General features: G+C 52.7%; 45 protein-coding genes, 9 tRNA genes and 1 pseudogene (1 of these 55 running past the window's edge). 43 read left to right on the top strand and 12 right to left on the bottom strand.

Annotated features, from left to right (window positions below; genetic code table 11):
• Positions 1–721, bottom strand: the start of a protein-coding gene (locus L215_RS0100270; protein ID WP_027451162.1) for an HD family phosphohydrolase. 1,331 nt of this gene lie to the left of the window's left edge; only the first 721 of its 2,052 coding nucleotides appear in the window; its start codon is at positions 719–721; its stop codon lies off the left edge, out of view.
• A gap of 605 nt (positions 722–1,326) precedes the next feature.
• Here L215_RS0100270 and L215_RS0100265 point away from each other — a divergent pair.
• The 15 genes from L215_RS0100265 to L215_RS0100195 all read left to right on the top strand — a co-directional run bounded on the left by L215_RS0100265 (position 1,327) and on the right by L215_RS0100195 (position 17,807).
• Positions 1,327–3,639: a carboxypeptidase-like regulatory domain-containing protein gene (locus L215_RS0100265; protein ID WP_025883660.1), complete on the top strand. Its 2,313-nt coding sequence runs from the start codon at positions 1,327–1,329 to the stop codon at positions 3,637–3,639.
• A gap of 134 nt (positions 3,640–3,773) precedes the next feature.
• Positions 3,774–3,847: transfer RNA gene (locus L215_RS0100260), tRNA-His, on the top strand.
• Between the two features lie 410 nt (positions 3,848–4,257).
• Positions 4,258–6,987, top strand: coding sequence for a pyruvate, phosphate dikinase (ppdK, locus tag L215_RS0100255; RefSeq protein WP_027451161.1), 2,730 nt, complete (start codon positions 4,258–4,260; stop codon positions 6,985–6,987).
• Between the two features lie 393 nt (positions 6,988–7,380).
• Positions 7,381–7,836 (top strand): 50S ribosomal protein L13, encoded by a 456-nt coding sequence (gene rplM / locus L215_RS0100250; RefSeq protein ID WP_025883659.1) that lies wholly within the window; start codon positions 7,381–7,383, stop codon positions 7,834–7,836.
• Positions 7,837–7,850: 14 nt separating this feature from the next.
• Positions 7,851–8,237 (top strand): 30S ribosomal protein S9, encoded by a 387-nt coding sequence (rpsI, locus tag L215_RS0100245; protein WP_025883658.1) that lies wholly within the window; start codon positions 7,851–7,853, stop codon positions 8,235–8,237.
• A gap of 224 nt (positions 8,238–8,461) precedes the next feature.
• Entirely contained in the window at positions 8,462–9,355 is an 894-nt protein-coding gene (gene rpsB, locus L215_RS0100240) for a 30S ribosomal protein S2 (protein ID WP_025883657.1), read from the top strand.
• An 11-nt stretch (positions 9,356–9,366) separates the two neighbouring features.
• Entirely contained in the window at positions 9,367–10,191 is an 825-nt protein-coding gene (gene tsf, locus L215_RS0100235; protein WP_025883656.1) for a translation elongation factor Ts, read from the top strand.
• Between the two features lie 499 nt (positions 10,192–10,690).
• Positions 10,691–11,920, top strand: coding sequence for a sigma-54 interaction domain-containing protein (locus L215_RS0100230; RefSeq protein ID WP_025883064.1), 1,230 nt, complete (start codon positions 10,691–10,693; stop codon positions 11,918–11,920).
• Positions 11,907–12,428 carry an LptE family protein gene (locus tag L215_RS0100225; protein ID WP_025883062.1) on the top strand — a complete coding sequence of 174 codons (522 nt, stop codon included), beginning with the start codon at positions 11,907–11,909 and terminating at the stop codon, positions 12,426–12,428. Before L215_RS0100230 ends, L215_RS0100225 begins: the two co-directional genes overlap by 14 nt.
• An 8-nt stretch (positions 12,429–12,436) precedes the next feature.
• A complete protein-coding gene (locus L215_RS0100220; protein WP_025883061.1) occupies positions 12,437–13,147 on the top strand; it encodes a hypothetical protein in 711 nt (236 codons plus the stop codon).
• Between the two features lie 24 nt (positions 13,148–13,171).
• Positions 13,172–13,579, top strand: a complete 408-nt coding sequence (secG, locus tag L215_RS0100215) for a preprotein translocase subunit SecG (protein ID WP_025883059.1) — start codon at positions 13,172–13,174, stop codon at positions 13,577–13,579.
• Positions 13,580–13,757: 178 nt separating this feature from the next.
• On the top strand, positions 13,758–15,032 hold the full coding sequence (gene serS / locus L215_RS0100210) for a serine--tRNA ligase (protein WP_027451160.1): 1,275 nt from the start codon (positions 13,758–13,760) through the stop codon (positions 15,030–15,032).
• A 26-nt stretch (positions 15,033–15,058) separates the two neighbouring features.
• Positions 15,059–15,529 carry an SsrA-binding protein SmpB gene (gene smpB, locus L215_RS0100205; RefSeq protein ID WP_025883058.1) on the top strand — a complete coding sequence of 157 codons (471 nt, stop codon included), beginning with the start codon at positions 15,059–15,061 and terminating at the stop codon, positions 15,527–15,529.
• Between the two features lie 108 nt (positions 15,530–15,637).
• The gene (locus L215_RS0100200; RefSeq protein WP_025883057.1) at positions 15,638–16,237 is read left to right on the top strand and encodes a hypothetical protein; all 600 of its coding nucleotides are present in this window, start codon (positions 15,638–15,640) and stop codon (positions 16,235–16,237) included.
• Between the two features lie 307 nt (positions 16,238–16,544).
• The gene (locus L215_RS0100195) at positions 16,545–17,807 is read left to right on the top strand and encodes an ATP-binding protein (protein WP_238296327.1); all 1,263 of its coding nucleotides are present in this window, start codon (positions 16,545–16,547) and stop codon (positions 17,805–17,807) included.
• A 299-nt stretch (positions 17,808–18,106) separates the two neighbouring features.
• Here the strand turns inward: L215_RS0100195 and nadA are convergent, their stop codons facing one another.
• The 4 genes from nadA to L215_RS0100175 all read right to left on the bottom strand — a co-directional run bounded on the left by nadA (position 18,107) and on the right by L215_RS0100175 (position 22,812).
• Positions 18,107–19,039: a quinolinate synthase NadA gene (gene nadA / locus L215_RS0100190; protein WP_025883054.1), complete on the bottom strand. Its 933-nt coding sequence runs from the start codon at positions 19,037–19,039 to the stop codon at positions 18,107–18,109.
• A 55-nt stretch (positions 19,040–19,094) separates the two neighbouring features.
• A complete protein-coding gene (nadC, locus tag L215_RS0100185; RefSeq protein ID WP_025883052.1) occupies positions 19,095–19,952 on the bottom strand; it encodes a carboxylating nicotinate-nucleotide diphosphorylase in 858 nt (285 codons plus the stop codon).
• Between the two features lie 12 nt (positions 19,953–19,964).
• Positions 19,965–21,584 (bottom strand): L-aspartate oxidase, encoded by a 1,620-nt coding sequence (gene nadB / locus L215_RS0100180; RefSeq protein WP_027451157.1) that lies wholly within the window; start codon positions 21,582–21,584, stop codon positions 19,965–19,967.
• A gap of 232 nt (positions 21,585–21,816) precedes the next feature.
• Positions 21,817–22,812, bottom strand: a complete 996-nt coding sequence (locus L215_RS0100175; RefSeq protein ID WP_025883051.1) for a hypothetical protein — start codon at positions 22,810–22,812, stop codon at positions 21,817–21,819.
• A gap of 883 nt (positions 22,813–23,695) precedes the next feature.
• Here L215_RS0100175 and L215_RS0100170 point away from each other — a divergent pair.
• The 15 genes and pseudogenes from L215_RS0100170 to L215_RS10400 form a co-directional block, all read left to right on the top strand.
• The gene (locus L215_RS0100170) at positions 23,696–24,361 is read left to right on the top strand and encodes a hypothetical protein (RefSeq protein ID WP_027451156.1); all 666 of its coding nucleotides are present in this window, start codon (positions 23,696–23,698) and stop codon (positions 24,359–24,361) included.
• Positions 24,362–24,444: 83 nt separating this feature from the next.
• A complete protein-coding gene (locus tag L215_RS0100165) occupies positions 24,445–25,656 on the top strand; it encodes a tyrosine-type recombinase/integrase (RefSeq protein WP_027451155.1) in 1,212 nt (403 codons plus the stop codon).
• 267 nt (positions 25,657–25,923) lie between these two features.
• A tRNA-Tyr gene (locus tag L215_RS0100160) sits at positions 25,924–26,006 on the top strand.
• 11 nt (positions 26,007–26,017) lie between these two features.
• Positions 26,018–26,089: transfer RNA gene (locus L215_RS0100155), tRNA-Thr, on the top strand.
• Between the two features lie 104 nt (positions 26,090–26,193).
• Positions 26,194–27,381, top strand: a complete 1,188-nt coding sequence (gene tuf / locus L215_RS0100150) for an elongation factor Tu (RefSeq protein ID WP_025883049.1) — start codon at positions 26,194–26,196, stop codon at positions 27,379–27,381.
• 219 nt (positions 27,382–27,600) lie between these two features.
• Positions 27,601–27,673 (top strand) — tRNA-Trp (locus L215_RS0100145).
• Positions 27,674–27,692: 19 nt separating this feature from the next.
• Positions 27,693–27,893, top strand: a complete 201-nt coding sequence (secE, locus tag L215_RS0100140) for a preprotein translocase subunit SecE (RefSeq protein ID WP_007365267.1) — start codon at positions 27,693–27,695, stop codon at positions 27,891–27,893.
• 224 nt (positions 27,894–28,117) lie between these two features.
• On the top strand, positions 28,118–28,660 hold the full coding sequence (nusG, locus tag L215_RS0100135) for a transcription termination/antitermination protein NusG (protein ID WP_081780307.1): 543 nt from the start codon (positions 28,118–28,120) through the stop codon (positions 28,658–28,660).
• Between the two features lie 195 nt (positions 28,661–28,855).
• On the top strand, positions 28,856–29,299 hold the full coding sequence (rplK, locus tag L215_RS0100130; RefSeq protein ID WP_007365287.1) for a 50S ribosomal protein L11: 444 nt from the start codon (positions 28,856–28,858) through the stop codon (positions 29,297–29,299).
• A 15-nt stretch (positions 29,300–29,314) separates the two neighbouring features.
• Entirely contained in the window at positions 29,315–30,019 is a 705-nt protein-coding gene (gene rplA / locus L215_RS0100125; RefSeq protein WP_025883045.1) for a 50S ribosomal protein L1, read from the top strand.
• Positions 30,020–30,047: 28 nt separating this feature from the next.
• Complete coding sequence (rplJ, locus tag L215_RS0100120; RefSeq protein WP_007365247.1) at positions 30,048–30,578, top strand: 50S ribosomal protein L10; 531 nt, start codon at positions 30,048–30,050, stop codon at positions 30,576–30,578.
• Positions 30,579–30,627: 49 nt separating this feature from the next.
• Positions 30,628–31,002, top strand: coding sequence for a 50S ribosomal protein L7/L12 (rplL, locus tag L215_RS0100115; RefSeq protein WP_025883043.1), 375 nt, complete (start codon positions 30,628–30,630; stop codon positions 31,000–31,002).
• Positions 31,003–31,333: 331 nt separating this feature from the next.
• Positions 31,334–35,176 (top strand): DNA-directed RNA polymerase subunit beta, encoded by a 3,843-nt coding sequence (rpoB, locus tag L215_RS0100110; protein ID WP_027451154.1) that lies wholly within the window; start codon positions 31,334–31,336, stop codon positions 35,174–35,176.
• A gap of 44 nt (positions 35,177–35,220) precedes the next feature.
• Positions 35,221–39,576: a DNA-directed RNA polymerase subunit beta' gene (gene rpoC, locus L215_RS0100105; RefSeq protein WP_025883041.1), complete on the top strand. Its 4,356-nt coding sequence runs from the start codon at positions 35,221–35,223 to the stop codon at positions 39,574–39,576.
• 164 nt (positions 39,577–39,740) lie between these two features.
• A pseudogene (locus tag L215_RS10400) lies at positions 39,741–39,875 on the top strand (DUF1016 N-terminal domain-containing protein); the annotation flags it as partial.
• Positions 39,876–40,039: 164 nt separating this feature from the next.
• On the opposite strand, the gene L215_RS10010 reads toward L215_RS10400, so the two are convergent.
• The 5 genes from L215_RS10010 to L215_RS0100080 all read right to left on the bottom strand — a co-directional run bounded on the left by L215_RS10010 (position 40,040) and on the right by L215_RS0100080 (position 45,648).
• A complete protein-coding gene (locus L215_RS10010; RefSeq protein ID WP_154657824.1) occupies positions 40,040–40,201 on the bottom strand; it encodes a hypothetical protein in 162 nt (53 codons plus the stop codon).
• 1,366 nt (positions 40,202–41,567) lie between these two features.
• On the bottom strand, positions 41,568–42,977 hold the full coding sequence (locus tag L215_RS0100095) for a CotH kinase family protein (protein WP_044111494.1): 1,410 nt from the start codon (positions 42,975–42,977) through the stop codon (positions 41,568–41,570).
• A gap of 36 nt (positions 42,978–43,013) precedes the next feature.
• A complete protein-coding gene (locus L215_RS0100090) occupies positions 43,014–44,360 on the bottom strand; it encodes a glycosyltransferase family 39 protein (protein WP_161634281.1) in 1,347 nt (448 codons plus the stop codon).
• A 72-nt stretch (positions 44,361–44,432) separates the two neighbouring features.
• Complete coding sequence (locus L215_RS0100085) at positions 44,433–44,915, bottom strand: hypothetical protein (RefSeq protein ID WP_027451152.1); 483 nt, start codon at positions 44,913–44,915, stop codon at positions 44,433–44,435.
• Complete coding sequence (locus L215_RS0100080) at positions 44,902–45,648, bottom strand: glycosyltransferase family 2 protein (protein ID WP_036871756.1); 747 nt, start codon at positions 45,646–45,648, stop codon at positions 44,902–44,904. The genes L215_RS0100085 and L215_RS0100080 overlap by 14 nt, the downstream gene beginning before the upstream one ends.
• Positions 45,649–46,063: 415 nt before the next feature.
• Here L215_RS0100080 and L215_RS0100075 point away from each other — a divergent pair.
• The 13 genes from L215_RS0100075 to L215_RS0100015 all read left to right on the top strand — a co-directional run bounded on the left by L215_RS0100075 (position 46,064) and on the right by L215_RS0100015 (position 57,328).
• Positions 46,064–46,135 (top strand) — tRNA-Gln (locus tag L215_RS0100075).
• 142 nt (positions 46,136–46,277) lie between these two features.
• Positions 46,278–46,348 (top strand) — tRNA-Gln (locus L215_RS0100070).
• 57 nt (positions 46,349–46,405) lie between these two features.
• A tRNA-Val gene (locus L215_RS0100065) sits at positions 46,406–46,480 on the top strand.
• Positions 46,481–46,764: 284 nt separating this feature from the next.
• Entirely contained in the window at positions 46,765–48,264 is a 1,500-nt protein-coding gene (locus tag L215_RS0100060) for a monomeric [FeFe] hydrogenase (RefSeq protein ID WP_025883033.1), read from the top strand.
• Positions 48,239–49,288 (top strand): [FeFe] hydrogenase H-cluster radical SAM maturase HydE, encoded by a 1,050-nt coding sequence (gene hydE, locus L215_RS0100055; protein ID WP_027451151.1) that lies wholly within the window; start codon positions 48,239–48,241, stop codon positions 49,286–49,288. Before L215_RS0100060 ends, hydE begins: the two co-directional genes overlap by 26 nt.
• 12 nt (positions 49,289–49,300) lie before the next feature.
• Positions 49,301–50,719 carry a [FeFe] hydrogenase H-cluster radical SAM maturase HydG gene (gene hydG, locus L215_RS0100050; protein ID WP_027451150.1) on the top strand — a complete coding sequence of 473 codons (1,419 nt, stop codon included), beginning with the start codon at positions 49,301–49,303 and terminating at the stop codon, positions 50,717–50,719.
• A gap of 15 nt (positions 50,720–50,734) precedes the next feature.
• The gene (hydF, locus tag L215_RS0100045; RefSeq protein ID WP_027451149.1) at positions 50,735–51,931 is read left to right on the top strand and encodes a [FeFe] hydrogenase H-cluster maturation GTPase HydF; all 1,197 of its coding nucleotides are present in this window, start codon (positions 50,735–50,737) and stop codon (positions 51,929–51,931) included.
• A gap of 78 nt (positions 51,932–52,009) precedes the next feature.
• Positions 52,010–53,002, top strand: coding sequence for a glycosyltransferase (locus L215_RS0100040; protein ID WP_025883032.1), 993 nt, complete (start codon positions 52,010–52,012; stop codon positions 53,000–53,002).
• Complete coding sequence (locus tag L215_RS0100035) at positions 52,999–53,520, top strand: nitroreductase family protein (RefSeq protein ID WP_025883031.1); 522 nt, start codon at positions 52,999–53,001, stop codon at positions 53,518–53,520. Before L215_RS0100040 ends, L215_RS0100035 begins: the two co-directional genes overlap by 4 nt.
• Before the next feature lie 15 nt (positions 53,521–53,535).
• Positions 53,536–54,537, top strand: a complete 1,002-nt coding sequence (locus tag L215_RS0100030) for an FAD:protein FMN transferase (RefSeq protein WP_025883030.1) — start codon at positions 53,536–53,538, stop codon at positions 54,535–54,537.
• A 66-nt stretch (positions 54,538–54,603) separates the two neighbouring features.
• Entirely contained in the window at positions 54,604–56,238 is a 1,635-nt protein-coding gene (locus L215_RS0100025; protein WP_027451147.1) for a hypothetical protein, read from the top strand.
• Positions 56,239–56,274: 36 nt separating this feature from the next.
• Positions 56,275–56,952, top strand: a complete 678-nt coding sequence (nadD, locus tag L215_RS0100020) for a nicotinate (nicotinamide) nucleotide adenylyltransferase (RefSeq protein WP_025883029.1) — start codon at positions 56,275–56,277, stop codon at positions 56,950–56,952.
• Positions 56,945–57,328, top strand: a complete 384-nt coding sequence (locus L215_RS0100015; protein ID WP_244869657.1) for a hypothetical protein — start codon at positions 56,945–56,947, stop codon at positions 57,326–57,328. Before nadD ends, L215_RS0100015 begins: the two co-directional genes overlap by 8 nt.
• Positions 57,329–57,484: 156 nt before the next feature.
• Here the strand turns inward: L215_RS0100015 and L215_RS0100010 are convergent.
• Positions 57,485–57,558 (bottom strand) — tRNA-Asn (locus L215_RS0100010).
• 39 nt (positions 57,559–57,597) lie between these two features.
• Positions 57,598–57,671: transfer RNA gene (locus L215_RS0100005), tRNA-Asn, on the bottom strand.

Here is a 57,671-nt window from a genome sequence, read left to right as displayed (position 1 = left end):
TATCGTACTGATGTGGACTCACGAGCTCACCCTTGCCGATGATGCGCTCACCCTTTTGCACTACGCCCATAGACTTAGAGAGGTTGCGCAGCTCATCATCGATCACCTGCTGTGTCTTAGCTTCATTAGGATAGACATTAACCTCGATATACTTGCTCGGATCAAACTTGCGAACGATAGACTTGCTCATCCCCTGGGGCACCTTTTCGGTAGCTTGCTGATACGCCTCTATAGGGGTTGAGAAGAGCGTCGCTGGCGTCAGACGACTCACCTGATCAGCGCTCAGGAGCTTGACCTCCAGCACATCCTCCTGCCTCAGCTTAGAGGCAGCCTCCTCCTCTATGATACCATTTCGATAGAGGTCCTTGAGGTAGTCACGCATGTAGAAGTAGTAGGCATCGTCCGCCACCTCACTACTCCACTTACTGCTCCAGTCCTCGTCCCACTTGTGGAGCATCTTACTCCCCACGACAGTATCGATCTGATAGTAAGGCAGGACCGTCTGGCGTGCGCTGTCACGCTCCCGCTGTATCATCTCGTCCGACTTGTAGATCGGGAAGGTAAAAGGCGCCACCAGTAGCTCATCGCCCATCCAGGGCTTACCCTCCACCACTTGATACTGAAAGGTCTCCTCATCATGTGGCGAGAGTAGCGTGATAACCAGCGCCAGCAGGACAAAGGTCAGCAGGGCATACAGGTGCGTCGTCTTAAACTGTGTCATAGTCTTGTGTGCTAATGTGGAGGAAGCCATTACTCCTCGTGGCAATCTCTACCGCAAAGGTACTCATTTATCCGACTGCAACGCTTGAGGAGGACTAAGCTCCTAGGGCTAACGCATTATAATTGCTCCGTTAGGAGCTACACATTAGCGACAAGTGAGACTTGGATGAATTCATTATATATTATTGCTCTCCGACTACTCGACTTCGACCAATCTACAGTTTTCTTCGTAGGAAACTCTAGTTTCTTACCTAGGAAACTCTAGTTTCATGCCTAGGAAACTCTAGTTTCTTACCTAGGAAACTTTAGTTTCACCCAAGTGGTACTGATAGTTAGCTCATTTCTGCAGCACGATCTACTCGATACCCACCTCAAAAAGCTTTCACCGGACAGCAACAACTATATATAATGCGTCAGCCCTGACTAAGCTCCTAGGGCCGACACATTATAAACACTCTGCTAGGAGCTGCTCATGACGATAACTAGGGACACAGATCTCGCTTTGATACTGCGGGTTACTTTTCCCCGTTACAACAATCGGCTTGTTGAATCGTCTTTAAGGAAATGATACACTAAACACAGTTCTCTCTCATCAGTCTCAAGCATATGAGTAGTAAGATTTACCACCATTTACTGGGAGCTATGGCGCTCCTCCTCATCACTGCAGGCGCACTCGCTGCGCAGACTATCACGATCCAGGGACGAGTACTCGCTAGTAGCGACTCAACTGCGCTCGTCGGAGCTAGCGTCGGGCTATTTGACGACAAGGGACAGCTCACATCGGGCGTCTCGACGGAGAGCGAGGGTCAGTTTGCCCTACAGGCGGATCCGCAAGTGGCTAGAGAACTACGCATCAGTAGCATAGGCTACACACCGATGACCATCCAGATAGCGGGCGATGCACGAGGGGTGATCGCTCTCGGCACGCTCTACATGTCGGAGGACAGCCAGATACTCGACCAAGTAGTGGTGCAGGGGCAGCGAAGCCGTGTGGATAAGATGCTACTCTTCCCGCAGCAGGCAGAGTTGGCGCGTAGTCAGGACTTTCTCAGCTTGCTACAGACGATGCAGCTACGTGGTCTGACCATTGACCTGATGAATAAGCAAGCCTCTATCCGTGGCGGGGAGGTGCAGTGGCAGGTGGACGGCGTGCCCCGCACGATACAAGATGTGCAGAGCATAGACCCAAAGCGTATCCTGCGCATTGAGTACTCTGACATGGTCTCGGCACGCTACACCGATCGAGGCATCGGGGGGATCGTCAATGTGATCCTCAAGGAGCGTCTGCAGGGTGGCTCTGTCTGGGCGCAGGTTGAGTCGGCGCTGACGACGGGCTTTGTCAATGGTGCCTTGGGGGCTCGCTATGATCGGGGGCTTCACTCCTTTACGCTCGACTACAACAATGGCTTCCGAAACTACCGCAAGCGCTTTGCCTACCTAGAGACGAAATACATAGCTCCACACCAGGAACTGACCCGTACGGAGACGCCTGAGGCTAGCCCCTTTGGCTATATGGTTCAGAACCTCAACCTCTCCTATTTATATAAGCCCAGCGAGCGACAGCAGTTTAGCGCTACGCTACGCAATGAGTTTGTCAATTACCACAACACTTCTCGCTCAGAGATTGCGCAGAGTGATAGCGACCCTTTCCATAGGGAGTCTAGCGTCAAGGAGCGTAGCTACACGCCAGCACTAGACCTGTACTATGCCAACATGCTGAGCAATGGAGGCAAGCTGGAGGTGAATCTTGTGGGCTCCTACAGTCACGGCACGCACAGCTTCTCACTACAGGATCAGATGGCTACGCGGATGCGTGAGGTGCAAAACTCTGTCGATGTGAGTCGCACGGCGCTCATTGGAGAGGTGGTATACAACCACCCGTTTAGCAGTTACTTCACGCTCGCCACGGGCTTGCAGCATACGACTGCCTACTCGCTCAATAAGTATGTTGAGACGACGGACAATCTACTGGAAAACAACAGTTACCTCTTTGCCAATGCACAGGGACAGCTCGGCAAGGTGCAGTACAGTATCGGTACGGGTGCCAAGCTTTTTGTCGTGCAGGATGCGACTGATAGGAAGCTTTTTGTAAGGAATCAGAGTACGCTCTCGCTCTTCTACAGCCCGATCAACCATCTGACGCTTGTTCTCAAGTCTACCTATCTGCCGACACTCCCCTCGCTGAGTATGCTCTCGCGGGTACAGCAACGTGTGGACGACCTCATGAGGACGAGTGGCAATCCAGATCTCAAGGCGGCTCAGTCGCTTTACAACCGCTTCGGGATCTATTACCAGACGAATCTCTTCACGAGCAATCTAGACTTCTCAATAAATAATACGTGGTCGCCTATCCTCTGGGATGCTACTTACGATGTGGCGGGTGGTTACTTCCTCAACCGTGCTACGAATGGGCGCTTCAATCGCCAGTACAGCATCTCTTGGCAGGGTGGGCTAAACAATCTGTGGAACTTCCTAACGCTACAAGGTACCGTGCGCTACGATATGTTTCGCACTCACACGGGTGTCGCCGCCTACCAGCTCAACAGCCTATACTGGAATGCTAGCGTGATGATGAGCTACAAAGGGTGGACGCTCGGCTACGACTATGTCCATCCTCAGTGGACGCTATCGGGGCATACGAAGTCTCTGGGCGAGAACTCCTCCCGTCTGATGCTCCTCTACAAGTATCGTGACTGGAGCTTCTATGCGAGCTGTATCTTCCCCTTTACGCCGCGTGGTGCCGAGTACCAGAGTGAGACCTTGTCGCCTGTCATACCTAGCACGAGTAGAGTTTACATCCTAGACAATCGCAACATGGTCACCGTCGGAGTAGCTTGGCGACTGAACTTCGGCAAGCAGCTCCAGCTCATCGACCGCACGCTCCAAAATAGGGATTCCAACGAGAGTGTCGTCAAGTAAACTGAGGCGCAGGGAGGTTGCGCTGGGGGTGTTGTGGGATTCAAAAAGATTGTGTACCTTTGCACAGCAAACGTGGGAGGGAGCTTTTCTCTCGGGAGTGGCGATGTGGCTACTCTTATCACGGTTGCCAGATGGTGATCATAGCTCAGCTGGTTAGAGCATCAGATTGTGGTTCTGAGGGTCGTGGGTTCGAATCCCACTGGTCACCCTAGTCGCTGGTTTTATTCTCTCTAGTCTCTAGCGACTTTTATCTTCAATCATTTTCTTCTTCAACGATTTTGTTTTTACGGTTGTTAAGGCGTCAGTCTTAGCAACCTTTTTTCTTTTGGAGCGGGCTTCTCGTGAGATTTGCGGAGTTGAGGCTTTGGGGCATGTCGTAAGCACGGAGATTTTTACTACCTTTGCACCGTATTGTTGTCTTGCAGTCTCCTTGCAGACTATGAGGCGTTAGAGCGTCTGACGCGTCTACGCTTTACTCACTGGTCTACATAGGCTATAGACAGGATGTCTTACAGCAAGATGATGACTATCCAGGGTGCCCACCACGGTGGTGGCGGTCGCTCAGCTCAATCACTTACTTACTTAATTACGAACAGAATACCAAATATAATTTCCCCAATGAAGAACAAGAAGAGAATCTACACCTTTGGCAATGGTAGTGCCGAGGGCAATGCTCAGATGAGAGATCTACTCGGTGGTAAGGGTGCCAACCTAGCGGAGATGAACCGCATAGGTGTGCCTGTTCCTCCTGGATTCACTATCTCGACTGAGGTATGTACAGAGTATTATGAGCGAGGCCGTGAGGCTGTCGTCGCTGACCTCAAGGACGACTTGATGGCTGCCGTCAAGCATATCGAGACCATCATGGGCTTTAAGTTTGGCGATGTAGAGAATCCTCTTCTCGTCTCCGTACGCTCCGGCAGTAGAGCCTCTATGCCTGGTATGATGGATACGATCCTCAACCTCGGTCTCAACGACACAGTCGTCGATGGCTTGGCTCGCAAGAGTGGCAACGAGCGCTTCGCTTGGGACTCTTACCGCCGCTTCGTGCAGATGTATGGTGATGTCGTACTCGGCATGAAGCCTGTCAACAAGGACGACATTGACCCCTTTGAGGCAATCATCGAGGAGGTCAAGAAGGAGGCTGGCGTCAAGCTCGACAATGAGCTCACCACGGACCACCTCAAGGACCTAGTCAAGCGCTTCAAGAAGGCGGTTATGAAGGCTACGGGCCACGACTTCCCAACAGATCCATACGAGCAGCTCTGGGGCGCTATCATGGCGGTCTTTGGCTCATGGATGAATGATCGTGCGATCCTCTACCGTAAGATGGAGGGCATACCTGATGACTGGGGCACTGCTGTCAACGTACAGGCGATGGTCTTCGGTAATATGGGTGACACATCCGCTACGGGTGTGGCTTTCACTCGTGATGCTGCTACAGGCGAAAACCTCTTCAATGGTGAGTACCTCGTCAATGCGCAGGGTGAGGATGTCGTCGCTGGTATCCGTACGCCTCAAGAGATTACAATCGAAGGTTCTCGTCGCTGGGCTGAGCGTGCCGGCATAGACGAAGCAACTCGCAAGGCTCAGTATCCATCTATGGAGGAGACCTTCCCCAAGATTTACGCCGAGCTAAATGCGATACAGCACAAGCTGGAGCAGCACTACCACGATATGCAGGATCTTGAGTTTACCGTTCAAGAGGGCAAGCTATGGCTCCTTCAGACACGTAATGGTAAGCGTACAGGTCAAGCGATGGTCAAGATCGCTATGGATCAGCTTCGCGACAAGCTAATCTCTGAGGAGGAGGCACTGCTACGTGTGGAGCCTGCTAAGCTTGATGAACTACTACACCCCGTTTTTGACAAGAAAGCGCTACAGTCCGCTAAGGTACTAACCAAGGGACTGCCCGCCTCTCCAGGCGCAGCTACGGGACAGATCGTCTTCTTTGCTGATGACGCTGCTAACTGGCACGAGCAAGGCAAGGAGGTGATCATGGTACGTATCGAGACCTCGCCTGAGGATCTCGCCGGTATGAGCGTGGCTCAGGGTATCCTCACGGCTCGTGGTGGCATGACCTCTCACGCAGCTGTTGTGGCTCGTGGTATGGGTAAGTGCTGTATCACAGGTGCTGGTGGAATCATCGTTGACTATAAGGCTCGCACCGTAACCATCGATGATAAGGTACTCCACGAGGGAGACTTCATCTCGATCAACGGATCTACGGGTGAGATCTACGAGGGTCAAGTCGAGACCAAGGCTGCTGAGATGGACGCTGACTTCCGCCAGCTGATGGAGCTAGCCAACAAGCACTCCAAGCTCACCGTACGTACCAACGCTGATACACCTCACGACGCTGCTACGGCACGTGCCTTTGGCGCTGTCGGTATCGGGCTCTGCCGTACGGAGCACATGTTCTTTGAGGACAACAAGATCAAGGCAATGCGTGAGATGATCCTCGCTACAGACACAGAGGGTCGTCGCAAGGCTTTGGCAAAGCTCCTACCGATCCAGACGGAGGACTTCAAGGGTATCTTCCGTGCTATGAATGGTCTACCCGTCACCGTGCGTCTACTAGACCCACCTCTCCACGAGTTCGTACCTCAGACGGAGGCTGGTCAGGTAGAGCTCGCGAAGGCTATGGGCGTCGAGCCTAAGGTCGTTCACGATCGCGTCGAGCAGCTCCACGAGCTAAACCCGATGCTCGGACACCGTGGTTGCCGTCTAGGTAACACTTATCCCGAGATCACCGAGATGCAGACGCGCGCTATCCTAGGCGCTTGCCTGGAGCTCAAGAAGGAGGGCATCGAGACGCATCCTGAGATTATGGTGCCCCTCGTCGGTGTCGTCGAGGAGTTCAAGCTGCAGGCACGTGTGATCCGTGAGACCGCTGAGGCGCTCTTTAAGGAGCAGGGCGATCGTATCGACTTCCACGTAGGTACTATGATCGAGGTACCACGTGCAGCGCTGACGGCTGACGAGATTGCCAAGGAGGCTGACTTCTTCTCCTTCGGTACGAACGACCTCACGCAGATGACCTTCGGCTACTCGCGTGACGATGTCAATACATTCCTACCGATCTATCTAGACAAGAAGATCCTTAAGGTAGACCCCTTCCAGCAGTTGGATCAGAGGGGTGTAGGTCAGTTGGTACAAATGGGAGCCGAAAAGGGTCGCTCAGCCAAGCCAACGATCAAGCTCGGCATCTGTGGCGAGCATGGTGGTGATCCCTCATCCGTAGCGTTCTGCCACCGTGTCGGTCTCAACTACGTCAGCTGCTCACCCTTCCGTGTGCCCATCGCACGCCTCGCAGCAGCTCGTGCCGCCGTTGAGGACAAGAAGTAAGTAGCGCAGGCGAGCCTCGCTCGCTAAGCTATACATAATAGTAAAGCAACTCTCTGGAGTCGCTCCCCTAGTCGGAGCCTCTGGAGAGTTGCTTTCTTCTTTCGGGCTTGTTTATTGTCAGTTTGCAAAATAGTTGTACCTTTGCCGTGCTGATTATTATCGAAACGAGATAACCAGTGCAAGCTTTTGACCTCACAAGAGCGTCGCACAGGCATCTGTGTCGGTTTATACGGAGTGCGTCCACGCTCCATCGATAGCCTACCGACAGGTGAACAGATCCCTTACGACAGCCCCAGGGAGAGTGCGTCTTGAAGACGGGCCTTCATCGGGGAGCTCGAGGAGCCTGCGCCTAGGGAGATCTCCTTTTGTATTAATCCCAATCAAACTATTAGCGTGAACACATTAAGCTATAAAACACAATCCGCCACCAAGGAGTCAGCTCAGAAGGAGTGGCTCGTGGTAGATGCCGAGGGGCAGCGTCTCGGACGTCTCTGCTCTGTTGTTGCTAAGATCCTGCGTGGTAAGTACAAGCCATGCTTTACACCACATGCAGACTGTGGCGACAATGTCATCATCATCAATGCCGACAAGGTCGAGCTCACTGGCAATAAGTGGGATACACCTAGCTACCTAACCTTCTCAGGCTATCCTGGAGGTCAGAGAGAGTTCTCACCAAGAGACTTCCAAAACAAGAGCTCTCGCAAGCTCTTTGAGAAGGTTCTCAAGGGTATGCTCCCTAAGAACAAGCTCGGTGCTGAGCTGCTGACGCACGTCCGGGTCTTCGACGGTCCCGACCACACTATGGAGGGTGTACAGCCCCGTAAGGTTGATATCAATTCATATAAATAAATACGCGGTAAACGATGGAACAAATCAATGCTATAGGTAGACGTAAGGCTGCAGTAGCCCGCGTATATCTCACCGAGGGTTCGGGCAAGATCACGATCAACAAGAAGGATATTGCCAACTACTTCCCCTCTTCTGTACTTCAGTTCATTGTCAAGCAGCCTCTCGTCAAGCTTGAGGTAGCTGACAAGTATGACATCCAAATCAATCTCGCTGGTGGTGGCTTCAAGGGCCAGAGCGAGGCTGCTCGTCTTGGTATCGCTCGTGCGCTTATCAAGATCAATCCTGAGGACAAGGCTGCACTCCGTGCTGCTGGTCTCGTAACTCGTGACCCACGTGTCGTAGAGCGTAAGAAGCCAGGACGTCCTAAGGCTCGTAAGAGATTCCAATTCAGCAAGCGTTGATGGTGCTGGGGGTATGCTCTCGCAGTGTGGACGACTCATTATGGCGCTCCTCCTGCGGTACGGCACACCCCGCACGATCTTTCGCGTTTAGTATCTAAATTGCATCGATGGCGTGCTAGAGATTAGACTTGAGAAGTCAGACCTTAGAAAGACTAAAAACTCCGACGCCCTACCCTGCAATTGCTTATTACACAAGAACGTAAACGAAAAAATCTGAGACTACTATGTCACTAGTATCATTTGACCAGCTCCTAGAGGCTGGTGCACACTTCGGCCACATGCCGCGTAAGTGGAACCCCGCCATGGCTCCCTACATCTTCATGGAGCGCAACGGTATCCACATCATCGATCTGCACAAGACTGTCGCTAAGATCGACGAGTGTGCCGAGATTATCAAAAATATGGCCAGCTCCGGCAAGAAGATCCTCTTCGTCGGCACCAAGCGCCAGGCTAAGGAGCCTATCGCTGAGCTCGCTAAGAGCGTAGGGATGCCCTACGTCACAGAGCGTTGGCCAGGTGGTATGCTCACCAACTTCCCCACGATCCGTAAGGCCGTCAAGAAGATGGGCCAGATCGATAAGATGCGTGAGGATGGCACCTACAACAACCTCTCTAAGCGTGAGCGCCTACAGCTAGACCGCCAGCAGGCTAAGCTAGACAAGAACCTCGGCTCTATCCGTGATATGAACCGTCTGCCCAACGCACTCTTCGTCGTAGACGTCATGCGTGAGCATATCGCTATCCGTGAGGCTCAGCGCCTAGGCATCCCCGTCTTTGCTATCGTTGATACCAACGCCAACCCTAGGGATATCGACTACGTTATCCCAGCTAATGATGACTCTACACAGGCTATCGAGCTAATCGTATCTGCTATGTGTCAGGCCATCAACGAGGGTCAGGTCGAGTACAAGGCTATCAAGGCTGAGAAGGAGGCTGAGGAGGCTGCCGAGCTAGCACCCTCTGGACGTCGCCAGCGCACAGGCGCTCGTCGTGAGCGTATCCGCCCAGCCAATGCTGAGGGTGAGCGCGACGAGGAGGCTACAGAGACCGTAGAGGAGGTCGCACAGACCGCTGAAGAGACTGCTCCAGCTAATGAGGAAGCAGCTAACCAACAATAATACTATACACCATGAGCGTAACAATTGAAGATATCAAGAAACTTCGTAAGATGACCGGCGCAGGTCTCTCTGATTGCAAGAATGCACTCAACGAGACGGCTGGTGACTTCGAGAAGGCTATCGAGATCATACGTGCCAAGGGTAAGGCTGTCGCAGCCAAGCGTTCAGACCGCGAAGCTGCTGAGGGCTGTGTCCTAGCTGCACATAGCGAGGGCTTTGCAGCTATCGTCGCTCTCCAGTGCGAGACTGACTTCGTTGCTAAGAACGAGGGGCACATCTCCCTCACACAGCAGATCCTAGATGTAGCTATGAAGGAGCAGCCCGCCACTAAGGAGGATCTACTCAAGCTCCCACTAGCTGATGGTCGTGCTGTATCAGATCACATCACCGACCGCATCGGTAGCACGGGTGAGAAGATGGAGCTGGGCAACTACGAGTTCCTCAAGGCTCCCTACACCACATCCTATATCCACTTCGGCAATAAGCTGGCTGCTATCGTAGCCTTCAACGAGTCTATCGATGAAGAGATGGCTCGTGAGGTAGCTATGCAGGTAGCGTCCATGAATCCAGTCGCAGTCTGCGAGCAGGACGTACCAGCTCATGTCCTCGAGGAGGAGCGCAAGGTCGCTATGGATCGTGCTCGTGAGAGTGGCAAGCCTGAGGCTATCTGCGAGCGCATCGTAGAGGGTTCCATCCAGAAGTTCTACAAGGAGAATACACTCCTACACCAGCCCTTCGTACGTGAGCCTAAGATGGATGTACAGAGCTATCTGCACACCGCATCTAAGACGCTGACGGCTACAGGCTTCAAGCGTGTCAATCTGAACGAAGACTAAAGTCAATACTGAGGATAAGTAGTCGCCCCCTGTGGGGTAGCTATGAAGCCTAATTGATAAAGCCCCATACACCTCTCGAGGTGTGTGGGGCTTCGTTCATTGTGCGCCACGACTCAGCTCGCTCCTACCATGAGACTGTTGACTTTTGCAACAGTCTCACCATAAGACCGGAAAGCTCCCATCATAAGAGCTTCAAAAGATTTCCTCCCGAGGAATTGAATTCCTACCTAGGAATTTGCCCAATAGCTACCTAGGAATTGACCGAATTCCTACCTAGGAAATAAAAAATTCTTCGGAGGAATCAAATGAAACTTCGGAGGAATCAAAAAATAAGTCCGAAGAATTTGCCATTTCCTAGGTACTTATTGGGCAAATTTCTAGGTAGGAATTTGGGAAATTCCTAGGTAGGAAATAAAACGAGCTCATTTTGATGTGTCAGCCCTGACGTCAGCCCTGTCTGATGAGGCGTGGTATCGCTCATTTTAGTACCTTTGTCCCTATGAATGTGGATCTACAGCAGGTGATGCAGCGCTTTGGCATCGTGGGACGCAATCCGAGCTTCCTACGAGCTATCGAGACGGCCGTACAGGTCGCCCCGACAGACCTATCTGTGCTGGTGACTGGCGAGAGCGGTGTCGGTAAGGAGTTCTTTCCCAAGATTATACACGCCTACAGTCTCCGTAAGCATCAGGGCTATGTGGCGGTCAACTGTGGCGCCATCCCCGAGGGCACGATAGACTCTGAGCTCTTCGGTCACCGCAAGGGATCCTTCACAGGCGCTATCTCCGATCGCAAGGGTTACTTTGAGGAGGCGGACGGTGGTACTATCTTCTTGGACGAGGTGGGAGAGCTACCGCTTGCCACGCAGGCTCGTCTGCTCCGTGTGCTAGAGTCGGGAGAGTTTATCCCAGTAGGTGCTAGCAAGCCGCTCAAGACTGACGTGCGGGTGGTCGCTGCGACCAATGTCAATATACAAGAAGCGATCGCTCGTGGACGTTTTCGCGAAGACCTTTACTATCGTCTCAGCACGGTCCCCATCGTAGTGCCACCGCTACGCAAGCGACAGGAGGATATAGTCCTGCTCTTCAAGCTCTTTGCTTCGCTCAGTGCCGAGAAGAACCAGATTCCTATGCTGGAAATTACGCCCGACGCTGAGGAGCTCTTGCGACGCTACCCTTGGCCGGGTAACATACGTGAGCTACGCAATCTGACAGACCGCATCAGCATCTTAGAGTATGATCGTCATCTGACGGCTGAGGACCTTCGTGGCTATCTGCCTGACAAGACACAAGAGCTGAGCACTTCGCTGGTCCCTGTGGGACGCCAGTCGGAGGAGCGTAGCTTTGCCAATGAGCGGGAGATACTCTATCAGGTGCTTTTTGATATGAAGCGAGACATCACCTCGCTCAAGCAGACCATCGCCACGATGCGTCAGGAGCCTCACTATGAGCCGATTCACACGACGCTAGTACCTACCGACACGGAGCCGCTACACACCGAGGCTGAGGAGGTGACCGAGCCTGACACAGAGCCTTACAAGGAGGTCGTAGCGACACCTATGGAGGAGCCTTCCCTACCGGACAGACCGATGACCATCGAGGAGGCGGAGCGCATACTCATCATGCGTGCTCTGGAGCGCCACGGGGGCAATAAGACTGAAGCGGCTGAGGAGCTGCAGATATCTCCACGAACGCTGTATCGTAAGCTACGAAGCTATGGCGAGGAGTAAGCTACTATATATAATAGGTGTCGTGATGCTCCTACTGATGGAGACGAGCTGCTCGATCAGCTATAAGTTCAATGGAGCCACCATCGACTACACCCGTATCAAAACGGTGACGATCGAGGACTTTCCCAATCAGGCTCCGCTGGTCTATCCTCCGTTGTCGCAGATGTTTTCGGAGCGACTGAGAGAGCAGTTCCGACGCAACACGCGTCTAGAGCCTGTCGAGACTAATGGAGATCTAATACTCGAGGGCGCCATCGTAGGGTACGAGCTCACACCTATGGCTATGCAGGAAGATGCGCTCTCGGCGATGACACGCTTCACGATTACGGTCCGCGTCTCTTACACCAACATGGTGGATGAGAAAAAGAGTTTCTCGGGTCGCACCTTTACCTCTTCGCAAGAGTTTGACAGCAACAACCTCTTCTCAGACATCCAGGAGGGGCTAGCTGGGGAGCTGATCGACGACCTTGTCAAGCAAATCTTTAACGCCACGGTAGAGGACTGGTAATGGAGACGATGACGATAGACGAGCTGAATAGGCTGACGGCACACCCTGAGGAGCTCAGTCGCCACACGCTCTCGCCACTAGCTGAGCTGGTGGAGACCTATCCCTATGCGCAGAGCATCGTCATGCTTTACCTGCTCAATCTCTCGATCCTCGGCGACCTGCGCTACGAGGCAGAGCTACAACGCTGGGCGCCTCACCTACCTAGTCGGGAGAAGCTCTACCTATTGGCTCGACTACACATGCCTCTGGAGGACTTGACACCTGTGCTAGCGCACGACCCATCTGACTCCTTTGCACTCGTAGACCAATATCTGCGCAAAGTGGCTGAGCGTGAGGGGCCTCTCTCGAACGATCTGGAGTATGACTCTGCGGAGGCTCTTCCTACGGAGGAGCGCACCCCAGACTACTTTTCCTCTGCGGAGTATGAGTCGGAGCCCTCAGACATGACACTCTCGGGGCTACTCCCCACAGGCTCCGCCGAGAGCGAGCCTACGCCTGCCTTCACGCCACAGCCTACAGAGACGTCCTCGGATGAATCAGAACCGAGCGACATGCTTTTCACCGAAACACTAGCCTCTATCTACATCAAACAGGGGCATTACGAGCGAGCAAAACAAATTATTGAGGGGCTAAGCTTGAAGTTTCCAGAAAAAATTAGTTACTTTGCAGTTCAATTGGACTTTCTAGAGAAGCTAATCGATAATGCTTCTCACTCATAAATACGCATTCATAGAATAGTAGACATGCAAATCTTTCTAACCATCCTGATCCTCATCGCAGCTATCCTGCTGATTCTCATCGTTATCGTCCAGAACTCTAAGGGCGGTGGTCTGGCAGCAGGCTTCGGCGAGAGCAATAAGTACATGGGGGTACGCAAGACGACCGACTTCCTCGAGAAAGCAACCTGGACGCTTGCAGGAGCTATGGTTGTGCTCAGCATCGCCAGCTCTTTCTTCATCAAGCCTCACGTACAGGACAACCAGGGCGAGAGCTTCATTGAGAAGTCTCAGCAGAGCGCTCCTCTGCTACCTCAGCAGCCTGAAGCTACGCTACCACTACCTGGTGCTGGCGCTTCAGCTCCCGCAGCTGAGACTCCTGCTCCTGCTCCAGCTCCTGAGGCACAGCCCGAGGCTACGCAGCCCGCTGAGTAAAGCCTGAAAAGGCATCGCCAGCTAGGTAGCTCGTCAGATATTGATGAGGGGAGAACTCACTCTTATGTGGGTTCTTCCCTTGGTTGTGCCTATAAATGCAGAAGAAACTGTACCTTTGTAGTATAGCTTGTCGCTAGGCGTGACAAGCACCTCACACGTAATCACTAAAGAATAGGTAATGCTTACCATCAAACAAATATTGGATGACCCTCAGGGAGTCATCGATAGGCTCGCAGTCAAGCACTTTCCCGCAGAAGAGCCCATAGCAGCTATCATCGCTCAGGACAAGCTGAGACGCGACGCACAGCACAAGAAGGACGACAGTCTAGCTCAGCAGAAGACCCTCTCGCGCTCTATAGGTGAGAAGATGAAAGCGGGTGCCCGCGAAGAGGCTGAGCAGCTCAAAGCTGAGGTACAAACGCTCAAGGAGATCTCTAAGCAGGCTGAGGAGACCATGCGACAGGCTGAGGAGACCATGCGACAGCTCCTACTATCCGTGCCTAATCTGCCCCACCCCGATGTACCACACGGCACCTCTGCTGAGGACAACCTATGCGTAGCTACGGGTGGTGAGATGCCAAACCTAGAGAATACGGCCAAGCTACCACACTGGGAGCTGGCTAAGCAGTACGATCTCATAGACTTCGAGCTGGGAGTCAAGATCACGGGTGCAGGCTTCCCTGTCTACAAGGGCAAGGGAGCTAGACTACAGCGTGCCTTGATCAACTTCTTCCTTGACAGAGCCACCGCAGCAGGCTTTAAGGAGGTGGAGCCACCTATCATGGTCAATGAGGCTTCTGGCATCGGCACTGGTCAGCTCCCCGACAAGGAGGGGCAGATGTACCACGCACAGCTGGACAACCTCTACCTCATACCTACGGCCGAGGTACCCGTGACGAACATCTTCCGTGATGTCATCCTCGAGGCAGACCAGCTCCCTATCTGCTGCACCGCCTACACACCTTGCTTCCGTCGTGAGGCGGGTTCCTACGGCAAGGACGTACGAGGGCTCAACCGCTTGCATCAGTTTGACAAGGTAGAGATCGTCTCCATCGACCGCCCCGACCACTCGTGGCAGCAGCTTGACAAGATGATCGCACATGTCAAGAGCCTCGTCGAGGAGCTTGAGCTCCCCTATCGTATCCTCCGCCTCTGTGGTGGCGACCTGAGCTTTACGAGTGCGATGACTTATGACTTTGAAGTCTTCTCAGCTGCGCAGGAGCGTTGGCTCGAGGTGAGCTCTGTGTCCAACTTTGAGAGCTATCAGGCCAACCGTCTGATGTGTCGCTACCGTGACCCTGAGGAGGGGATCACCCTTTGCCACACGCTCAACGGTAGCGCCCTCGCTCTGCCACGCATTGTCGCTGCGCTTCTGGAAAACAATCAGACCCCCGAGGGCATTATCATCCCCAAGGCTCTGAGACCCTACACAGGCTTTGACAAAATAGACTAAACAGTCGCCCTTAAACCACACCTCCTATGGCTAAGAAAGGCAAGCAATCCGCCCGAGCGATCAACATACGCAACAAGCGCGCTACCTATGACTATGAGCTCCTCGACCAGTACACCGCAGGTATCGTACTCGTCGGCAGCGAGATCAAGTCTATACGTGCGGGCAAAGCGGCTCTCGTGGATAGCTACTGCTACTTCTCGCGTGGGGAGCTGTGGATCAAGAATATGTATATAGCGGAGTACAGCTACGCTTCCTACAATAACCATGTGGAGCGACGGGAGCGTAAGCTGCTACTCAACCGCAAGGAGCTACGCAAGCTCGAGGAGGAGATGAAGAACCCCGGGCAGACGATCATCCCCGTGCGTCTCTTCATCAATGAGCGCGGACTCGCTAAGCTGGTCGTTGCACTCGCCCGAGGTAAGAAGCAGTACGACAAGCGCGCCTCCATACGAGACCGCGAGGACAAGCGACGTCTGGAGCGTGCGATGCGCTTCTGACCTGCCATAACGAACAGATCCTAGCGAGTGGCATCATCGCAAGCATCCCATGATTCGCAAGCAAATAGGATAGTTCAACTAACGAAAGTGTGTTCTCTCAGACTGTATATGAGGCGTATTAAGTTTGCATTTACAATTATCGCTTGTCTCTTGACAGCGTGTGCTCCTGTTTCGACCAATTCAAATCATCAGAGCAAGCTTACCTCAGAGGTCACACGATTGGATAGTATTGCGATAACACTAGCTGAAATTAGAGCTTTAGATCAAGGGATTAGAGACAACTCCAGCCTTTACCGTACAAACAGTCGGGCTTTCAATCTCCATACTGATAGCCTCTGCTTTTCAAAGGCAATTTGGCTCATCGAGCATTATGGGTATATCAACGATTTAGGAAAGTACAACGACTCTTTCGGATACCTGTTAGAAGCCCTGCCTGCCGTTTTACTACATAATCCTCAAAGGTTGATAGAGCCTCATACTTACGATCTGTTGAAGCGAGAGGTGGAAGCAGGTAGACTATCTGCCGAATTTGCAGCCACCTTGCTTGATAAGTATTATGTGATGAAGGAGAAACGCACGTTGTACTTTTCGGGGTTTCGAAAGTGGTTACAACAGCCCTATCCTCAAAAGAAAGATCAGGCATTGTCTGACAGTCTCAGACAAGACATAGGACTACCTGTGCTTCCAGACAGCCTATTCGTGTATTAGTACTGTATCTCCAGCTATACACGGCTCCCCTTTCAGACTTTTATCGGCCAGCAATAAGTCAAAAAGGATTTCCCAGCCACTTCCAGTAAGCGCTTTACGCTTTAGATTTCGTTAGTCTTGCGCTCCGTATGAGCGTGGCGACTTCGGACTCAACGCACCACAAATGTTCCGACCGAAACACCACAAATATTCCGATCGAAATGCCACAAATATTCCGATTGTGTTGTCTATTCGATTGATGTTTAGTAACTTTGCCATATAAGGTTATTTGGACATGGTAGCGTATTACAAAAGAACATCTGATCGTATGCTTCGTGAGCTTCTTGAAGCTTTTGGAGCAGTTCTGATTGAAGGACCTAAGTGGTGTGGTAAGACAACAACTGCCACTCAAGTTGCTAAAAGCATCATTAAGATGCAAGACACAGATATGAGAGCCGAGTATCTCGCTACAGCTCGTTCTAAGCCCTCTCTCTTGCTTAGAGGAGAGCCTCCAGTCTTGATAGATGAGTGGCAAGATGCGCCTATCCTATGGGACGCTATACGTACTCAAGTTGATGAGAGGGGGCTCCCAGGTCAGTTTATCTTGACAGGTTCTAATACTGTAGATAAGTCCGAGATACTGCACTCTGGTACTGGCAGAATAGCCAAGCTGCGGATGCTACCTATGAGTCTGTGGGAGTCGAGAGAGTCCACTGGTGAGGTCTCTTTGCAAAGGCTCTTTGATGAGGCTGACTATGATATCGATGGCAAGAGGTCGAGTCTAACCATAGAGGAATTGATATTCGCTGCATCTCGTGGTGGGTGGCCAGCATCTTTATTTGCTCGATCTAAAAAAGCGCAGCTGATGATTGCCAAAAACTATGTTCGCTCTTTGTGTGACGAGGATGTTTCTCGCATAGATGGGAAGCAGCGGGACAGCAAGGTCGCTGAGTCCTTATTGAGATCCTATGCGCGAAATATCTCTACACTAGCACAAAAGAAGACCTTGCTATCAGACGTTTCATCCTCGGGAGAAGCTATCTGGTCAATGGACACTTTTACTGATTACGAAAGAGCTTTCGAGCGCTTGTTTATCATTCAGAATATTGATGCTTGGAGTCCTGCAATACGAAGTAAAACCGCCATCAGGAGTAGTCCCAAAAGAAGTTTCTGTGATCCGTCCATTGCGGTAGCATCACTAGGAATCTCTCCAGAGGCGATGTCTGTCCAGTTGAAAACATTCGGCTTCATCTTTGAGCAGATGTGCATCCGCGACTTACGGGCATATACGATGGATCTAAATAGTCATGTCTCATACTATCGGGATCGCTATGGACTCGAAGCGGACATTGTACTTCATCTCGAAGATGGTAGATATGCCCTTATAGAGTGCAAACTCGGAAGCAGAGAGATAGACGAGGGCGCCGAGCACCTTCTCGAATTAAATAGACTCATCAAGGGAAACAACAAACAAGAGGTACAAGTGCCCCTGAGGGAGCCAGATCTCTTGATTATCTTGACAGGTGGGCAAATGGCCTATACCAGACCAGATGGCGTTAAGGTCATCCCTCTTGCTTGTCTGAAGGATTAATTGAATCTTATCGCCTATCTCCTCAGTTATAACTTGAGGAACTTTCGTTAGTCGTGCGCTCCGTGTGAGCGTAGAGACTTCAGACTCACGCACCGCAAATGTTCCGATCGAAACACCACAAAAGTTCCGACCGAAATGCCTCAAATATTCCGATCGCGCTGGCTATCTAGCTGAAGTTTAGTTATTTCGCTCGGAAGACCCTTTGAGGGTAAATAAGAAACGGATTAACCGCCTTCGCTAGGGAAGACGACTAATCCGTTTCTCTTGTTTTTGAGATAGCTGGACTCCAGTACAGTCTTTTAGAACTGGAGCATCCGCTCGATGGAGCGCCACGCCTTCTGACGAAGCTCTTCGTCGACATGCACCTCGTACTGCTCGTAGAGGAGTGCGTCGCGGAGTCCCTCGAGGGTGATCATCTTCATATATTCGCAAGTCTGATCGGGGAGGATCGGTATCAGCTCCTTGTCAGGATAGCGTCTCGTCATCTCAGCCAGGACCTCAGGCTCCGTGGCGATGATGTACTGCTTCAAGTCAGAGACACCAGGACGATTGATGATCGTAGTGGTAGAGCCGATGATACAGCGAGGATTGTCGACGATCGACTGGTCGCTAGCCGCTACCGACTCAGGGTGTATCAAGATCTCCGCCTCGGGATAGCGATCCAGCATCGTATGAACCAGCTCGGAGGTGATGTCTGCGTGCACGTAGCAAGCGCCCTGCCATAGATCCATCTCCCGTCCCGTCACATTCATGATGTACTGTCCAAGGTTCTTGTCAGGACCAAAGAGGATAGGTTGCCCCGTGGGGAGGGCGCGTACGATCTTCAGCGCATTGGCACTAGTCACACAGTAGTCGGTGACCGCCTTGACAGCCGCTGTCGTATTAACATAGCTGACGACAATGCCGTCGGGGTGCTTGACGCGCCAAGTGTTGATCCCCTCAGCGGTAGCCCCCTCAGCGAGGGTACAGCCAGCGTGTGGTACAGGGCAGAGCACCTTCTTATTGGGCGAAATGATCTTTGCCGTCTCACCCATAAAGCTTACCCCGCAGAAGACAATCATGTCAGCCTCTGTCTCGCCAGCGATCTGAGAAAGCGCCAGGGAGTCACCTAGGTGGTCTGCGATGCGCTGTATCTCAGGACGAGCGTAGTAGTGCGCCAGGATGACCGCATTCTTCTGCTCCTTGAGCGTACGGATCTCTGCGTAGAGAGCCTCTATCTGTTGTTGTGTCATGTGTAAGTAGTCAGTTAGTGTGTAGTTGGTAGTGTGTGTAAGAGCTAAAGCCTCTCTACTGGATCGGCTTGATCTTCATACTAATGTCGAAGGCGCGTACCGAGTGAGTCAGTGCTCCTATACTAATGTAGTCCACGCCGATAGCAGCAACGGCAGCTAGGCGCTCGGCCGTCATATTGCCCGAAGCCTCCACTTCGGCTTGACCATCGATGAGCTCGACGGCACGGCGCATCGTCTTCAGGTCCATATTGTCCAGCATGATGATGTCAGCACCAGCGTCTATAGCCTCCTGCACCTCCTCCAGCGTAGTGGTCTCCACCTCAATACGTATAGAGATAGGTAGATGAGGACGCACCTCCTCCACGGCAGGCAAGATGCCACCCGCCATGGCGATGTGATTGTCCTTGAGCATCACCATGTCAGAGAGCGAAGCGCGGTGATTCGTACCACCACCGTGACGTACTGCCATCTTGTCCGTGAGTCGATGTCCAGGTACAGTCTTGCGCGTGTCTAGGATACGCGTCTTGGTCCCTGCCACGCATTGCACACATTGGTACGTATAGGTAGCGATGCCACTCATACGCTGGAGGAAGTTGAGCATGATACGCTCAGCCCGTAGCAGGTCCGCATAAGGTGCCTCGATGGTGGCCAATATATCGCCCTTGCGCACCTCGTCGCCATCCTCATACTCTGATGTAAAGGTCATCTCCTCCTCCGGAGTGCACCGACAGAGGACCATATAAGCGACATCCAGACCAGAGATGATACCGTCGTCCTTGGCTATCAGTGTGGCGATGGCTCGGTCGCTCTCGCTCAGTAGGTAACGTGTCGATAGATCTCCCGTGGGAGCATCTTCACGATAAGCTAGCTCTATAAGGGTGGCAAACTCCTCGCTGTTGTATATATCAGTCATACCTCTTGTGTGCTAATTGATTGGTTGATGTGTTATCTGCCCATTGAGGAGCCTCGTTCGATAAGCTTCGCTCTCAGGCAATGTCTCTGTGTAGTCGCTTCGGTAGTGACCTCCACGACTCTCCTCACGCAGTAGTGCTGCATGTGCCATCATGTGCGCCACCTCTACACGTCTGCGGGTCGTATAGGCGTGGATACTGTGCTGCGCATCCTCTGCCAGCATGTCGGAGAGATGCTGTAGCGCTTGTAGCGCCTCGGTCAGGCCCGCCTTAGAGCGGATGATCCCCACCTTGCTCATCAAGATGTCGCCTATCTGTCGATTGATCTTTGCCTGCTGCTCTAGCGCATAGAGTTGCTCTTTGTCCAGGCTCCACGACAAGTCTGGTAGATTCGTCGGAACTGCTAGTGATGCCGTATCCGTAGGCGTGGTCTGGTGTGCGATCGCATAGTTAGCGATCCGCTTGCCGAAGACGATGCACTCAATGAGCGAATTGGAAGCCAAGCGATTGGCGCCCATGACTCCCGTCGAGGAGACCTCTCCGACAGCATATAGCCCAGGCAGGCGAGTGCAGCCGTTGAGGTCCACCCCAATGCCCCCCACCGTGTAGTGCGCAGCGGGAGCCACCGGTATCTCGTCCGTTATGTCTAGTCCCAGCTGGCGACAGTGCTCCGTGATGGTGGGGAAGCGCTGTAATAGTCGCTTCGGGTCAATGTGTCTCAGCCTCAACCGTACGTGGTCACTACCCTCCTCCTGCATCTTGAGGAAAATGCTGCGCGCCACCACATCTCTCGGCGCTAGCTCCGCAAGGGGATGTAGTGCAGGCATAAAGCGATCTCCGTGCTTGTCCACAAGGTATGCACCCTCGCCACGTACCGCCTCACTAATGAGAAAAGAGGCGTACCCCGGCAGATAGAGAGCTGTGGGGTGAAACTGGATAAACTCCAAGTCCATCAGCTCGGCACCCACTTCGCTGGCCAACCAAAGCCCATCGCCTAGCGCTGTAGGCGGATTGGTCGTTGGGTAGTAAAGCGCAGCCGCACCGCCTGTGGCTAGTACGACAGCCGATGCGAGGATCGTGTCGTAGTGATGTGCGCGCTCATCATAGGTCACTATCCCCTGACAGTGTGACCCGTCAGCCGAGCGTAGTACCTGCACGGCACTATGGTGGTCGAAGATCGTAATGTGCTGTGCCTTCCGAACCTGCTCGATCATAAAGGTGGTCACCAGTCGTCCCGTAGCATCTCCACCAGCGTGGAGGATACGACGATGGTGATGCCCTCCCTCTAGACCGAGGGCTAGATGACCATCCTCGCTGTCGAAGGTCATACCCATCTGGATCAACTCATTGATCCGATCGGGAGCTTCATCCGTCAGCACCTTGACCGCCTCGGGGATACAGAGCCCACGCCCCGCTACGATCGTGTCTTCGTAGTGATCCGTCGGCGAGTCCTCCTGGTCGGTGACAGCGGCCATTCCCCCCTGTGCGTAGTAGGAGTTGCTCTCCTCGATGGTGCGTCGAGCGATGAGGGCTACCGATCCATGCTGCGCTAGAAAGTAAGCACAGTAGAGCCCCGCTAGGCCACCACCTATGATGATGTAATCATATCGCTGAGGAGATTGCTGCAGTTTCATACACTATTGCTCGTTAAGTCGTACCGCGCAGAGCCTACAATATCTCTCGCAGGGTACTATTGCAGTGGCAAATGTAGTGAAATAATTCTTACCAACGAGCGACTACAGCACCGCTAGCCTATATTTCTCCACGAAATCGCGCGTTTTTGCAAAGCGCGCAGAGCATTTGCAGACGAGTCGCAGCTTTTCTGAAACGTATACAAGTCATTCTAACGAAAATGAGTTGCTACAGCTAAGCCACCTTCTTGGCTTGTCGCTTGCGATGCCAGGCGAGGTAGCCACCGATCAAGAAGAAGGTGACGAGGATAGCGATCATCTCGCCCACATGGTCCAGCGGAGCGATCCAAATCTCGTTGAAGAGCTTGTTGCGCCCCAGTATCTCGACAGGCGTCCAGAGGACGATGACCGCAGGGATCGCCATACGTATGTTAGCGCCCCACTGCTTACGAGCGAGCTGCTTGCGAAAGATGAAGAAGAAGCCGATGAAGCACCCCACCCCCACGGCGATAGTCACCGGATGGCTCTGCCCGAGGAAGCGCGGATCATAGCAAAACATCAGCAGCAAGTAGCAAGTCCACAGGAGCATCATCGTCTCCATAAAGGTCACCATAGCTGGGTGGCGTGTCATACCCGAGCGCACCACGAGATCACGCTTCTTGCCGAGGAGCACCCGCTGGCACCAGAGCATAAAGTTGCACCCCGTACGTACATTAAATATATAGAGTAGCATGATCGACACCCAGAAGCCAAACGATGCCGGCATCAGTAGATACTCAGGCCTGGTCACAACGATATCCTTGATATCATGCATGTGCTGTACAGGTACACCGTCGATAGACAAGACGGGGTTTGCCGCAATCCCCTGCACATAAGTCGTCGTAGTGGTTATGACCCCATTAAGTATCTCTGGGTGTGCGCCAAAGCGCTGAGCGTAGTACATGAAGAGAAACTCGACCCAGCCAGTCCATAGGAGTAGTCCTCCGATGAGTCCGCAGAGCGTCTGAGGAGTATCTTTCTTAGCAAAGACGCCACACACGGCGATCACTAGTCCTAGTAGCCCCAGCCCGAAAGCACCATAAGGCAGTACGGCAGGCGCTATCAGGAGCTCCATAAGGATCATAAATGCGTGTCCTAGAGGCATCAAGCATAAGACAAGAAGGAAGGAGAGCAGAGACTGCCTCCAGGCAAGCTTAGGCTGCAAACTTGATGGTTGCGTAGAGATGTTCATATGATTGTACACTGGTTTGATATGAATAACGACGCAAATATACTAAACTATTTCAATATACAAACACTATCGTACTAAATAGAGAGCTAACACATGATAAAATGAGTGCGTTTCATTTCCTACCTAGGAAATAGCAAAATTCCTACCTAGAAATTTGCCCAATAAGTACCTAGAAATGGGCAAATTCTTCGGACTTATTTTTTGATTCCTCCGAAGTTTCATTTGATTCCTCCGAAGAATTTTTTATTTCCTAGGTAGGAATTGGGGGAATTCCTAGGTAGCTATTGGACAAATTCCTAGGTAGGAATTTCATTCTTCGGAGGGAAGGTGTAATCAGAGAGAGAATCCGTAGACACTCTGTAGGGATTCGAACCGTGTATTCCTAATTATCGTCATGTGCAGTTTATAGACGGCTGGTTACAGTCAGGGCTGACGCATTATAATTGCTCCGTTAGAAGCTACACATTAGCGACAAGCGAGACTTGGATGAGTTCATTATATATTATTGCTGTCCGACTACTCGACTTCGACCAATCTACAGCTTTCTTCGTAGGGAACTTTAGTTTCATACCTAGGAAACTTTAGTCTCATACCTAGGAAACTCCAGTTTCATACCTAGGAAACTTTAGTCTCATACCTAGGAAACTCCAGTTTCATACCTAGGAAACTTTTGTTTCATACCGTATGGAACTTTAGTTTCACCCAAGTGGTACTGATAGTTAGCTCATTTCTGCAGAACGATCTACTTGATGCCCTCTCAAAAAGCTTTCACTGGACAGCAATAACTATATATAATGCGTCAGCCCTGTGGTTACAGTACGTTCGCCATGCCCGTTGATTCTATTTTGCTACCTTTGCGTATGACATCTAGAGCGCTACGACTATGCAACACTTTACTATAAAAGCCATCCTGCTCCCGCTCCTGCTACTCCTAGGGACAGTCTATGCGACGGCGCAGGTGCGCGCCATCACCAGCGATGGGGACGAAGTCATACTCTATCCCAATGGCACCTGGGAGTATCTCAGCAGTCGCCCCGCCCCCAACCCCCACCCAGGAGCCTCAGCAACTATCGGTGCGGGGGCTTCGGGCAAGCGTGTCGGTATACTACTCAACAGGCAGCTACTCTTTGTACTCAGGGAGGGTCAGCTAGAGGACCTTTTCATCTACGACACGAGAGGACAGCTCGTCTACTCCTACCGTGAAGGCATCTACCAGATCCCCTACGGATGGCGAGTAGAGTACGAACCGCTCTCCGACCGTGTGCGCCAATTCGGCCCCTACCAGTTTAGATATCAGCTCCTCTCGGAGCGACTCGAGCAAGTCGGTACCTGCAAGATAGACTACGAGCTCCTTTCGGAGCGTGTCAGAAGGATCGGAGACTACAGCATCAGATACGACCTCCTCTCCAACCTCATCACCGAGATCGGCAACATTAGGATCGAGTACGACCCCTTCACAGAGCGCATCAGGGGGGTCAGCGGCACGGCGCCAGGTGTCGAGATCCAATTCCTACGTGATGGCGGTGGTCGTCCACAACCCTTTCTGTAAGACCACTTAATAATGTATGCTTGCCTAGAGCTCTCAAGACGCTCGGGCAGAATGCTTGACACATTATACATATTGAGCATATCATGCTGACCGAAGAACTGGAACAGACGCTAGACGCCTTTATGGAGTACCTGCGACTAGAGCGCAACGCCTCTCCGCTCACGCTCACCACCTACCGCCCTGCCATCGAGTCCTATATGGAGAGTGCCCTAGAGCTGGCTACCGATGAGTGGACACCCAGTGATGCGGACCGAGACCTCGTACGTAACTGGATCATGCAGCAGATGGACGACGAACTAACCAGCACGACGGTCAATAAGAATCTAAGTGCTGTGCGCTCATACTATAAGTATCTCCAGCTACGAGGACTCGTCACCAGCAACCCCACACGCTACCTGAAGGGACCTAAGCGAGAGCACACGCTCCCTTCCTTCCTCACGCAGGCCCAGATCGAAGAGGCTCTTGCAACGATCCCCGCAGAACCAGACAACTTCCTCTCCGTGCGCGACCGGCTCATCATAGAGACCATCTACCAGACAGGCCTGCGTCGTGCCGAGGTGGCTAGCCTAGAGACTCAGCAGGTAGATCTCACTGCCATGTCGCTACGTGTCGTAGGCAAGGGGCGCAAGGAGCGAATAGTGCCCTTCGGCACAGACCTTAGAGATAAAATGCAAGATTATCTCACTTTGCGGGACCGGAAGGTTGGCGTATCTCAATATTTTTTTGTTACTTTGAAGTGCAGACCGCTCTCAGGAGCTGACGTCTATCAAGTGGTACACAAAGCACTCAGCGTAGTGCCTGGACTGCCACGCAGAGGAGCGCACACGCTGAGACACTCCTTTGCTACTGAGATGCTCAATGCTGGAGCCCCTATCACCTCCATCAAAGAGCTCTTAGGCCATAGCAATCTAGAGACAACCACAAGATACACCCACACCTCCTTCGAGCAGCTCAAACAATTGTATCACGCTCACCCTAGAGCACAAAGTCAAGTATCATCTATGATTAACGTACACATCCAGTCTCTACAGTTTGATGCCAACGAGGCACTCAAAGATTTTGCAAAGAAGAAGATCGATCGTCTTGCTCGTTTTGACGATACCATTAGCAAGGCTGAGATAACCCTACGACTAGACAAGTCTGATGCTACGCGTGGTAAGATAGCCGCCATCCGCCTCTTTGTCCCAGGGTACGACCACTACGCAGAGAAGGGGGCTACCACTTTTGAGGAGGCTATCGATGAGGCTATCGATGCACTCAAGCGTCAGATAGATCGCGCCAAGGAAAATAAATAAGTAGAGAGGTGAGTAAGTAGATAGTGGGCTACGGCTAGTTTTCGGTGGTTAGAGGCTAGTCTGTGCGTGGTGAGGGCCACGCCATCCACTATCTACGCCTCTCTTCAGTTACCGATCCCCCCACGGAGGAGTCACTTCGGAGAAGATAATCCGCCCGAAAGTTTTGGTGTTTCCAAAATAGTTCGTATATTTGCACCCAGTTTGTGATGCCATCTACCCGTCCGAGGGCTCTCAAAGAGGATGGCAGTGCGAGTAAAGGACTCAAAAGGGCAGTTACCAGAGTGGCCAAATGGGGCTGACTGTAACTCAGCTGGCGTAAGCCTACGGTGGTTCGAATCCATCACTGCCCACACAACAACACGCCTATGTAGCTCAGTGGTAGAGCACTTCCTTGGTAAGGAAGAGGTCCCGGGTTCAAATCCCGGCATCGGCTCTAAAATAATAATGTAGCAGCGCCAAACCCACAGTTCACTGAGACTGTGGCGGGGGGTTGCTCTTGCGACGAAATAAGACTAAGACAAACATAAGAACAAGGTTATGGCTAAAGAACATTTTCAAAGGACGAAACCACACGTCAACATTGGTACCATCGGTCACGTAGACCACGGTAAGACAACTCTTACAGCTGCTATTACCAAGGTATTGGCTGACGCAGGCTTCACAGAGGCTCGCTCATTCGACTCTATCGACAACGCACCTGAGGAGAAGGAGCGTGGTATCACCATCAACTCTTCACACGTTGAGTACGAGACCGCAAATCGTCACTACGCACACGTAGACTGCCCGGGCCACGCCGACTATGTCAAGAACATGGTTACTGGTGCTGCTCAGATGGACGGTGCTATCATCGTAGTTGCCGCAACTGACGGTCCTATGCCTCAGACTCGTGAGCACATCCTACTAGCACGTCAGGTCAACGTACCTCGTCTAGTTGTCTTTATGAACAAGTGCGACCTTGTTGATGACGAGGAGATGCTTGAGCTCGTAGAGATGGATATGCGTGAGCTACTAAGCTTCTATGAGTTCGACGGCGACAATACGCCTGTCATCCGTGGCTCTGCTCTTGGTGCTCTCAATGGCGAGCCCAAGTGGTGCGAGAAGATCCTAGAGCTCATGCAGGCTGTAGATGAGTGGATCCCACTACCTGAGCGCGACATCGACAAGCCCTTCCTAATGCCTGTAGAGGACGTGTTCTCTATCACAGGTCGTGGTACAGTGGCTACGGGTCGTATCGAGACTGGCGTCGTTAAGGTCAACGACGAGGTCCAGATCATCGGTCTAGGTGCTGAGGGCAAGAAGAGCGTCGTAACTGGCGTGGAGATGTTCCGCAAGATCCTTGATGAGGGTGAGGCTGGTGATAACGTAGGTCTCCTACTCCGTGGTATCGACAAGGACGAGATCAAGCGCGGTATGGTCCTAGCACACCCAGGACAGGTTAAGCCTCACGATCACTTCAAGGCTGAGGTCTATATCCTGAAGAAGGAAGAGGGTGGTCGTCACACACCATTCCACAACAAGTATCGTCCTCAGTTCTACATCCGTACGCTAGACGTAACTGGTGAGATCACACTACCAGAGGGTATCGATATGGTTATGCCTGGTGATAACGTCACCATCGACGTCAAGCTCATCTCTCCAGTAGCTTGTAGCGTAGGTCTACGCTTCGCTATCCGCGAGGGTGGTCGTACGGTCGGTGCTGGTCAGATCACCTCACTAGAGGACTAATTCTCTCCGCTGATCTAGCCTCTGACGCACACGGAGTGCATCAGAGACTAGACAGCAACTAGACTTCTCCTAACTCCCTCCCCCACTAACTATAGAAGCATCTCCTAATCGATGCAACGCTCATAGTGGGAGGGGGAGTTCCGAGGAGTTTTTAACCTAGACAGTCATCATCTCTGGCACATCCAGTCGCTAGACAGGTGCACGAGACGATACAAACATACGGGTTTAGCTCAGTTGGTAGAGCACAGGTCTCCAAAACCTGGTGTCGGGAGTTCGAGCCTCTCAACCCGTGCAAACTATAAGATGCTCTTATGAAATTTTTCAAGCGTACAGGTTCATACATCAAGAACTGCTACAATGAGTTAGTACACAAAGTTAGCTGGCCCACTCGTAGCGAACTGATCAATAGCACCGTGGTCGTCATGATCGCGTCAGTGATTATTGCCATCTTTGTCGCAGGGGTAGACTTTGTCTTCCAGCAGCTGATGCAGCTTGTATACGGTCTAGCATAGACTGGACATCAAGCTCTAAAGAGCATCCACACATTTGTACAAGCCCCGAGAGATAGACAGAGTCTAGGGTCAAGCGCTCTAGACATAACTTTTGAAGCTGTCTTATTGCGACATCGTTTGTCTCTCATCTTGTAAGGGCTATATCAAGTACTATCAAACGGATCAACCGTATTCTATAATCGAATCTAATCTAAAACAACGACATGAGTCAAGATTCACAACCCATGAGATTTTACGTCCTTCGTGTCCTCAGTGGACAGGAAAAGAAAGTCTGTGAGTATATAGAAGCGGCAAAGTCCAATGGCACTTTAGGTTCGTACGTACGACGTGTCCTAGTACCCACCGAGCAGGTGGTCTCGCAGCGCAATGGCAAGAAGGTGGTCAAAGAGCGCCCCTACATGCCAGGCTATGTGCTAGTGGAGGCAGCTCTCGTGGGAGACACAGAGCACACGCTATGCACGATACCTAATGTAATAGGTTTTTTGACCTCTCGTATGATCGATGGTCAGCTAGCCCCCGAGCCTCTACGCTCTCAAGAAGTGCAGGATCTCTTGGGACAGGCAGACCGCGATGCAGAGGGCGCAGGACGCTTTGACATTGAGTATAGCGTCGGTGAGTCTGTGCGGATCATAGATGGTCCGTTCTCAGACTTCTCAGCAACCATCGATGAGGTCAAGAGTGATAAGAGAAAGCTCAAGGTGATGGTGAAGATCTTCGGAAGAAAGACTCCACTGGAGCTTGATTACACACAGGTCGAGAAGGAATAGGAGATTGTTACGGATCGAGCATGCCAACTCATAGTTGCTCGCATAGGTGTAGCGCTAACTCTCGGACAGCGTAGAGATATGGTCTAGCTTCCAACTTAAAGACCTTTCCCCTCTCCACCAGCTTCCACAAGGATGCTACCCTAGATGCAGTGATGACTCCGTGTGTATCTGTTTATAATATAATCGAATAACAAAATGGCAAAAGAAGTTGCAGGGCAGCTTAAGCTGCAAATCAAAGGAGGGGCCGCTAACCCCTCGCCTCCTGTGGGCCCAGCACTTGGTGCTAAGGGTATCAACATCATGGAGTTTTGTAAGCAATTTAATGCCAGGACTCAGGATCGCGCTGGTAAGGTATTGCCAGTCGTGATAACCTACTATGCTGACAAGTCCTTTGACTTCATCGTCAAGACTCCTCCCGTAGCCATCCAGCTACTAGAGGCTAGCAAGGCAAAGGGTGGCTCGGCAGAACCCAACCGAATCAAAGTCGCTAAAGTCACTTGGGATCAAGTACGGACTATAGCAGAAGATAAGATGTCTGACCTCAACTGCTTTACTGTCGAGTCGGCCATGAAGATGGTCGCTGGTACAGCTCGTAGTATGGGGATTAGTGTGACGGGTACGAAACCTGAGAATCTCTAATCGCAATCAACTGAAATGAGTAAACTAACAAAAAATCAGAAGATAGCTGCGAGTAAGGTCGAAGCAGGCAAGTCCTATTCACTAGATGAGGCTTCCAAGCTCCTGAAGGAGATCTCCTTCACAAAGTTTGATGCCTCAGTGGACATAGACATTCGTCTGGGTGTCGATCCTCGCAAGGCTAATCAGATGGTGCGTGGCACCGTCTCACTGCCTCACGGTATCGGTAAGGAGGTACGTGTCCTAGCACTCTGTACTCCAGACAAGGAGGCAGAGGCGCAAGAGGCTGGGGCTGACTATGTCGGCCTCGATGAGTACATCAACAAGATCAAGTCTGGATGGACAGACATTGATGTGATCATCACCATGCCTAGCGTCATGGGCAAGATCGGAGCTTTGGGTCGTGTACTAGGACCTCGCGGTCTGATGCCTAACCCCAAGAGTGGAACCGTGACAAACGATCTCGGTGCTGCTATCAAGGAGGTTAAGGCTGGTAAGATCGACTTCAAGGTGGACAAGGCAGGTATCATACATACCTCTGTGGGTAAGATCTCTTTTGACCCTCAGCAAATCAGAGAAAACGCTAAGGAGTTCATCGATACGGTGCTACGCCTGAAGCCCTCCTCTGCTAAGGGAACTTATATCAAGAGCATCTACCTCTCTACAACAATGAGTGCAGGGATCAAGATCGATCCTAAGTCAGTCGTATCCGTAGTAGAATAACGTCTCACCAACTAAGAAGCACAATTCTATGAAAAAGGAAACGAAGTCAACTGTCATCGAGCAGTTGCACGCATATATAGAGAGTTACCCCAACTTCTACTTGACCAACATTGAGGCCCTCAATGCTGAGAAGACGAGCGAGCTACGCCGTCTCTGCAACAAGAGTGGCGTCAAGATGGTCGTAGTCAAGAACACACTGATGCGTCGCGCCCTCAGCGAGATCGACTCTGTCGACTTCGCAGAGCTCTATGAGTCTCTCAAGGGCAATACGGCCGTCATGTTCTCAGAGGTTGCTAATGCTCCTGCTAAAGCGATCAAGGCTTTCCGCTCTGACAATAAGGAACTCGGACGTCCAGACCTAAAGGCTGCGTACGTACAGGAGGGCTTTTACATCGGAGCTGACCAACTCGAGGCTCTCGTCAATATTAAGAGTCGCGAGGAGCTCATTGCTGATATCGTTGCTATGCTTGAAGGCCCAATCCAGGGTGTACTCGGGCAGCTTGACTCAGCAGCTGGCACTATCCATGGGGTCTTAGATACCCTAGCCGAGAGGCAATAAATATCTAAGCATTCACTTCAATTAGAAACAAACAAACATCAATACAGACATGGCAGATATAAAGGCTATTGCAGAGACTCTTGTTAATCTCACAGTAAAGGAAGTAAGCGAGCTCAAGGAGCTCCTCAAGGAGGAGTATGGTATCGAGCCTGCAGCTGCAGCAGTTGCTGTAGCAGGTCCTGCAGCTGGTGCTGCAGCAGAGGCAGAGGAGAAGACCTCTTTTGACGTTGTACTCAAGAGCTTTGGCTCTGCTAAGCTTGCAGTCGTTAAGGCTGTTAAGGAGCACGCAGGTCTTGGCCTCAAGGAGGCTAAGGAGCTTGTTGATGCAGCACCTACTAACATCAAGGAGGGTGTCGACAAGGCTACAGCTGAGGCTCTCAAGGCTGCTCTTGAGGAGGCTGGTGCTGAGGTTGAACTAAAGTAAACCCGCTTGACACCTGTCTGACACAGGTCATATTGGTTAAGGATTCCCCCCTCGATACGTATGGGGGGAGTTCTTAGCCTTTTCGCATCTTTTGCTCTCTAGAGGCACCACTCACAGACGAAGCTGTCGCCATACTGTGTGACACTTTGCTTATACGCTGAGGAGGTGTCTTGGACTGTCAGATAGGATCAGATACAAGCCTCTAGAGCTAGACTCACTAGCTCTACCTTTGAGTAGTAGCTTACCCCTTGGGTGAGCCCCTACTCTATCCGCCTCTCTCATGAGAGCCGCTCCTCTTCCCTACATTTACCATTTCTCTCTGAAGCATACGATGGCATCCAAACCAACTAATACTAGAAAGAGCTTCGCATCTATCGCTCATCCAATGGAGTACCCTGACTTCTTGGAGGTGCAGCTCAAATCTTTTCAGGATTTCTTTCAACTCGATACTCCGGCCGAGAGTAGAAAGAACGAGGGATTATTTAAAGTCTTCTCTGAGAACTTCCCCATCGAAGACACTCGTAACAACTTCAAGCTTCTGTTTGAAGACTACTTCGTCGATCCTCCCAAATACTCTATAGAGGAGTGCCTGCGTCGTGGTCTCACCTACAGTGTCCCCCTAAGGGCTAAGCTCAAGCTAACCTGCGAAGATCCCGAGCACGAAGACTTCGAGTCCACCGTACAGGATGTCTTCCTAGGGTCTATCCCCTATATGACACCCGCAGGGACATTCGTCATCAATGGCGCAGAGAGAGTAGTCGTATCTCAGCTACACCGCTCTCCAGGCGTCTTCTTTGGATCCAGCCTACACAACAACGGGACGAGACTTTACTCGGCTCGTATCATCCCATTCAAGGGGTCTTGGATTGAGTTCGCTACTGATACGAACAACGAGCTATACGCTTACATCGATCGTAAGAAGAAGCTCCCCATCACAACGCTCCTACGTGCCATCGGCTATGAGACGGACAAGGACATACTCGATCTCTTTGGTATCGCCGAGGAAGTTCCTGTCACGCTAGAGAATCTACAGGCTAACTATGGACGACAGCTAGCCGCCTCCGTCATCTTAAAGTACTACGATGAGGAGAGCGAGGAGGAGACTGGAGAGACTGAGACCTTCGCTCGATACAACACACTCGTAGAGCAAAATGCGATACTAGACGAGGAGAACGCTCAGGTCATCCTTGAGAATGGTATCGAGACCATCCTACTACGTCGTGACCTATCCACATCTGATGAGGAGTCTTCAGACCAAGAGGTCATGGACTACTCGATTATCTTCAACACGCTCAAGCGTGACTCAGCCAACTCTGAGCAGGCTGCTTACAACTTTATCTACAACCTCCTACGCAACTCTACACCACCCGATGATCAGAGTGCCAAGGAGATCTTCAACAACATCTTCTTCTCGGAGAAGCGCTACGACCTCGGCGATGTAGGGCGCTACAAGATCAATAGCAAGCTCGGACTAGACATTGATCCCGACATCAGAATCCTCACGGCAGAGGACATCGTTGCTATCATACGCCACCTGATCAAGCTCGTCAATGGTAAGGCACCTGTCGATGATATCGATCACCTCTCGAACCGTCGTGTCCGGACCGTCGGAGAGCAGCTCTACAACCAGTTTAGTATAGGTCTGAGCCGTATGGCCCGCACGGTCAAGGAGCGCATGAACGTTCGTGACAGCGAGGTCTTTACGCCCGTTGATCTAGTCAACTCCAAGACTATTGCGTCGGTTGTCAACAGCTTCTTCGGGACCAACGCGCTCTCACAGTTTATGGATCAGCAGAATCCACTCTCTGAGATTACGCACAAGCGTCGTCTGTCGGCACTAGGCCCAGGGGGTCTGACACGAGACCGTGCAGGCTTTGAGGTGCGAGACGTACACTACACCCATTATGGTCGCCTCTGTCCTATCGAGACTCCTGAGGGACCAAACATCGGACTTATCTCCTCTCTCTGCGTCTACGCTAAGATCAATGAGCTAGGCTTCATCACGACCCCTTATCGCAATGTCGAGAAAGGCACCGTCAGCTTCAAAGGCTCCAAGCTAGCTTACTATACCGCTGAGGAAGAGGAGGACAAGACAGTAGCTCAGGGTAATGCTCCTCTAGACAAAGACGGACACTTCGTCCGCTCTCGTGTCAAGGCACGTTATGGAGCAGACTTCCCCGTAGTAGAGCCATCAGAAGTCGATCTGATGGACGTCTCTCCGACGCAGATTGCTTCGATTGCGGCGTCACTCATCCCATTCCTCGAGCACGACGATGCTAACCGTGCTCTCATGGGATCAAACATGATGCGCCAGGCAGTACCTCTACTAACGCCCGAAGCTCCTATCGTAGGCACCGGCATCGAGCGCAGACTAGTCTCAGACTCTCGTACCCAAGTAGAGGCTGAGGGCGATGGCGTCGTCGTCTATGTAGACGCTACCAAGATTGTGGTCAACTACGATCGCACTGAGGAGGAGGAGCTCGTCAGCTTCGAGCCCTCAGAGGTTACTTACAAGCTTCCCAAGTATCGCAAGACCAACCAGTCTACAACAATAGATCTGAGCCCCGTATGTCGCAAGGGCGACCGCGTCACTAAGGGTCAGATACTCACCGAGGGCTTCTCCACACAAGATGGTGAGCTAGCTCTCGGACGCAACATCCTGGCTGCTTACATGCCTTGGAAGGGGTACAACTATGAGGATGCGATCGTGCTCAACGAGCGTGTCGTCGCTGAGGATCTCTTCACCTCTGTACACGTCGACGAGTACTCACTAGACGTTCGTGAGACAAAGCGAGGCATGGAGGAGTTCACCGCAGACATTCCCAACGTAAGCGAGGAGGCTACGAAAGATCTTGACGCCAACGGTATCGTCCGTGTCGGTGCTCGCATTGTTCCTGGCGACATCCTAGTAGGTAAGATCACGCCAAAGGGCGAGTCCGACCCCACCCCTGAGGAGAAGCTACTCCTAGCCATCTTTGGCGATAAGGCAGGTGATGTCAAGGACGCTTCGCTCAAGGCTTCGCCCTCGCTCAAGGGTGTCGTCATCGATACGAAGCTTTACTCACGCGCCAATCGTAAGGGCGGTATAGCAGCCACACGCAAGATCAATCAGCGCTACGAGGAGGAGCTCTCCAAGCTACAGACAGCACTCAAGGAGGAGCTCGTCTCCAAGCTTCAGGTCATCCTCAAGAAGCATAAGACCACGGCGACAGACTTCGTCGACTACATCGGTGTCGTCAAGGTCAAGGCAGGCACACGCATCACCAAGTCTCTGCTCCTCGAGCTAGACTATAATGACTTGAGGATGTCCGACTGGACCAAGGACGAGCACACCAATCAGCTTGTCAAGCAGACGATCGCTAACTATATTAAGAAGGACAAGGTTACCGTTGCAGAGGTCAATAGGCGCAAGCTCGATGAGACCCTCGGTGATGAGTTGCCCTCAGGCATCATTCAGACCGCAAAGATTCTGATCGCTAAGAAGCGCAAGATACAGGTCGGTGATAAGATGGCTGGACGACATGGTAATAAGGGTATCGTCTCCAAGATCGTACGTCGTGAGGACATGCCTTACCTGCCAGACGGTACGCCAGTAGACATCTGTCTTAACCCGCTGGGTGTGCCTTCACGTATGAACCTGGGGCAGATCTTTGAGGCCGTCCTAGCATGGGCTGGACGTAAGCTCGGAGTCAAGTTTGCCACTCCTATCTTCGATGGAGCTACACTCGATGACCTCAACGAGTGGACCGACAAGGCTGGTCTGCCACGTGGTGGTCAGATGAAGCTCTTCGATGGAGGTACTGGCGAGCCTTTTGATCAGGAGGCGACCGTAGGTGTCACCTACTTCCTCAAGCTCGGTCACATGGTCGATGACAAGATGCACGCCCGTTCTATCGGTCCGTACTCACTGATCACACAGCAACCTCTCGGTGGTAAGTCCAACTTCGGAGGCCAGCGCTTCGGAGAGATGGAGGTGTGGGCACTCGAGGCCTTCGGTGCGGCACACGTCCTTCAGGAGATTCTCACCATCAAGAGTGATGACGTCGTAGGTCGCTCTAAGGCTTACGAGGCGATCGTGCGTGGCGACAATATGCCCACGCCTGGTCTCCCCGAGTCTCTCAACGTGCTACTCAATGAGCTCAAGGGTCTAGCCCTCAGCGTACATATTGAGTAATCCCTCCCCTATCCTTACACACTATATATAGTCAGACTTAAGTTATGGCATACAAGACAGCCCCTAAGAGCAAGACCACCTTTTCATCCATTAGGCTCTCCCTAGCATCCCCAGAGGAGATCCTAGCGGCCTCACATGGAGAGGTTACGAATCCGAATACTCTTGACTATAAAACATACAAGCCAGTACGTGACGGACTCTTTTGCGAGAGAATCTTCGGCCCAGTCAAAGATTACGAGTGTAACTGTGGTAAGTTCAAGCGCATACGTTTCCGTGGCACCATCTGCGACCGATGCGGTGTAGAGGTTACGGAGAAGAAAGTACGTCGTGAGCGGACTGGACACATCAAGCTCGCCGTACCCGTTGCACATATTTGGTACTTCCGTAGTCTACCCAACAAGCTCGCCTCGCTGCTCAATCTCAAGTCGAAAGACCTCGAGGCGATCATCTACTACGAGAAGTATATCGTACTGCAGAGCGGTGTCTCTGATCTAGAGGTCAATACGATCCTCACCGAGGAGGAGTATCAGGCCAAGCTAGACGAGATCGATCAGAGCCACCCAGACAACTACGACCTACCCGAGAGTGACCCAGACAAGTTTGTCGCAAAGATCGGTGCAGAGGCTCTCTACGAGATGCTCTCCAACCTCGATCTAGACAGCCTCTCCTACGAGCTCCGTGACAGGGCACAGTCAGAGACCTCACAGCAGCGTCGTCTAGACGCACTCAAGCGTCTCAACGTCGTCGAGTCCTTCCGTGCTTCCAAGGATATCAACCGTCCCGAGTGGATGATTCTCAAGGTGGTACCAGTCATTCCACCCGATCTACGTCCACTCGTACCGCTCGATGGTGGTCGCTTTGCTACAAGCGATCTCAACGAGCTCTATCGTCGTGTCATCCTGCGTAACAACCGCCTCAAGCGACTTCTAGAGCAGAGCGTCCCCGAGGTGATCATTCGCAATGAGAAGCGCATGCTCCAGGAGGCCGTCGACTCACTACTCGACAACTCTCGCAAGTCAAGTGCTTTCAAGGGCGAAAACAACCGTCCCCTCAAGTCTCTCTCAGACAGCCTCAAGGGTAAGCCCGGTCGCTTCCGTCAGAACCTACTCGGTAAGCGTGTAGACTACTCCGCACGTTCCGTCATCGTCGTCGGCCCTGAGCTACAGATGCACGAGTGCGGACTACCTAAGGATATGGCAGCCGAGCTCTACAAGCCCTTTATCATCCGCAAGCTCATCGAGCGTGGTGTCGTCAAGACCGTCAAGAGCGCCAAGCGTATCGTAGACCGTCGTGACAACGTCATCTGGGAGATCCTAGAGAACGTCATGAAGGGACACCCCGTACTGCTCAACCGTGCTCCTACACTACACCGTCTAGGTATACAAGCCTTCCAGCCCAAGATGATCGAGGGCAAGGCCATCCAGCTACACCCCTTGGCTTGTACCGCTTTCAACGCCGACTTCGACGGTGACCAGATGGCTGTGCACCTTCCTCTAGGCAACGAGGCTATCCTCGAGGCTCAGCTACTCATGCTCGCCTCACACAATATCCTCAACCCCGCCAATGGTGCTCCTATCACCGTCCCCTCACAGGACATGGTCTTGGGACTCTACTATATCACTAAGATTCGCAAGGGATCCAAGGGTAGCGGACACACTTTCTATGGTGTCGAGGAGGCTCGCATCGCATACAACGAGGGCAAGCTAGACATCCACGCACCGATCAATGTCCTCATCGACAACGTCCTCGAGGATGGTCAGCTCGTCAGAAAGATCATCGAGACCTCGATGGGTCGTATCATGGTCAATGAAAACGTACCCACCGAAGTCGGCTACATCAACGAAACCCTCGGCAAGGGTGCACTCCGCTCCATCATCTCCAACGTGATCAAGGTGTGTGGCTTTGCCAAGACCGCACAGTTCCTAGACAAGATCAAGAACCTCGGATACCACATGGCATTCAAGGGCGGTCTCTCCTTCCGTCTACAAGACGTCGTCATCCCTAAGGACAAGGAGCAACTCGTCGCTGAGGGCAATGAGCGCGTCGAGGAGATCTTCGCACAGTACAACGAGGGCTTTATCACCAATACAGAGCGCTACAACCAGATCATCGATACCTGGAGTAATGTGTCAAACAAGATCACCGCTTCACTGATGAGACAGCTAGCTCAGGACGATGATGGCTTCAACAACATCTTCATGATGATGGACTCAGGAGCTCGTGGTTCGAAGGAGCAGATTCGTCAGCTCGCCGGTATCCGTGGTCTGATGGCTAAGCCTCAGAAGAGTGGTTCCGGTGGTGGTCAGGTCATTGAGAACCCTATCCTCTCCAACTTTAAGGAGGGCCTCTCCGTGCTGGAGTACTTTATCTCCTCACACGGTGCTCGTAAGGGTCTAGCCGATACCGCTCTTAAGACGGCAGATGCGGGTTACCTGACCCGTCGTCTCGTAGACGTATCGCACGATGTCGTCATCTCTGAGGAGGACTGCGGCACACTGCGAGGCATCGAGATGTCTGACGTGATGAAGAATAGTACCGTCGTCGCCACCCTAGGAGAGCGCATCCTCGGTCGTACATCCGTACATGATATCAAGCACCCCGAGACGGGCGAGTACATCGTACATGCTGGTGACGAGATCAACGAGGCAGCCGTGGCAGCCATTACCGCAGCAGGCATCGAGACCGTCGAGGTACGCTCCGTGCTCACCTGCGAAACGAAAAACGGCGTCTGCGCCAAGTGCTACGGCCGCAACCTCGCCACCAACAAGCTCGTACAGCGCGGCGAGGTGGTCGGAGTCATTGCTGCTCAAGCTATTGGTGAGCCTGGTACGCAGCTTACGCTACGTACCTTCCACGCTGGTGGTACGGCGAGCAACCAAGAGACCGATGCCACCGTACGTGCCCGATTCTCTGGAACCGTCGAGTACTCAGACATCCGCTACGTAGACGTAGAGCGTGCTGGACGAGATGGCAATATGCGCCCCGCACACATCGTGGTCAACCGTACCGCTGAGCTACGCATCCTAGATCCCAAGACTGGCGTCATACTACAGCACGAGCTGGTACCCTATGCCAGCATCATCTTCTTTGCCAACGGGGCTACCGTCAGCAAGGACGATACACTGCTCAACTTTGACCCACACAATACGGCTCTCATCTCCGAGTTCTCTGGTCGTCTAGTCTTCGAGAACCTTGTTGAGAAGGTCACCTTCGAGTACGAGACCGACGAGAGTGCTTCACACAAGGAGATAGTCATCATCCGCAAGCAGGGTGTCAAGAATAATCTTATTCCGACGGCTCAGATATTGGACGACAAGGGCAACGTACTTCGCTCGTACAACCTTCCCGTCGGCGCTCACCTCGTCAAGGAGGATGGCGATATGATCACTCAGGGCGACATCATCACCAAGACACCTCGCGCCATCTCTGGTGCAGGTGATATTACGGGTGGTCTGCCTCGTGTTCAGGAGCTCTTTGAGGCGCGCAATCCATCGAGCCCTGCTGTCGTAGCAGAGATCGACGGTACCATCGACTTCGCTGGTGTCAAGCGTGGTAATCAGGAGATCTCCATCACCTCTCGTCTGGGCGAGATCCGCAAGTACTTCGTACCACTTACGAAGCAGATCCTCGTACAGCCTGGCGACTATGTACGTGCAGGTATGCCCCTCTCCGAGGGCGCTGTCACGCCAGCCGACATCCTCGCCATCCAGGGCCCCACGGCCGTACAGGAGTACATCGTCAACGAGGTTCAGGACGTCTATCGTCTACAAGGTGTGAAGATCAATGATAAGCACTTTGAGGTGATCGTCCGCCAGATGATGCGCAAGGTACAGGTCATCGACCCAGGAGATACCCTCCTGATGCCTCAGCAGATTGTGGACAAGAACGATGCTACCGAGGAGAACGACAAGCTTTGGGGTATGAAGGTGATCACCGACGCTGGTGACTCCACCACTATGAAGCCTGGACAGATCATCTCAAGCCGTAAGCTTCGCGATGAGAATAGCTCCCTCAAGCGTCGTGACCTCAAGCCCGCCGTGGCTCGTGATGCGATGCCTGCTACGACCAATCAGATCCTACAGGGTATCACAAAGGCTGCGCTACAGACGCGAGGCTTCATCTCGGCGGCTTCCTTCCAGGAGACCTCCAAGGTACTCAACGATGCGGCTATCTCGGGCAAGGCTGACAAGCTCGAGGGCATCAAGGAGAACGTCATCTGCGGTCACCTCATCCCTGCTGGTACAGGTCTACCCGAGTATGACAAGCTCCTCGTAATGTCGCAGAAGGAGCATGACGAGATCGAGGCGCAGAGCCGTCAGACAGGATCTGACGCTAGCTACCGTGCTAAGAAGCTCGACGAAGAGAAGGCCTCCGAGACTGAGACTGCACCCGCTAAGTAACAAGCGCCTCGCAGAGCAGCTCGTATAGCAGCTCTATCGGAAAGACTATCTCAGGAGCGCTCCCTATAGCCTCCTAACAGATATAAGCAACAAAAAGGAAGGCTCGCCTCAAAGGTCACACGACCTCATGAGGCGGGCCTTCCTTTTGTTATTCCCCTTCGCCAGCAAATGAAATTCTGCAACCACTAGTTGGAGAAATTAGTTGGTCGAAGCATATCGTCATTTTGACCAAGTGTAAAGAGACCCAGCAAAGGCAATTCTACATCCTCGCCACTAAGAAGTATGGCTTGACGAGTAACGGTTGTAGGGACGCTCGGTCGAGCGTCCGTTGTGTCAAAGGTTACTGCGTTGTGGTTTTAATGGGGACGGACGCTCGACCGAGCGTCCCTACAACGGGTTACACGTATCACTTTGATACAACGGTCGCTTTTCAATTTTGGCACTACTGACGATGCGCGCGCTCTTACGGGACGATCACCTTGCTATTGTCCACGATATAGACGCCTTGGGGTAGATCACGCACAGCTTCATTATAGTCCTCAGCAATGCGCACAACCTCGCACGACATGGTGTAGACGACGTAACAATCAGCGGTCGGCACATGATAAAAGTGAACTCGTTTCAATTCATACCTAGGAATTGCCCAAATTCCTACCTAGAAATTTGGCCATTTGCTACCTAGGAAATCAAAAATTCTTCGGACTTTTTTTTTGATTCCTCCGAAGTTTCATTTGATTCCTCCGAAGTATTTTTCATTTCCTAGGTAGGAATTGGGGCAATTCCTAGGTACCTATTTGGCAAATTCCTAGGTAGGAATTTTATTCTTCGGGAGGAAGGCGTAATCAGAGAGGATCCGTAGCCACTCTGTAGTGATGCTCGAAGCGTGTATCCCTAGTTATCATCATGCGCAGTCCCTAGACGGCTGGTTATATATTAAGGCGTCAGCCCTGACATGTAACCGCTATAGGGACCGCGGGAGTGTCGAGTCGGAGGGCGTCCGTTGTGTCAAAGGTTACAGCGTCTTGGTTTTAACGGGAACGGACGCCCTCCCGCTAGACACGAGTCGCGCGTCCCGACAGCGGGCTTCTCGTCCCCTCGAGCTACCCTTATTTCCGAACTTGAGCTGTTTAAGTATGCGTCTTTTCTTTCGTCTCTTTTTCCTATATTTGCACTCATGCTACTCAGAGCTAATCACTGCGCGCATGAGCAACGTTGTAGCATGAAAAGTTGGGACTATAAAACCAGGTCTAGCTACTTGAAAGACAAACAAATGCATTATGAATTCTAGCGTAACCAAGACTGTAATTAGACTCTATATCTTACTCTCCATTGCTATTGTAACACTATTCTCTTGTAAAGCATTTCGAAAGGCCTTGCAGTGTGATGAGTGTGACGGCACCGGAAAAGTAGAGGTACAGTGTGCGGAGTGCAATGGATATGGTATTTTTAGATGTGGACGCTGCGGTGGAGCCGGGTCCCTAGTATGTATCAATTGCTACGGGAGTGGACGCGTTGAATGTACTTGGTGTTATGGAACTGGTAGAGATGGGATGTGCTTTTTATGTTCTGGATCAGGGTACGATTCAGACGGCTGGCGATGTTTTTCCTGTAATGGGACTGGCAAGTCGGAGTGTAACTGGTGCTCTAGTTTAGGATATACTAACTGCGACAACTGCTATGGGAGTGGGAAGATTACATGCGATGAATGCAATGGTTATGGAAGACTGAATTGCATCACGTGCTCTGGAGAAGGAAAAGTAGAAAAAGAATGCCCAAAGTGCAATGGTAGTGGGAAAAGGGCGAGATAGTTGCTGGAAAGTGTGTGCTATCGTATGTTTGAGCTAATCATTACCCCGTGGTATCGTAATGATTAGCTCTATGAATACCATGAAGAGTCAAAACTTCTTTATGGTAAAATTACGATGGAGCTAGATCCCGCAAAGCGGGCTACTCATCTCGCTTTGACACTACGGACGATACACCGCGCACTCTTACGGGACGATCACCTTGCTGTTGTCTACGATATAGACTCCTCGCGGTAGATCGCGCAGAGCTTCACTGTAGTCATCAGCAATGCGCACGACCTCGCCCGACATGGTGTAGACGACGTGACGACCAGCGGTCGGCACTACGAGCGCAATACCATTAGGAGTGGCTGGCAGGTGATTATCAAACCAGTCCACATTGCGCCGAAGGGCAGTCGTGAGTTCCTCTGCGGCACTATGCAGGGGCTTGAAAGTCCCCCCAGACCAGCGCTGCTTGTCCCGCGCATAAGCCTCCTCATAAGGTGCAAAGCAGCTCTCCAAGTAGCGCATCCACTCGTCGGAGAGCACAGGGTGTACCTCTTTCCACACCTTGCAGACGGCTGAGCTAAAGTCTTCGTCCTTGAGTAACTCTCCGATCCAGTGAGGCGCAAAGACGTAAGAGACTTTCATCCTAAAGGTGTAGTCCGTCTTCTCCCGATTCATACAGGTGAGATCCCAGATAGGGCCTGCCACCCACTTGCTCCCCTCGCCCTGGTCTTTGTGTAGGTAAAAGCTCCCGTGGAAGCCATCGGGATTGTCCATCACCTCCTGAATGATGAAAAAGCGAGCCATCGCATCGACATCGATACGATCCTCCCAGCGACTGGTCGCTTTGTTCGGAGCATAGATGTCATCGTTGATTCCCTTAAACTCAGCAGTCAGCCAATCCTTCTGTGCCGTCGAGAGCACCTTCGGTGAATGGTAAGTGAAGTTGATGATCCAGCGATCATTCTCTCTAAAGCTAATTTGGTTCTGCTCCTTATAGTTGTCCACCTCTACCAGCCAGCCACCCGGAATGGTAGCTGCATCCTCATTATTGTCTGGCTGCTCGTAGATGTTGACACGATTCTTTCCGATCCGTATCGTCTCCGTCAGCAAGTAGAGACCGATATAGTCACCATTGAGCACCACCTCAATCGGCTTTGTGGAGGGCGTCCAAGCCATCCCCATCAGCTCGCCTAGCTTCATGCCAGCCATCGTCGGGGCCCAAAACTTCAGGAGTGCCCAGTGCTTATTCTTCGGCATACCCATGAGAGAGAGCTTCTCGTCCAGCTTGAGCTTATAGGGCTTCTTGTCCCCCTTCCACGAGGAGTGCCCTCTGCCACGGATGTTCATACTAAGAGGCTCTGCAGCAGTGCCTAGACTCACCTTCCCTGCGGGATCTGCGATATAAAACGTAGCTCGCTTGTACTCTTCCTTCGAGGTTATGGGGTTGCCATCGGCCGTGGTGATATACATGATCGGGATAGTCTGTGACGGCTCCACCGTAGCATCGGAGGGGAGCCCCGTACCACTCTGCCCACGACAGGGCAGTAGCGCCGTAAGCATCACACCCAGCATCAAAAGGATTACTGTACTAATCGAATTGTGTCTCATAGCTTGATAACTTATGGTTGACAGTGAAAGGATTACCTAGGAAAGCCATGATTCAACCTTGCGAAACGCAAGGCTGAAGGCATCTAGCGTGAAGGTGCAAAACAGCGCAATAGGCACAAAGCAAAAGAGATATCTCTTCGCAGAGTAAGCAATCACATTGTCTATCGAATCCCAAGAGTAGTTGATATGGTAGAGTAGCAGACCGTACAGCAGCAAAGGCAATACGAAGGCCATAGCCACTTGCCCTAGACGCCCCCAGTGCTTACGCTTTATCATGATCGGTAGACTAGCGAGCAGCGATATCAGCAACAACAAGAAGCTCCAGCCGTAGAGCTGCGTATTGGTCAGGTGTCCCCACAAGCCCTTGATGATCAGGTTGGCCTTGTCGCCATCCCGTAGGAGTGAGGTGATGACAATACTCTCTGACGTCATGCCAGTCCACTTTTGATGCAGGAACCAACAGCACATGGGGAGGAGTATGATCATCCCCCAGCCAATGAGGTGCCACCACTTCAGTCGCTTGGCAAAAACTGGGTATAACAAGTAAAGCCCCATCGCCATCGGGAATACAATCCCGTCATACCGAGTCAAGATACTACCCAAGAGTAGCAAGCTACTCACCCAGAGGAGACCGTAGTCTGCGGTCGGCTTGTCGCGAGAGCAACTTTTCAAGGCATAGATCACACCAAGCGAAGCATAGACCGCATGGATCACATTTGTTGCCGAGAGCGATGAGAAGGCTATCATCTCTGGCGTGATAAGTACGAAAAAGGTTGCGATGATAGCACCCGTACTCCCCACGACATCTCGTAGCACACCGTAAAACGAGATCAAGAAAAAGAGGAAGAACAGCCCAGTTATCAGCTTAGATGTCTCAGCCCCCAGCATATAGACTATACTATAAGAGAGCTGTACCAGCGGAGCGTATGTGATGTAGCTGCCCGCATTGTGGATCAGCGGATTCTCCTCAGGAGTAAAGACCGAGAGACCATACATCGTGTGCTCTTGCGCAATGAGGTAACCCAAAGAGTCAAAGCCAGCAAGGCTATCCCTATCGAAGGTGGGGAAGAACATACACTTCCTAAAGTTCATCACCTCAATGACCACCACAAGAACAAAGAAGATAAGCCACACAATGTTGATCCTGCCCAACCACCCCTTCAGCGTAGCCCACGAAGGCAAGCTAGCGGTGAGCCTTTTGCTCTTATACAGAAGTAGTAATCCCGCCACCAGCACGAGGAGCAGACCCACGACGACCCATACGAGCGAGAGCCTCAGGCGCAGTAAGTCTTGTAGCATCATAAGCCCGACGGCAAGCAACATGCCGACGGGAAATGAGAGCCCGACGAGCTCGACACGACTGAGCGAACCTCTCCCTACCACACTCAAGAGAGTCACTCCAGACAAGCACAGCAATATGACGAATAGCATAATGGATAGCATAGCACAAGGAGGTTATTGGATAGAGTCGTTTGTTAGAGGTACGATAGCAACTTCGATGGATGGCGGAAGCTCACCAGCGGGAAACATCTCACGTCCCCCATCACCCACGATCAAGACATGCGTTGGCACCCGATGATTGATCTGATACTCTTCGCAGGTCACTACTTGCCGTGGATAGAGGAAGCGCATAGCCCAGAGCTTATTCCACGGTTCTCCCTCTACTCCCTCCTGCTGAAAGTACTTAGCCGCTGGGATATAGATGATCGCATCCTCAGGGGTCTTCACACACACATACTTGTACACAGCGTAACCGTTGCCGAGCTTCATCTGGTAACGATCGCTCAGCGATGACTCTTTGTACTCGCTTGCCACCTTCCAGTTGCGTCGTAGCATAGACCAGACGAACTGATACCCCTTCTGCTCAAAAGTGTAGGAGATCAGTAGCACTGCAATACACCCTCCGAGAAGGTTCCAAAGGACCTTACTTACTTTCATGAGACTTCTTTCTAAAGCGATATTTAAGTAGCGTAGAGATGGCCGTAATGCCATCGCGCCAAGAGATCTTCTTCCCCTCATCCACCGACCTCGGGAAGTAAGATATCGGGATCTCCTTGATCTTTATTCCTCGCAAGGCAGCCTTTGCGGTCACTTCGGGACAAAACTCAAAGCCCTCACACTCCAGATCGAACGACAGTAGCAGCTCCCTTTTGAAGAGCTTATAGCAGGTCGGTTCGTCCGTAAGACGCTGTCGGTATAGTAGGTTGGTAACCTTCGTAACGAGCTGTCCCCCAAGGTAGAAAGAGGTCGGGAAGCGTCCCTTGCGATGCGCTACAGAATACAAGTAGCGACTCCCGTATAGGACGGGCAAATCAGACTCCATGGCATAGCTCAGCATCTTGAAGATGTCATTGGGGTCATACTCTAGATCCGCATCGTGGATGATGACATATTCACCCACACACAGGGGCAAGCCCTGTCGTATGGCATACCCCTTCCCCCGATTGACTTCATAGCGAAGTACCTGGTAGTTGCCATCGGCAAACTTGGCCTTCAGGACTTCATTCGCGATTGCTGTGGTATCATCAACTGATCCGTCATCAACGACGATCAGCTGACAGTTTAGCTGGGACGCTCGTATGGCTTCGATACATCTCTCTAGAGATAAGCCGATAGTGCCAGCCTCGTTATAAGCCGGGACTACTATAGAGAGAGAGTCTATGCTCTGCATAGTTATATTAGAGTAATGTGTTAGTCGCCTTTATTACGCAAGCTAAGTTACAAACAATAACTCTACCCAGCAACCAACGAGGGAGACCTCCGCCAGTTGTGCGGGGATCTCCCTCGTGAAGAAAGGGAATATGAGAGATTAGGTCCTACTAGCACTAGGAGTACTAGTGGCACTAGGCACACTAGAGAGTCTAGATGATGGCTCCGATCTCTAACGTCCGATCTCTAACCTCTCCAGCCCCTCTATGACACTCTGTGCAAAAGGAGCTCGTGAGGTTTGCGGAATCTAGGATAGTGAGCAGGTTCCATTTGCTGGGAGAAAAATTTTTTCGGCGAAATGTTTGGTGGTTTGGTTTTTTCTTTCTACCTTTGCACTCACAAACGATGACAGAGGTGTCTGTCGGTAGTAAAGGATTTGTCCCATGGTGTAATGGCTAGCACTACAGGTTTTGGTTCTGTCAGTCAAGGTTCGAATCCTTGTGGGACAACGACTCCCGCAGGATGCGGACGGCGGTTCAGCTCTTTACTACAATATCGTGATACGACGCTTTTACTTCTCTCTAGGGAGGCTCTGTGATTGGGTGTCACACACAATGGTGACGAGCTAATCGACAGGAGATTGATACAGATTGTCCTATGGTGTAATGGTAGCACAACAGATTCTGGTCCTGTTTGTCAAGGTTCGAATCCTTGTAGGACAACTACCGATCAGACTTACACTGTCGCTGGAGTATCTCGGAGAGCTAAGATATCTGAAAGGGCCCATAGCTCAGCTGGTTTAGAGCATCTGTCTTACAAACAGAGGGTCATAGGTTCGAATCCTATTGGGCCCACGATTTCCTCAAGATATAATTACTTCAAGTTTGGGAGAGTTTCACTCGTTAGGGTGGGGCTCTTTTTTTGTTTGTTTACCTACGTCACTGCCTTTGCGCAGCTAGCGTCCTAATAGCCCCCACCCTACTCGCATTGCTATCCGCGACTCGCAAGAATAGGGTATTTTGTCACGTGAGGCTAGCAATATATGGTGATTGATTGAGATATTAGTCGTATCTTTGTGGAGCATTTAGAGATCCGACCAGTGCAGTGCGGGTCAAAAGCTAAAACATCACTTGATCGTATGACCTATATAAACAATGTAATGATCGTGCGCCATAAGCTCCTCTCCACGATGGTGGCTAAGTGGCGTCAAGACCAATTGATTAAGACGATAGATCGGATTCCTCTAGAGCTGAGTCCTCGTAAGAAGCGCAATGTGCTGGGGCGCTGCTGCCCTCATAAGGAGCGCGCCGTATGGAAGTACAAGATGTTTCCTCTCCTGGGCTTTGACATGCAGGACGAAGAGGATGAGCTGACTCCGCTCTCAGAGTATGCTCACACGGCACTGCATCGTCCACAACCGACGAAGAAGAATGTCCTCTGCGTCATTGATGAGGCGTGCACCTCGTGCGTACAGATCAACTATGAGGTGTCTAACCTCTGCCGTGGCTGCGTGAGCCGTGCCTGCTCGAGCAACTGCCCGAAGAACTGCATCTCATTCCAGAAGAATGGTCAGGCTCTGATCGATCACGATGTATGTATCAGCTGCGGACAGTGCCACAAGAACTGCCCCTATCATGCGATCGTCTACATACCTGTGCCTTGCGAAGAGTCATGCCCAGTGGGTGCCATCAGCAAGGACGAGGATGGTATCGAGCATATTGACGAGTCTAAGTGTATCTACTGCGGTGCTTGTCTGAATGCTTGTCCCTTTGGCGCCATCTTTGAGATCTCGCAAGTCTTTGACGTGCTGGGCGCTATAGAGCGTGGCGAGCAGGTAGTGGCTATCGTGGCTCCTGCGATCCTTGGTCAGTTTAAGGCAACCCGTGAGCAGGTCTACGGCGCAATCAAGAAGATCGGCTTCCACGACGTCATCGAGGTGGCTCAGGGAGCTATGGACACGGTAAGCCACGAGGGTAAGGAGCTGGTGGAGAAGATCGAGGCTGGCCAAGCCTTCATGACCACTTCGTGCTGTCCTTCCTTCTACGAGCTGGTGGACAAGCATGCGCCTGGGCTCAAGCCTTTTGTCTCTAGTTCACACTCGCCGATGGCCTACACAGCAGAGCGTGCACGCAAGCTTTACCCCGATAGCAAGATCGTCTTCTTCGGGCCTTGCGTAGCTAAGCGCAAGGAGATCCAGCGCCCCAACGTGGATGTCGATATGGTAGTCACCTTTGAGGAGCTAGGCTCTATCCTAGAGGGACTGGACATAGACATCAATACGGTCGAGGGCTACAAGCCTACCGTCGAGTCGGTACGCGAGGCTCACGCCTTCGCTCGCAATGGTGGTGTCAAGGATGCAGTCATCTCCTATCTGAGCAATACAGAGGAATACAAGGACTTCGTAGAGCGCCTCACCGCTGAGGAGATCGCAGGTATGGACAAGAAAGCGGTTGCCAAGCTCAAGGCTTACGGCAAGCGTGGCAAGGCTGACACACAGTTTGTCGAGGTGATGGCTTGTCTCGGCGGATGCGTGACAGGACCCAGCGCCTTCAACGATGTACTCGCAGGTCGCCGTCAGCTACTCAAAGAGGTGGAGAAGATCGACCTCACCTATGCTAACTACAAAGAGCAAGAGTGATACGCTAGACCAAGTAGCGACAGCCTCCATCCCTGAGCTGAAGGCTCTATTAGACAGTAGCGACACGCACCTTGAGCATGAGCTTCAGGTGCGTGCCGAGGCTATTGCGGAGCAGCAGTTCGGACGGAGGATCTATCTGCGCGGTCTCATCGAGATATCAAACATTTGTCGCAACGACTGCTACTACTGTGGCATCCGCTCAGGCAATGAGCGCGTCACCCGCTATCGGCTCACAGCCGACGAAGTGATGTCGGCTTGCGAGAGAGGATACGAGATCGGCTTTCGCACCTTCGTGCTACAGGGTGGCGAAGATCCCTATTGGCGAGGCGAGCGATTGGTTTCGTTGGTACGCAACATACGGACTAGCTATCCAGAGTGCGCTATCACACTTTCGCTCGGAGAGATGGAGTATGCGGAGTACGAGGCGCTCTTTCGCGCTGGTGCCAACCGCTACCTGCTCCGCCACGAGACTTACGACAAGGAGCATTACCAGAGCCTGCACCCCAGCGCGATGGCTCAGGAGCATCGGCTACAAGCGCTACGAGACCTCAAGCAGATCGGCTATCAAGTGGGGACAGGCGTGATGATTGGTTCGCCAGGACAGACGACCGCCCACTTAGCGCAAGACCTAGACTTCATCCGTCGCTTGCAGCCCGCGATGATAGGCGTCGGTCCATTCATCCCGCATGAGGACACGCCCCTGGGCACCTACCCCGCGGGGAGCCTGTCGATGACACTGCGCTTCCTCGCACTCTGCCGGCTCCTCAATCCACGGGCGCTGATCCCCGCCACGACCGCTGTCGCGACGCTCCACCCCGAGGGGCGGCTAGCCGCCATACGATCTGGGTGCAATGTGGTGATGCCCAATCTATCCCCATTAAACCACAGAGCCGACTACGCTCTGTATAACAACAAAGCCTACTCAGGGTCTGAGGCTGCCGAGGGAGTCGCTCTCCTGCAGGCACAGCTAGACACCATAGACTATCAAATAGACTGGGGGCGTGGAGACGCTCCAGCCAGCTAAGAGAATGAATGTATGAGTTACAATAAGCAATCACACGATGCCTGTGACTTCATCAATCATGATGAAATCATCGACACCCTCCGCTATGCGGAGCAACATAAAGATGATGAGAAAACGATCTCCGACATCTTACGCAAAGCTGCGGAGATGCGTGGGCTAGACCACCGCGAAGCGGCCGTACTCCTCCTCGCTGAGGACCCTGCGACACGGCAACGAGTGGCACAGCTGGCCGAGCAGATCAAGTTACGCTTCTACGGTAAGCGCATTGTCCTCTTTGCGCCGCTTTACCTCTCCAACTACTGTATCAATGGTTGTGTCTATTGTCCTTACCACGCTAAGAACCGCACCATTCCCCGTCACAAGCTGACGCAGGAGCAGATACGACAAGAGGTGATCGCCCTGCAAGATATGGGGCACAAGCGCCTCGCCCTCGAGGCTGGCGAAGATCCACGCAACAACCCGATCGAATATATCCTTGAGTCGATCCAGACGATCTACTCCATACATCATAAGAACGGAGCTATCCGTCGTGTCAATGTGAACATCGCTGCAACCACCGTCGAGGAGTATCGTATGCTTCACGAGGCGGGCATCGGCACTTACATTCTCTTCCAGGAGACTTACCACAAGGAGCACTACGAGGAGCTACACCCGAGAGGGCCTAAGAGTGACTACGCCTACCATACCGAGTCCATGGATCGAGCCATGCAAGGAGGCATTGACGATGTTGGTCTGGGCGTACTCTTTGGTCTGAGCACTTACCGCTACGACTTCGTCGGACTGATGATGCACGCGGAGCATTTGGAGGCAACCTTTGGCGTAGGCCCCCACACGATCAGCGTGCCACGCATTTGCCCAGCCGACGACATCTCGCTCGACTCCTTCCCCGAGGCAATCCCCGACGACACCTTCCTCCATATCATTGCGGTGGCTCGACTGGCAGTCCCCTACACAGGGATCATCGTCTCAACCCGCGAGCGTGAGGCGGTACGACAGCGGGCTCTCCACGTAGGCGTGTCGCAGATCAGCGGTGGCTCCCGCACCTCCGTGGGAGGCTATGCACAGACGACAGAGGCTGCCCACTCGGAGCAGTTTGAGGTGAGCGACCCACGCACCCTTGACGAGGTCGTCTACTGGCTCCTCCAGCAGGGACACATACCGAGCTTCTGCACCGCATGCTATCGTGAGGGACGTACCGGCGACCGCTTCATGTCGCTCTGCAAGAGTGGTCAGATCTCCAACTGCTGCGGTCCCAACGCGCTCCTGACACTGCAGGAGTACCTCGAGGATTATGCTTCACCCACCACCCGTGAGCTGGGACTAGAGATGATCTCGCAGCAGCTCCCCACGATCCCCAATGAGCGGGTTCGTGCCATCGCTCAGCAGCGTCTCCAGCAGATCAAAGCCGGGGAACGTGACTTCCGCTTTTAATCAACGAAAAAGGGTATGGCTTCTAGAAAGGACGCATCCGAGCGCAAACGAATCGTTCTCGTAGGGCAGGTCAACAGTGGCAAGTCTACGCTCTACAACCGCCTGCTACGCCAAGAGCGGTCGCTCGTGTCTGACCAAGCTGGCACCACAACCGACAGCGTGGAGAAGCTCTTCGAGCTGCCCAGCGTAGGACCCGTCCTACTAGTCGACACCCCAGGACTAGCCGACGACACACCCCTCGGAGCCGAGCGACAGCGGATCACACAGCAAGCTCTAAGCTCTGCCGATCTGGTCCTCTACCTACTCAGTTGCGAAGAGTCCCTCGACACTCCGATCATAACCACTTTGCGAAAGGCCAGCGTGCCGACACTCCCGATCATCGCTCGTGCCGACCTGCCTGAGCAAAGCTCGTGGCTAGAGCGACAAGAGAAGATTATGCAATGCTTCGGTCACACTCCCCTCACGCTACGTCAGGACGACGAAAAGAGTTTGGACACCCTACTTGAGGCGATCCAGCGAACGCTAAGCAATGAGTCGGAGCCAGCCCCCTCGCTCCTCGGCAACCTTTGCCAAGCGGGCGACCTCGTGCTCCTCGTCATGCCACAAGACAGCTCAGCCCCCGCAGGTCGACTCATCTTGCCACAGGTGCAGACTATCAGAGCATTGCTAGACAGAGGGTGCCACGCCCTATGCGTCACCCCCGAGCAACTCCCCGCAGCGCTGTCCCAGCTGGCCGCCCCGCCTCAGCTCATCATCACCGACTCGCAAGTCTTCGCCACCGTCGAGCCGTTGGTCCCCGAGGGTTGTCGGCTCACCTCTTTCTCCATCCTCATGAGCGCTCAGCGTGGTGACCTTCAGCGACTTGTTGCGGGAGCAGGAGCCATTGGTCGGCTCACGCCCGCCAGCCGTATACTTATTGCTGAGGCTTGCACCCACGCTCCCGAGGGCGAGGACATTGGCACCGTCAAGCTGCCCCGCCTCCTACGCAAGCGCATCGGCGAGACGCTCACCATCGAGCATGTGTCGGGTCGGGACTTCCCCGAGGATCTCACGCCTTACGACCTCGTCATCCACTGCGGTGGCTGTATGTTCAACCGCCGCATGCTCATCTCCCGCCAAGACCTCGCCACGGCTCAGCAGGTGCCGATGACCAACTACGGACTGGCGATAGCCTACCTCACCGGCATCCTTGACAAAGTGACTCTCCCATAGCCAACGCACATTTGTTGTCTCGGTCGCTCGTAGGTGGCAAATTAGTATCTTTGTGCAATAGTACTACAAGTAGACCTCATGACTGATCACAACTCTCTCGAAACGACCGCCACGGAGTGTCCCGACATCTCGGTGGTCATTCCCTTGCTCAACGAGGCTGAGAGCCTCCCCGAGCTTTACGAGCGCATCGTAGCTCACACCGCTGAGGTGGGACTGAGCTACGAGATCATCTTCGTCGACGATGGCAGTAGCGACGACTCGTGGCAAGTGATTGAGCGGCTAGCTGCTCAAGACGCAGCGGTGCATGCGATCAAGTTTCGTCGTAACTACGGCAAGTCGCCTGCGCTGCAGTGTGGCTTTGCTAAGGCTTGCGGACGGGTCGTCATCACGATGGATGCTGACCTACAGGACGCTCCCGAGGAGATAGGCGGGATGTACAATATGATCGTCCATGAGGGATACGACCTCGTAAGCGGATGGAAGAAAAAGCGCTACGACCCGCTCTCCAAGACGATTCCCACGAAGCTCTTTAACGCGACCGCTAGACGTGTCTCTGGGATTAAGAACCTACACGACTTCAACTGCGGACTCAAAGCGTACCGCGCGGAGGTGGTCCATAGCATCGAGCTCTACAACGATATGCACCGCTACATCCCTTATCTGGCGAAGAATGCGGGCTTCGCCAAGATTGGCGAGCAGGTGGTGCACCATGCGCCTCGCAAGTATGGTCACTCGAAGTTTGGGCTAGACCGCTTCTTCAATGGCTACCTAGACCTGCTTACACTTTGGTTTACCCATCGTTTCGGGCGCAAGCCGATGCACTTCTTCGGGTTCTGGGGCTCGCTCATGTTTCTCATTGGATTCATAGCGCTCATCGTAGTCCTCTCGTTCAAGCTCTCCGCACTTATCAGCGGTACACCCGCTCCGCTTGTGACGGATCGCGTCTACTTCTACATCTCCCTGGCGGCGATGATCATAGGCGTGCAGCTCTTCTGCGCTGGCTTCATCGGAGAGATGATCACACGCCGCGATCCCAATCGTGACACCTATAATATAGAAACAGAACTATGACTAAGACCTTCGACCAAATCATCTCTACAAGGCGTACGGTACGCCACTTTGATGCGACCAAGCCGATAACTCGTGATGAGCTCATGCCGATACTAGAGGCTGGGCGGTTAGCTCCCTCGGCAAAGAACTTCCAGCCACTCCGCTTCGTCGTGGTGCTCTCCGAGGAGGAGCGCACAAAGCTCCACGCCATCAGTCAGCAGCCATGGTTTTATCATGCTCCGAGCTACATCGTCATCATCGGTGACCACGACAAGGCGTGGCAGCGTCCGCACTGTGACCTCACCTACGTAGATACCTCGATAGCACTGACGCACATGCTCCTCAAGGCTGAGGATATGGGGCTAGGCGCTACGACGGTGGCTGCCTTCGATCAGGAGATCTGCCGTGAGCTACTACAGATCCCAGAGCATGAGGAGCCGATCCTCATCTTAGCTGTGGGGCATCCAGACCCAGCCTTTGCAGGCAAAGAGGGCAACCCACGTCGCAAGACGATGGAGGAGCTGGTCACATTCATCTAAGCTAGTCGCACCGCCATGCGTCGCACCGTCACCCTACTACTGCTCTCGCTCATACTCTTGAGCAGTTGCCACCAGGAGGCGCCCTACAGGAGTGCCGAGGGACTCATCTTCGGCACGCTTTATCGGGTTACCTACCAGGCTGACCGGGACTTATCCGACCAGATCAATGAGGCGCTGCAGGAGGTCAACCGTGTGGCAAACCCCTTTGACTCGACCTCTATGATCTATGCGGTCAACAATAATTTGTCGATGACGGTGGACAGCACTTTCTACGCTATCTACAGCGTAGCGCGGAGGGTCTACGAGCAGTCGGGCGGTGCCTATGACGTGACCATCGCTCCGCTGGTCAATGCGTGGGGCTTTGGCTTCGAAAAGAGCTACCCACTCACGCAGCAGCAGGTGGATAGTTTGATGAAGTTGGTCGGCATGGACAAGGTCTCCTGCACTCCTACTGAGCTGACCAAGGCAACCCCCGCAATGGAGCTAGACTTCGCCTCCGTTGCTAAGGGCTACGCCTCTGACCTCGTAGGCGAGAAGCTGCACAAGGCGGGCGTGACCAACTACCTGGTGGAGATAGGCGGCGAGATAGCTTACTCGGGACGCAATCCGAGAGGCGCTCCATGGCGTGTCGGCATCTCAAGACCAGACCTGGACTCACTGGGAATAAGCCAAGAGCTACAGGAGATCATTGATCTGCCAGGCGAGCGAGGAGGACTGGCCACCTCGGGCAACTATCGCAACTACAAGGTCGCAGCTGACGGACGAGTCTACGGACACACGATCTCTGCGCTGAGCGGTTACCCCGCCGAGACAGACATCCTAAGCGCCTCGGTGATAGCTCCGACTTGCGCTGAGGCTGATGCTCTGGCGACGGCCTTCATGGCTTCGGGGTACGAGGGCTCAGAGGCGATGCGTAAGCGACTTTCGCCAGACATCTCCTTCTTACTTTTCGTATCGGCTGGCGACTCATTAGCTTTTACCACCATCGCTAGTCCATCATTTCCCCGATCGCACTGATGCCCGATCGCTTACCTAGCAATATCGGACGGACTTTCTTACCTTTGCACTACATAGCCATACATTATGACCCACTCATCGCTCCCCAACAACGCTATCATCGATCAGCCAACCTATCCAGACGAGGGCTCACGTCCCACTTTCTCGCAGATCTTTCGTTTGATCCTGAGACAGTGGTACTGGTTTGTGCTCTCCTTCGTGCTCTTTGTCGTACTAGGCAAGAGTGTCGCGGACCATCGTCCCATGGGACGTCAGACCTACTACATGCAACTCTCCTCACGAGAGCCTCACGAGCTGACGAATCCGATGATGCCCCTGAGCGACTCGACCTTCAAGACCTCGCCTTGGACGCCTGAGTACATTGCCTCTCTGCTCAATACGACGACGGCGGTCGTAGAGGCGGGTAAGCGTATCAACTTTCAGGTCAACTACTTTGTCAAGACTTCCTGGGGAAGGCGAGACTACTACAACCAAACGCCCATCATCGTACACTTTGACGATCTACTCGCGACAGACAAGATGGACTGTATCGCCAAGCTGGACGACCCTGTCCACCCGAAGCAGGTCATGCTGAGTGGATTCACAGGCACTGTTCAGGGCGTCTCCATCAGGGAACCGTACGATGTGGTCATTCCTGTCGGCTCTACGCAAGAGACACCTGCAGGACGTGTCACCATAACCCTGGACAATCCAGAGCACCACTTCCCCTACCACATAGATCAGAAGTATAAGACAATAGCTCTCTCCTACTCCACGGTACCAGACATGAGAGACGCCTACGAGACGGAGATGCAGGTAACAATGAAAAAGGCCGACCTCCCACTCTCCTCAGTCATGCGTGTCGAGATGCTCTCCGACCGCTCTGAGCGTCGCTGCCTAGAGCTCCTCTACCAGATGTACCTCGTCACGGATAGCTTGGGATGGGTGGAGCAACTGAGCGATCAGGGCATGATCGACTCGCTAGGTCAGTTTACTGGGACTGTCCCCCCTGCAGGGCTTTCGCCCTTTAGGCTGATTGATAAGCCTCGCATAGCCCGAGATTTCGAGCCCGACCTATTTATCATCGCAGGTATGGGCCTCCTTGGTCTGCTCCTACCACTACTCCTACTGTACATCTACTGGGCTATACTAGGTGCCATCTACTATGTCTGCGAGCTACCCCGCCTCCTACGCAGTCGCCTTACACTAGATCTGCAGCGAGGACGTAAGGGCAAGTCCCTCTACCCCCACCTCGAGGAGCTGTGCGCTCTCGTCTCGCCACAAGGAGAGACACGCACCATACAGCTCGCCACTCCCAGCGGTACAAAGTACCACCGTCAGCTCGTCTCGGAGCTACAGCAAGCCTTACAGCAGAGAGGCATCTCCTGCGCTGTCTGGTACCTAGACCTAGCAAACCAAAAGAAGGTTAGCGAGGAGTCTAATGGAGTCTACCACACGACGCTCACGCCTGGGATGATAGGCTCTAGCGCCTTCCAGCAGCAGCTCAAGCAGCTACAGACGCAGCACCAGCTCACGATCATCGTGCCGCCAGCGCTCACGAAGGACCCGACCGCTTATCTCCTCTCTAGTAGCGTAGAGCAGAGCCTCTACGGCATCTATCGTGGTAGCACGAGGATTAGAGCCATCAAGCGTGTCGTCCATCAGCTACAGATCAGACAACAGCTAGACCGCTCCCGCATACACACCCTGTGGGTGGAGTAGGAAGAGTGGACGCTCAGCTTTTTTATGGATCATGCTATGACAACTGAAGGTAGAGACTCTAAGGAGAAGCCTCCTGGGCTGATCGATCTACGTCCTGCTACATCAGACGTTAGCGGGAGTGTAGGGCTCTTCGGCGGAAGCTTTGACCCGCTACACATCGGGCATCTCGCTCTCTGTGACTACATCTTGGCTTATCCCGAGCTGTCTGGGATAGAGCACATATGGTTCATGCCCACGCCGCAGAATCCACTCAAGGAGCAAGAGACCAGCTTTTCCTACGAATGGCGCTGTCGCATGATCGAGCAAGCGATTCAGTCCGATCCTCGCTACGAGCTATGCACGATCGAGTCTATACTACCTGAGCCACACTACACGCTGGAGACGCTCACGGCATTGGAGGAGCACTATCCGCATTGCGCCTTCAGTCTCATCATCGGTGCTGACAGCCTAGCCTCGCTCTCCCAGTGGTATCGGCATGGAGAGCTCATGGATCGTCTACCACTCGTGGTCTATCCACGGAGCGGGTACGATCTCTCACAGCTGGCCGATCAGTACCCCACAGCTCAGATACGACTGATGAGCGATGCTCCTCAGATAGAGGTCTCCTCGACAGCAATCCGTCAGGCGCTCCACGAGGGCCGTGACCTGCGCCACTGGCTTCCTCAGCCTGAGCTATACGATACACTCTCTAAAGCAACTACGCATCATGAATGAAGACCGAATGGTACAGCTAGCCTCCTATCAAGTTGAAGAGGAGGCTCTTGATCTACTGGACCTGCTCTCTGACCATGGCATACCAGCCACCATACGCAACAGCTACAGCGCTCGAATGCTCAGCGCATTCGTTGACGTAGGGGGCTTCATCGTTGAGGTGCCTGAGAGTGCCCGCCCGCAGATCCAAGAGCTGATAGACAGTGGCGAGCTCATCCTCCCCGACGAGAGCGATGAGCCCACGACACGCCTCACGCAGTGGGTCGCCAAGCTACCCCTCCCAGCTCAGTGGTCTCTGGAGAAGCGCCTCACCATGCTCCTCCTATTACTCATCGCCATCGGGATCATCATCGCTCTTGCCGTCCTCATCGTCTCGTAGAGATCCCAGAGCTTACAAAACAAAAGAATCTCCTTTCGAAATCCGCAAGCGGATATTCGGAAGGAGATTTCTTCTGTTAACCACAAATATAAGGCTCAAAAGACAACCACGCCCTTTCGAGCCCCAAAAACAAAACAACTCAGTGTAGCAACGTCGCGCTCCCTCTTGGGCTTGAACCAAGGACCCCCTGATTAACAGTCAGATGCTCTAACCAACTGAGCTAAGGAAGCTGTTTGAGACTTAACAGTCTCGGCTATGAAACAGAGTTGCGCTCCCTCTTGGGCTTGAACCAAGGACCCCCTGATTAACAGTCAGATGCTCTAACCAACTGAGCTAAGGAAGC

Origin of the sequence: Porphyromonas uenonis DSM 23387 = JCM 13868, assembly GCF_000482365.1 — a bacterium.
In the GTDB taxonomy this organism is placed as follows: domain Bacteria; phylum Bacteroidota; class Bacteroidia; order Bacteroidales; family Porphyromonadaceae; genus Porphyromonas; species Porphyromonas uenonis.
This window is presented reverse-complemented; position numbering and strand designations above follow the sequence as displayed.

What these genes read in the sequence shown, in the direction of transcription:
- L215_RS0100085 (WP_027451152.1), bottom strand. Translation starts at nt 44,915, where the DNA reads ATGAAAGTAAGTAAGGTCCTTTGGAACCTTCTCGGAGGGTGTATTGCA.
- nadB (WP_027451157.1), bottom strand. Translation starts at nt 21,584, where the DNA reads ATGAAACTGCAGCAATCTCCTCAGCGATATGATTACATCATCATAGGT.
- hydG (WP_027451150.1), top strand. Translation starts at nt 49,301, where the DNA reads ATGAGTTACAATAAGCAATCACACGATGCCTGTGACTTCATCAATCAT.
- tuf (WP_025883049.1), top strand. Translation starts at nt 26,194, where the DNA reads ATGGCTAAAGAACATTTTCAAAGGACGAAACCACACGTCAACATTGGT.
- L215_RS0100165 (WP_027451155.1), top strand. Translation starts at nt 24,445, where the DNA reads ATGCTGACCGAAGAACTGGAACAGACGCTAGACGCCTTTATGGAGTAC.
- rpoC (WP_025883041.1), top strand. Translation starts at nt 35,221, where the DNA reads ATGGCATACAAGACAGCCCCTAAGAGCAAGACCACCTTTTCATCCATT.
- serS (WP_027451160.1), top strand. Translation starts at nt 13,758, where the DNA reads ATGCTTACCATCAAACAAATATTGGATGACCCTCAGGGAGTCATCGAT.
- L215_RS0100225 (WP_025883062.1), top strand. Translation starts at nt 11,907, where the DNA reads ATGGCGAGGAGTAAGCTACTATATATAATAGGTGTCGTGATGCTCCTA.
- L215_RS0100035 (WP_025883031.1), top strand. Translation starts at nt 52,999, where the DNA reads ATGACTAAGACCTTCGACCAAATCATCTCTACAAGGCGTACGGTACGC.
- nusG (WP_081780307.1), top strand. Translation starts at nt 28,118, where the DNA reads ATGAGATTTTACGTCCTTCGTGTCCTCAGTGGACAGGAAAAGAAAGTC.
- secE (WP_007365267.1), top strand. Translation starts at nt 27,693, where the DNA reads ATGAAATTTTTCAAGCGTACAGGTTCATACATCAAGAACTGCTACAAT.
- L215_RS0100025 (WP_027451147.1), top strand. Translation starts at nt 54,604, where the DNA reads ATGACCCACTCATCGCTCCCCAACAACGCTATCATCGATCAGCCAACC.
- L215_RS0100265 (WP_025883660.1), top strand. Translation starts at nt 1,327, where the DNA reads ATGAGTAGTAAGATTTACCACCATTTACTGGGAGCTATGGCGCTCCTC.
- hydE (WP_027451151.1), top strand. Translation starts at nt 48,239, where the DNA reads ATGCTAACTACAAAGAGCAAGAGTGATACGCTAGACCAAGTAGCGACA.
- L215_RS0100200 (WP_025883057.1), top strand. Translation starts at nt 15,638, where the DNA reads ATGAGGCGTATTAAGTTTGCATTTACAATTATCGCTTGTCTCTTGACA.
- L215_RS0100195 (WP_238296327.1), top strand. Translation starts at nt 16,545, where the DNA reads ATGCTTCGTGAGCTTCTTGAAGCTTTTGGAGCAGTTCTGATTGAAGGA.
- L215_RS0100220 (WP_025883061.1), top strand. Translation starts at nt 12,437, where the DNA reads ATGACGATAGACGAGCTGAATAGGCTGACGGCACACCCTGAGGAGCTC.
- L215_RS0100170 (WP_027451156.1), top strand. Translation starts at nt 23,696, where the DNA reads ATGCAACACTTTACTATAAAAGCCATCCTGCTCCCGCTCCTGCTACTC.
- smpB (WP_025883058.1), top strand. Translation starts at nt 15,059, where the DNA reads ATGGCTAAGAAAGGCAAGCAATCCGCCCGAGCGATCAACATACGCAAC.
- nadD (WP_025883029.1), top strand. Translation starts at nt 56,275, where the DNA reads ATGACAACTGAAGGTAGAGACTCTAAGGAGAAGCCTCCTGGGCTGATC.
- rplJ (WP_007365247.1), top strand. Translation starts at nt 30,048, where the DNA reads ATGAAAAAGGAAACGAAGTCAACTGTCATCGAGCAGTTGCACGCATAT.
- L215_RS0100060 (WP_025883033.1), top strand. Translation starts at nt 46,765, where the DNA reads ATGACCTATATAAACAATGTAATGATCGTGCGCCATAAGCTCCTCTCC.
- L215_RS0100095 (WP_044111494.1), bottom strand. Translation starts at nt 42,977, where the DNA reads ATGAGACACAATTCGATTAGTACAGTAATCCTTTTGATGCTGGGTGTG.
- L215_RS0100175 (WP_025883051.1), bottom strand. Translation starts at nt 22,812, where the DNA reads ATGAACATCTCTACGCAACCATCAAGTTTGCAGCCTAAGCTTGCCTGG.
- nadA (WP_025883054.1), bottom strand. Translation starts at nt 19,039, where the DNA reads ATGACACAACAACAGATAGAGGCTCTCTACGCAGAGATCCGTACGCTC.
- rpsB (WP_025883657.1), top strand. Translation starts at nt 8,462, where the DNA reads ATGTCACTAGTATCATTTGACCAGCTCCTAGAGGCTGGTGCACACTTC.
- L215_RS0100230 (WP_025883064.1), top strand. Translation starts at nt 10,691, where the DNA reads ATGAATGTGGATCTACAGCAGGTGATGCAGCGCTTTGGCATCGTGGGA.
- nadC (WP_025883052.1), bottom strand. Translation starts at nt 19,952, where the DNA reads ATGACTGATATATACAACAGCGAGGAGTTTGCCACCCTTATAGAGCTA.
- L215_RS0100015 (WP_244869657.1), top strand. Translation starts at nt 56,945, where the DNA reads ATGAATGAAGACCGAATGGTACAGCTAGCCTCCTATCAAGTTGAAGAG.
- hydF (WP_027451149.1), top strand. Translation starts at nt 50,735, where the DNA reads ATGGCTTCTAGAAAGGACGCATCCGAGCGCAAACGAATCGTTCTCGTA.
- L215_RS0100030 (WP_025883030.1), top strand. Translation starts at nt 53,536, where the DNA reads ATGCGTCGCACCGTCACCCTACTACTGCTCTCGCTCATACTCTTGAGC.
- rplK (WP_007365287.1), top strand. Translation starts at nt 28,856, where the DNA reads ATGGCAAAAGAAGTTGCAGGGCAGCTTAAGCTGCAAATCAAAGGAGGG.
- secG (WP_025883059.1), top strand. Translation starts at nt 13,172, where the DNA reads ATGCAAATCTTTCTAACCATCCTGATCCTCATCGCAGCTATCCTGCTG.
- rplA (WP_025883045.1), top strand. Translation starts at nt 29,315, where the DNA reads ATGAGTAAACTAACAAAAAATCAGAAGATAGCTGCGAGTAAGGTCGAA.
- L215_RS0100080 (WP_036871756.1), bottom strand. Translation starts at nt 45,648, where the DNA reads ATGCAGAGCATAGACTCTCTCTCTATAGTAGTCCCGGCTTATAACGAG.
- ppdK (WP_027451161.1), top strand. Translation starts at nt 4,258, where the DNA reads ATGAAGAACAAGAAGAGAATCTACACCTTTGGCAATGGTAGTGCCGAG.
- L215_RS0100040 (WP_025883032.1), top strand. Translation starts at nt 52,010, where the DNA reads ATGACTGATCACAACTCTCTCGAAACGACCGCCACGGAGTGTCCCGAC.
- rplL (WP_025883043.1), top strand. Translation starts at nt 30,628, where the DNA reads ATGGCAGATATAAAGGCTATTGCAGAGACTCTTGTTAATCTCACAGTA.
- rpoB (WP_027451154.1), top strand. Translation starts at nt 31,334, where the DNA reads ATGGCATCCAAACCAACTAATACTAGAAAGAGCTTCGCATCTATCGCT.
- tsf (WP_025883656.1), top strand. Translation starts at nt 9,367, where the DNA reads ATGAGCGTAACAATTGAAGATATCAAGAAACTTCGTAAGATGACCGGC.
- rpsI (WP_025883658.1), top strand. Translation starts at nt 7,851, where the DNA reads ATGGAACAAATCAATGCTATAGGTAGACGTAAGGCTGCAGTAGCCCGC.